This window comes from Ruoffia sp. FAM 24228, from assembly GCF_045528575.1.
Taxonomy (GTDB): Bacteria; Bacillota; Bacilli; order Lactobacillales; family Aerococcaceae; genus Ruoffia; species Ruoffia halotolerans.
The window spans coordinates 1-49,870 of record NZ_JBGQQZ010000011.1 but is presented as its reverse complement, the minus strand read 5'-3'; the positions used below and the strand labels follow the sequence as shown (position 1 = coordinate 49,870).

Below are 49,870 nucleotides of genomic sequence, written 5' to 3'. Positions count from 1 at the left end.
ATGAGACTAAAAAGTTTTTCTTTAGCTTAGAAAATCGATTAAAATATTTTAATTTCGATAAAGTGATCCAAAATTGAAAAATAACGACTAGAATAACTCAATATTTAAAAGTATGAATTATTCAGGATTATTATTAAATATTAAGTTTGATTATTACGAAGTAATATTATATTTGATGAGTTTTATAACAGCCTTTTTATGTAGCTATTCAATAATATATAGCGTTCAATTAATTGGACTTTCAATAAGAATTCGTTTTATTTCCGTTAAATATTAACAGGACCTCTAATATAGTGACCCCAAAAGTTAGACTAAAAATCTAACCTTTGGGGGTCGGCTCATAACGAGGTCTTTTTTTATACAAGAAAAGGATAGTGATACAACTATTGGACTTAATGACACCAGATCTAATGATTAAACTTGAACGAGCCCTTATGGAAAGCAGTCAACTGGCACACGTGATGTGTGGTATATAAATTATTCAGACACCTTAGGGTGTCTTTTTGTTTATTGATTTTTTTAGGATGCGACATTTTATAACCGGCTAATTTATTTTAGTTCATTATATTTTGTGGCTTTTTATTTTTGAGGTGATTTATATCTCTACTACTTTAGAAACTTTAAGAATATTGGCACACAGTAATACCGAGTCTTTAATAAACATGAATGATCGTGATGTCTTTTATAATTCATGGGTGTGGAGAAAGAAGCGTTATGAAATTGTGCAGCGTGATAATCAAGAGTGTCAAGTATGTAAAGATGATGGCGAAGTTACACTGGCTACATCAACGCATCCGCTCATCGTACATCACATCAAACCATTAGAGTATCATCCTGACTTGAAGCTAGACGATGACAACCTCATCACAGTGTGTATCGCATGTCACAACAGCATACACACAAGCACAGCGCACAAGGTGTGGGACGACGAGTGGTGGTAGTAAAGCGTGTTACACACATAAAACAATGTTTCACAGACAATTTACCTGTGCATAAGTGCTATAAACGTTTATATAACAGCGTTTTAACGGGATGCCCCTAAAAAATGTTTCACAAGATTTTATTTGCGTTACAGCGGGCGGCTCTCTTCTCTGAGGATATTTTTATGTTTCACAATGTTTCACAGACGGGGGCAAATGACAGAAAGGAGAGAAAAAATGGCAATTTCTTTATCGAAGTTGAAAAGTGATTTGTTGGAAAGAATTGACACAGATAATTTAATTGAAGTTGAGAAAGTCGAGCGTTACTGCGATTTAATCAAGTTATACCGTCGTATCGAACGTGAGATTCGAGAAGATGAGCTAACAAAGACAACAACTAATGCGTCACAAGAGTTCGAAAAATCAAATCCACTTTTAAACGACTTAAAATCTTTGAATTCTCAAATTAATACCACTGGCAACACGATTAAGTTTAAACGAGAAAGTAAAAAACCAGACCTCTCCACTGTGCCAGTAAGCAAGAAAGTTAGTTTAATTTGATATCCCATCCATTCGTTGATGAGTATATAGACCAGTGGAAGAATGGAGAGATAATACTTAATCAAGATCGCATCGATTTAATAAATTATTTAGAAAACGTCGTGCTTGTAATGGATGTTTATTTTGATGAAAAGCAAATTGATGATTTTGTTTCATTTGCTGAAAAGTGGTTTTTTAAATTACAACCATTCCAGAAATTTTTAATCTGTTTTGTTTTCTTATACTTTGATAAAGATGACCCCGTCTTTGAAATATTTTTCTGGACAATGGCGAGGGGTGCAGGAAAGAACGGGCTTATTTCAGTGATGTTGGCTTATTTTGTGAGTAGCTTGCATGGCGTGTCTGAGTACAATGCTGCGGTTATCGCCAATAGTGAACGACAAGCGAAAAAGTCTTTCATGGATATACACAATATGTTGAAGCGTAATCCTATGCTTATCGACAAAGAAGTAGGCGAGTTCAGGAATGGCTTAGCACAAATAACGAATACGGAAACACTTAGCACCATTGAGTATTTAACGAGTAATGCAGATACCAAAGACTCATTTGCTCATGGTGTGGTTATTTTTGATGAAATACATCGCTACGAAAATTATGATGCGATAAACGTGCTAACAGATGGACTTGAAAAGGTACAACCGCCTAGAACGTTCCAAATTAGCACCAATGGTTATGTACGTGATGGCGTCTATGATAAAGAGTTAGAGAAAGCAAGAAAGATTCTAAAACATAAGAAGTTCGAGAGTCGCATGTTCCCTTGGATATGTACACTGGACGATAAGTCGGAAGTTGAAAAGGAATCCAATTGGGAAAAAGCGAACCCTATGTTTCATGAACCTCTAAGTAGTTACGGTGAAGGGTTATTGAGGACCGTTCGTAATCAGTGGGGAGAAGTACAACGTGGCGAGCGGAATAAGTCTGAATGGCTAACGAAGCGGATGAACGCACTTGATGTGGAAACAGAAACATCGGTAGCCACGCGCGAAGAAATTCGAGCAACCAACCGTGACCTGCCAAATGATCTAGCAGATTTCTATGCAGTTGGCGGATTAGATTATGCTTCACTAAAAGACTTTGCTTCCGTGGGATTATTGTTTAAGCGAGATGATGAGTATATATGGATAACACATTCATTCATTCGTCAAGAATTTTTGGATAACTACAATCTAAGTATTTCAAAACAAATACCAAAATGGGAACGTGACGGATTGCTGACAGTCGTTGATGAACCAACCATCGACATACAGCATATTGCGAATTGGTTTGTGGACATGAGAGAAATATACGACTTTAACATGATTGTCGGCGACACCTATCGTATGGACTATGTAAGGGGTGCTTTGGAAGCCGAGGGGTTTGAAGTAGATTTCGTCCGACGAGCAAAATCCATTGAAGCGACTACTGCTCCGCAAATTGAAGTAGCTTTTGCGAATCACAAAATCATTTGGGGCAAGAACCCATTGATGAATTGGTACACAAACAACGTTTATGTAGCAAGGGATAAATTTGGCAATATGATGTATGAAAAGAAAGATGAAAATCGCCGTAAGACCGATGGTTTTATGGCTTTTACGCATGCCTTTTGGAAAGGTAGCGAAGCATTCCCCGAAGCGCCAGAAGAGTTTGTATTTGATGACTTTTGGGATTAAACATTGTCCTGAGCAAAGACATTAAACTGCTTAAATAACCCATTAGGAGGTGTGGATTAAATGCTGATTTTCGACAATTGAAAGGAGTAGTGATCCATGTCTCCCTTACTTGGGGTTATAAGTAAATTTATATTGAAAGCAGGTGGAGCAGATTGGATTAATAAACCGAATTAAAGCCATGTACACTGGTGTACCTTATGACACAAGCATAAGTACGATTCCCGTCTCAGAGTGGGATGACATCATGTACAGTTACAGTGATACACACTTGAGGCAATCCGCCTTAGATACTGTTATTGGAAAGATTAAAAATACGAGTAGTTTAATTAAGTTTGATACAAAGGATGAAATATTAAACCATAAACTCAATGTTAAACCCAACGACAACGAAAACAAGTCCGACTTTAGAAACAGAGTTATCGACCTCATGTTGCTGGAGGGGGAGTGTTTAGTTGTTCGTGTAAAAGGAAATCTGTATGTTGTGGACAGTTTCTCAGTTGATGGGCGTGAGTTTGAAGATAGGACTTACAAGGATATTGTTATTGGTGAAGTGGTTTTAAAAAAACAATTTAAATCGAAAGATGTTTTTCATTTTCGATATACCAATGATAAATTAAAAAAATTCTTGCGAGATTTAGATGAATCATATGCAAAGTTGTTCTCGCGACTTATTGAAGTACATATGCGAAATAATCAGATACGAATTTATGCTGAGTTTGCTCAAGGTAAAAAGGATGATAAGTCTCAGCAAAAATACAGAGAGTTTTTGCGAGGTATGGAAGATAAAATTCGCAATGATTCTGTTGCAGTTATTCCAACTCAAAAAGACTGGAAGCCTACTGAAAATGCCCAAAATTATGAGTCACGTTCAATCAAAGAGGTTGGCGACTTGGAAAACATGTATGTCCGACAAGTGGCAAATATATTGCAAGTACCACCCTTGTTGTTTAGTGGTGAGTTAGCAGATGTGAGCCAACATAAAGATAGCTATATTAAAGATTGTATACGGCCACTTATGCAAGTTTTGGCAGATGAAGTCAATGCAAAGTATTTCAGCCTCAAAGAATACATGAACGATGGCGGTGTTAAGGTTAACGCGGTTCACGCGTTATTTAATAGTGAGTTTGAAATGGGTAATGCCACCGAAAAAATGATTGGTAGTGGAGTTTGGACCATTGACGATATCTTAGAGCTTCAAGGTAAAGAACGAGAGAATAACATTGTGACCACGCAACGTTATTTGACGAAGAATATGGCACCAATCCGAGAGGATGGAACCGTGGATGATGGAAAGTCGGCTAATTAGCGGGCTTATTTTTATTGAAAGGGGTTGAATATGTGAACGACAAATTGAGAAAAATGGCAAGAAATATTAAACCGAAAATATCAAATGAAGTAATTGACAACAAATTAGTTATTACTTTATCCGGATCAGTTGGAGAACCTTATTGGTTTGATGACAAAGAAGAAGATTTTATCAACGAACAACGAGTTAAGTCATTGGTTGGTGATAGTAAGCAAGATATTATCATCAAATTAAATTCACCCGGTGGAGATGTGTTTGAGGGCATTGCTACTTACAACTACTTAAATGAGTTAGATAACCACGTAACTATTGAAGTCACGGCATTAGCAGCAAGTGCAGCATCTATCATTGCAATGGCTGGAGATGAAATTGTTATGTGTATGGGCAGTCAAATGATGATTCATGAGGCAAGTACAGTGACGTGGGGGAATAAAGCAGACCACTATAAAACAATCAATGCATTAGAAACTATTGATAGTTCTATCGTGAGTGTGTATGCGGAAAAAACCGGAATTGATCGTGATGAAATCACGGATTGGTTGAGTGGAGAAACGTGGTTCACTGCCGAAGAGGCGGTTGAAAAAGGAATTGCGAATGCGCTAAAAGAGCGTCCTAAACCAATTGAAAACAAAACAGTCACAGTTCAAGTCGATGGCGAAGCGATAGCTAATAAAGTTATTGCGCATTTTGAAAATAAATACGGCATTAGTGCCAGCGAACCTAAAACAGGTTTAAGTAAAATATTTGGAGGGAAAAAATAATATGGATAAATTTAAAGATACAGTAGGAGATTTACGCGTAAAATTTCAGGGGGCTCTGAAAGACGAAGATACAACACAAGAAGAACAACTTGAGATTATGGAAGCTTATTACAATGCTATCTCGGAGGAAAAGGCTGAGCAGGTACGTAATGAATACGAAGAGTTAAAGAATGTTACGGATAACAACATTTTGGCATCACGTGGTATCCACGTACTGACTGCCTCAGAAGCTAAGTATTATAACGAAGTTGAGAAAACAGGGAAGTTTCCAGCGGATGAATTATTGCCAGAAACAGTTATCGAACGTGTGTTTGATGACATCCAACAAGACCGTCCTTTATTAAAGCTTATTCGTTTCACACCTGGCGTAGGTCGTCAAAAAGTCATTACATCAAAGCGTTTTGGTAAAGCTGTATGGGGTCCATTACACCGTGATTTAGAAGGTCAATTAGATATGACGTTTGACGCAACAGAAACTGAGTTACGTTCACTAACAGCATTCTTCTTAATCTCTAATGACACATTAGATTTGGGTGCACGTTGGATTGACCGTTACATCCGTCTATGCTTGCAAGAAGCTATCTCAGAAGCGTGGGAAGAAGCGATTGTAACAGGTACAGGTAATAACGAGCCGATTGGTTTACTTAAAGATTTAGATGCACCAGTTGTGGGCGGTGAGTACGCAGATAAAGAAGCGAGCGGTACGTTAACGTTTGCAGACGCGAAAGCTATGGTTAAAGAATTTGGTCAAATTCTAAAAGATTTATCAAGTTACACTGTTAATTACACAGATTTGTCTGGCGACCCACAAACACAAACTAAACAACGTAAAGTAGCAGGTAAAGTGAAGTTGATTATTAACCCAGCTAATTACTATGATATCGTAACGAAAGTAACAACGCAGAATGCCAATGGTGTATTTGTATCGAACTTCCCATTCATTCCGCAATTAAACATTATTGAGTCTGAATTTGTGCCAGAAGGCAAACTGATTGCTTTCTTAGATGGTGAATACGATGCTCAAGCTGCATACCAAAACCGAATCTATGTGTATAAAGAAACGTTCGCAATGAAGCGTGCAACTTTATACGCAATTGATGTATTTGGAGATGGACGTCCAACGAACAACGATTCAGCGAAAGTTTACGACATCGCTATTCCAGTTGAAGAAGATACTGAAACACCTTAGGGGGTAATTGAGAATGGCAATTTATAAAACGATTGAACGATTTGACGATAAAAACGGACATGGCGGTGTGTATGAGGTCGGTGACTTCTATACACACTCTAACCGATTTGAATCATTATCAACGGATAATAACAAATCAAAACGTCCATTTATCAAAGAGTTGACAGTGGCTGACCTGAAAAGCGAATTAACTAAACTAGATGTTGAGTTTGATACTAAAGCGAATAAAGCAGAATTAGAAGAGATATTATCAGATGAATTAAAAAAGTAGGTGAGGCATATGGAAAGCGTTGATTACAATCAATGGCATGAAGAGCTTCAACTTTATCTCAAGTCTACAAATGATGACGAAAAAAATATTATCAATCTACTAAAGCGCGGACATGCATACGTTCAAGGAATGTGTGGCAAATTTGAATTAGATCATATCCAAGGCAGAAACCTTGTATTCAACTGGGTACGATTTGAATACAATGGCCACTCTGAACATTTTGACAGTTCATTTGCTGACGAGTTATCTCGATTAAGTTTTGAATTATGGGAGCCAGAAGGTGATTTAGATGTTAAAGAAACCTGAAATTATCCAACAAGTCTATAACGATGGTTTAGTCGAATTGATAAAACGAACGCAAAAAACAGATGATTATGGCACGCCAATCGGCGGAGTTGATAAAGTGACAATTGATAAAGTTTGGTTTAGGGATTTGTCACTCACTGCAACAGATACTTTTTACGCCCACGCGGATGACACTGACTTAACAAGTAAGGTTTCAGTGCGCGGGAAAATGAAAATAAGTACAAAATGGTTAGCAGTAATAGATGATACCGAACATGAAATTTATCGTACTTACTACAATCCGAAAAATAAAGAAACTGAAATATCGCTGATGGAGGTGTCTGATGAGTAAAAAAGATTTAATTTATCAGGCACTGAAATCTATTGAGGATAATTCATTTTATGGCTGGACTGATTACGCGAAGTTTCCACGTTGTGTATTCTATTTAGTATCGCATAGCAGTAAAAAACTATCGAATAAACGTCACTTACAGCGACTATCTTATCAAGTGAGCTACTATTCAGATTATCCATTAAATGTCGAGGATGACGCCGAATTATGGCGAATTATTGATGCTTTGGAAAGTTCCGGGTTAATCACTAACGACTGGCGAGAAGTGATAGATAGAGATACTGATAAAAACAGAACAATCTATCATTATTGGTTGGAGGTGCGCTAATTGGAGGTATTCGGCTTTGATGAAGTGGCTCAAGATATGGATATTTTGGATGCAAAATCAAGTCAAGCAAAAGTCGCTATGCATGACATAGGTGACAAAATGACCGACAGAGCAAAAAGTAGTTTTAAAGCAGTGCTTACACAGCGTACAGGACAAGGGGCAAGTGGTATCCAAAATGAAAAAACAGATGATGACGTTGTGATAGGATGGTCCGCTCGACCGGAACTGCATGGATATTTTCATGAGATTGGCACTTATAAAGACCCGCCCAAGCCCCACTTGAGACCGGCTTTTGATGAAATGGAGAATGATTTTGTCAGACAAGTACAAGAAGCAATTACTTAGTAAGACTAGCTAAAAGGCTAGTCTATTTTTATATTTAAAATTAGGAGGAATAAAATGGTAGCAACTTATACAAAACAAGCACTATTAACAGGTGCAGGTGCGATATTCTTAGACTTTATGGAAACAGAGGACACACCTAACACTGCCCCTACTTATGCTGGGGCAGTAATGGAAACACCGTCTTTAGAGACAGTAAACGCTCAACTAGAACTATCTGAAAACAGAGTATTTTTATCTAATATCTTACATTCAGATTTATCAGCAGTGCAATCTGCAACAATCCCGGTAACAGCCGGTTACTTCCCTCGAGGCTTTGCTGAGGAGGCTCAAGGGATGGTCAAAGTTGGCGGTGGATGGGCTATGCCAACAAATCCTAAAAAGAAACCTTTCAGAATGGCTATCCCATTCACGGATGAGAACGGCGATGAGTTAATCGTTAACTTCCCTAAATGTACTTTAGCGCCAGTAAATATCGAAGGGTCTACAAGTGGACAAGATGTGACTCCGCAAATGAAAACATTCAACGTTACTGGATTGCCTTTGGTTTATAAAGCTGACGATGGAAATAACTTCGTTTTCTATCAACTAGACATGGCGGATGAAGAAAACAAAACGACATACGATCGTGACAAGCTTTTAGAAAATGGCTGGTTTGATGAAACAAGCTTAACGGCCAACGAGAAAACAGAAACGCCTTAGGAGGTAGCTGGATGTCAATATTTACGAAATCACTTAAAACATTTAAATCGGATATTTTAGGTGAAGAAAAAGAATTCAAAATAAATTTGGCTATTCAAGCAAATTTAAAAAGTGACCACGGATTGACAGTGAAAGATTTAAGCGCTGAAGATGTGCTAGATGAAGATGTTGCTAAGTTTGTGCACGCTACATTAAAAGCGAATGGTATGGAAACGTCTTTAGAAGACATTATGGACAACGTTGCACCATATGAACTTTTTGAGTTTATGACTAGCTACAATATGGTCAATAACGAAAATTTTACTTTGGCGACGAATCGTCTGAAAGACAAATCAGAACAGAAGAAAACACAGGAGAAAGTGACACCAATCAAGAAATAGATTGGGATTACATGTACTTCTGTTGTAGGGAATTTTTTAATATGACCATGCAAGAATTTCTGTTCGAGCATAACTTAGACCAAATTGTTGACTTGATTAACCGTCACTTTGAGTTCCACGGAGCGAAGAAAACGGAAGATGATGTGGTTGATGATACAGGTAAGAGCGCGAGGGAATTCTTTAGTTTTTAAAGAAGTTCCCTCTTTTTTTATTTATTGAGGGAAGGAGGAATAATATTTGACAATAAGAGAAGCAGGTGTCCGACTCACGTTACAGGGCGAAGCAGCGTACCGTGCGGGCATAAAAGGTATCTCTCAAGAGATGAGAACACTAGCGACTGAATCGAAACTGACTATCGCGCAATTAGGTAATAACGCAAGTACGACAGATACGTATAGCGCTAAAATGAAATCGATGGGCAACGAGATTCAAATGGCATCACGACAAACTGAAGTGCTAAAAAATCGACAAAGTGATTTACCGCGTGTTCAGAAAGAAATTTCGAGTGCGTTAGATGGTACAAATAAAGCGTATAAAGAGTCTTCAGACAGAACAAAAGAATTGCAGAAGCAATATGAGACATCTATTGGCGTGAGCGGGCGGTATTCTAAAGAAACGATAGAAATCAAAGAAGCGCTAGATGCATCAAAAGAAGAAACTAAACTACTCGAAGCAGAAGTTAATAAATTATCTAGTGCTTACAGTAAAAACGAAAAAGAACTGGCGAAACTACCTAACGAATTAGCAAAAGCAGAATTAGCCACGCAAGAATTGCGAAATGAAACGCAACGATTGCATGAAGAATATCGTAATGCAGGTGGTCGATTAGCGGATACATCTAAAAAATGGCGTGATGTTGGTAAATCAATGGTCACTGTGGGAGGACAAATGTCCCAAGCAGGAGATTGGATGACTACACGATTTACTCTACCAATTGTCGCAGGATTCGGAGCAGCGATAAAGACTGGCTTGACCTTTGACCAACAAATGAGACAAACTGCTGCAATCGCTGGATTGACAGCCGAAGATTTAACAACGGCAGGCGGGGCGTACGAACAATTAAGAGAACAAGCGATTCAGTTAGGTGCCGATTCTATCTTCGGAGCGACTGATGTCTCAATTGCTCAAGAAATGATGGCGTCTGCAGGATTGGAAGTTACTGAAATTATTGGAGCAATACCCGGCGTAATGGATTTAGCGGCCGTTTCTGGAAAAGACATGGCTTTAGCTTCACAAGCAGTAGCAACAGCCATGAATCAATTTGGGTTAGAAGCATCCGATGCTACGCATGTAGCGGACGTATTTGCAAGAGCAGCTGCGGATACAAATGCGGAAACGCATGACATGGCAGAAGCCCTAAAATTCGCGGGTAACGTATTAGGCCCAATGGGTATTCAATTTGAAGAAGCAGCGGCCGCGATTGGTATCATGTCGAATGCAGGTATCACTGGTTCGATGGCTGGTACTGCTTTACGTGGTGCGTTTACTCGATTAGCTAATCCGACAAAGCAAGTTTCGGAAGCGATGGCGGAATTAGGTTGGTCAGCTTATGATGCTGAAGGTAATATCAAACCTCTATCTCAAATGATTCCTGAATTACGTGAAAGTTTAGTTGGATTAACAAACGAACAACGTGATCAATATCTAGCAAGTATTTTTGGAACAAACGCACTATCAGGAATGTTAGCTTTAGTAAATTCAGCTCCCGGTGAATTAGAGGCCTTAACAGCCTCGTTAGAAAATTCAGAAGGTGCAGCTAAATCAATGGCTGAGGTTATTAATTCGGGCGCGAATGGTGCAATCGAGGAATTGATGGGAGCTGTTGAGACATTATCAATCGAATTATTCGATACGTTAGCTCCAAGCTTAATTAGTGTAGTAGAAGGTATTACAGGTGCTGTTGAAGCATTTTCAGACTTAGATGAAGGTACACAAAAATCTATTATCCAAGGCGCATTATTTGTAGCAGCGGCTGGACCAATAGTTAGTGTTCTGGGTCGTATTACAACTGGAACTGGTCACGTCGTGACTGGTGTGGGAAATATGATTCAATGGTTTGGTAAGATGACAACGCCTAAGACACTAACGGAAATTGGCGGAACTATGACAACGCTTGGAACTGCAACAGGGACAGCAACAACTAACGTTGGTTTATTCAGTACGGCGATAGGGCTAATCGCGAGTCCGGTTGGCATAGCGACGGTGACTATAGGTGGTCTTTATGCGGCTTACAGGGTGTTAACAGAAGAATCGCGCAACGCGCATAATGCTATCTCGGAATTTCCTAGTATTGATGGTGTGACACACGAACAAGCCGAATCCATTCGTGAAACGTACGATGCGTATAGCGATTTGACGATATCATTAGAGACGTTATCAGGACAAACGTTAGCATATGCTGACACTGTGAGTTCTGCCGTTTCAGATATTGTGAGCGAAATTAAGCGAATTAACAGTGACAACATCGAAGAAATGGCTGAGTTATACAAAGAGTTACCACCACAAGTAGCGGCGATGTACGATGATTTAATACAACAAGAAGAACGTGTAGGTAATCATAGAATTAGTCGTTCCCAGCAAGTCCAGGCGGATATTTTACAGATTATGGAACAAGCTCAAGAAGATAAGCGTAACCTAACTGATGCTGAACAACAGTACTTGATCCAAGCTAGAAATGAATTGGCCGCATTACAAGCTGAGTCGTTAGGGGCAAACGCTGAACAATCAAGACAAATATATGACACGCTAACCGCGGACTTAGCAAGCATGAACAGCGAACAGTTGATGGTCCATCAACAAAATATTCAGTCCGCTTTACAAAACATGGAATATGGTTTTGAGCAACAAAAGAAACAAATTTTAAACACGGTGGGCGAAACCCACCCCGAAGTGGCACAAGCTATGATACAAGAACTTGAGTCTGTTTACGATATTTCTCGCGACAAGATGATGAGTGAATGGGCTAAAACATTAGCAACACAAGGTGAGATGGCAGAATTATCTGGACAGGAACTGTATCAAGCGGTTGCTAATTACATGAACAGTATTATCCCAGGACTTAATATCTTACCTGAAGAAGTGAGAGCCATGATGGAAGATACCTCGACTGCCATGCAAGACGGCGTGGAGAATATGGTACAACCACTCGAAGGTGCCGATGCACGAGTTCAAGAAGCGGCTCAGAAATTTAACTATGCTATTATGCAATTTGCAAATAGTATCGAAGAGGGAATGTCGCCTGAAAATCTAAACGCTGACCAACTAGATCAGTTTATGCAACAAATCAACGATTTAGGCGTAACATGGAACGATTTAAAATTCATGCGTCACTCACCGGAAATTGATGATAATACAAAAGAGTTTATCGACCGCATTGTTGAAGCCCATGGTGGTTGGGAAGCCATTGAGTTGGCAGAGAAACAAGCTGGCGTATCTGTTATGGGAATGGAAGAACTAGAGCAACTCATCGCGTTATTTGGTGTTGACTTTGCCGGTTTAACCGATGAGCAAAAGCAGGCTTTAATTAACGCCGATGGAGCCAAAGAGTTATCTGACTTAATGGTTGAGTACGGAATCTGGGTTGCGACCGATCCGGCAGAAGCTAAACAAGCTGTTGTAGAGACAGACGATGCGTTGATGAAATTCCAACCGCTTTTAGAAAACTTAGGGTTATGGAACAGCACAGAATTTCTATCTAAATATGCTGACATTGATAGCAATGCACCAGATGTTCAGGATCAGATTGCTAATTTAATTAGCGTGTGGTCTGGAATACCGGTTGAAGAAATTAAAACCATGATGACGGACACCAACGCAGACGAAACTACACCTGATATCCAAGCTTATCGCGGTGAAGTCGAAGCTACACCCGCAACCGCAAGTAGTACATTTACTGCTGGTGTTGGCGGTGTGTCCGAAGCAACAGGTATAGCATCTGACTGGAAAGGTACAGTTGAAGAAGTGCCTGAGTCAAAAGCATCAGGTATCCAAACAAATGTTTTTAGCACCATTGCGAACACACTTGCTGTCACTTTGTACAATGCAGCAGTTGGCGCTATGACGGATAAGTCTGTTGAAGCGTCCACATCAACACCAAACATGTTAGCGAACACTCTATTAATTACAGGCTATAATTCCGCAAGCGGTAAAATGAAAGACACGCAAGCTACTGCGACCACTCGTACACCTAGCTTGCCATCAAATACTAACCTAGTTAATGACTGGAACAGCGCCATGCGCGCGATGTTTGATAAAACGAGTACAGCGACAACTAGAACGCCGAATATTGCAAGTAATACAAGTAGTGTTTGGTCTTGGATAAACGCACTGAATAGCGCTTATAATCGTACATCGACCTTAACAACTCGACGAGTGACAGCTTATAGCACAACAGGTATTTCACCACGCGGCTATAAAGATGGTGGCCACATTGACGCTTATGCAGATGGTGGCAATATAAAATGGGGTGGAATGTTTGCTAATGGCGGTAACGTACCACAAGGTTACATGGGAATTGTTGGTGAAGCTGGACCAGAATTATTTCACGTTACGAAGTCTGGCGTATCTATCACACCACTAGCATCGAATGAAAAGATGCGTGGTGTGACGGGTGCGATTGAAGATGAAGTGAGTCGCCAGCTAACTAATAGGGGTGATGGAGTTAATTTGACGATTAACATTGATAAGCCCGTACTTTCCAAAAAAGAAGATATTAACTCACTTACTAATCAAATTGTTCGCAAGGCAAGCCAAATGCTAGCACAGCAAGCGAAGAACAAACAGAAAGGACGACCTGCATGGTAAGTAAAGTAAGGGATGGTTTCGCCGGGGTAGTTTTTGACGACCTACATAATACCGATGTAGGCGTCACTCTATCTGGAGATGTGCAGATTGGGAATCCATCTAAAATAAAAAACAAAATACGATTAACAGGAACTAACATTGATTACGACTTTAGCGAGATTAATGGAGTTCAGCAATGGACCACAAGAGTAATAAAGGTGCCGATGAACATTATTGATTTCGATATCAGAGATTATCGCAGTACGCATTTAGTCGCAACGCGGGTTCTTAATTGGCTCGCAAGGCCTAATGATCGAGTGAAGTTAACGATTGACAAATTTCCTGATTATTATTTTATGGCCGAACTCGTCAACTTAGATGATATTGAAACGGATATGTTTGAAACGGGTCATTTTATTGCTGAGTTCGAAGCTTATCCTTTTAAGATTAGGGATAAAATTGCATTAGATGACGAGTTCAGAACATTTAACTTCTTTACCGACGTAAGACAGGTACCGGAAGTGGTATTGCCTAGGGCTGAGGAACAATTACCTTTTACAGTTTTGGCGATAGGGGATTTGGCCAACATTGGTGGATGGGCGCAACAGTTTGGAACGCAGGGAGTAGTAAGTCGCTATCATACATCACAAAGCTACATGATTGAAGATATCAGAGAGGTAGACGATGTAGATTTCGGTGCATATCGCTATGATAAGAAACAATACTTTTTGAGTGAATTAAATACATGGGTTCGCTCTCAAGATATCGTACAAGCTAGAACAGCGTACGAACTCGAAGTACATAATGCCGGAGTTACTAACATCGTTCCTGAAATAAATAAATCCATTACAACGATTGGAATCGGCGGTATAACGATTGAAAAAGATGGTCGTTTCTATAACTTAAAACACACAGAAGCCAATCGTCATTTTACGTTATCACCTGGTTTAAATAAATTGAAAATATATGGTCAGAACACTAATGTCAAAATTATTTGGAGAGATGAGGTGATTTAATTGTTTGAAGTGTATTTGATAAATGACGACTTCACTGTGATTCATAGCTCAGGTAATAACAATTTAAAATTCATCTCATTGGAATACCTAAAAGAAATTAATAGCATAAATTTATTGGAGTTTTCATTTCTACCTAATAACCCAGCTGCTACATTAATGGAGTTGAACAAGACCCGCATTAGAGTGCTGAGATTAAAAGACAATGCGATTATCTTTGAGGGATATGTGAATCAATATAATGGTGCGATCAATACAGATAACCAAACAGAAATTAGCTATAGCGCTGACGAAATAACAGGAGTATTGACACATAGCGACCAACCTAAATTCAGTTTTAAAGGCAAGGTAAGTGATTTTGTTAAAAAACTATTGGATTATCATAACACGCAAGTCGAACCGTGGAAACAATTTCAACTGGGAAGGTGTGAAGTGGATACTTATACGGTCTATCCTGATGATGAGACACCAGTTAATCAGGAGTTGTCCATTGGTGATAAAGCGACTATTAAGCAAACCGCAAAATATATTTGGAATAGTGATGGTGTGCGATTAAATATCGCAAGTAGTGTGCTGGGTGTTACTCACACGGTTGAGGTGGTTGGTACATCCGGCGTCTTTGCAGGTAAATACTTGCTTAGACATCCCAATTCCGCATGGGGAATATCTGGGTGGATACAAGCGGAAGATATTGTGGAATTTTATTCTTACGAAAATACACAGACCATAATGAATACAAGTAGTAATACTGCCAACAAAATTATTAAGGTTACGATAAAAAAAGATGCGACTGTTTACTATTGGGATAGCTACACTAATAATCCGACTAATATACCTAGCTTTGTAAAAAGTGCAACTGATTTAACCATCAATAAAGACCAGTACCGCAATAACCGTTATGCACTTTACAGACAAGGTCAAGTAATCGCATGGATTCATGAGCAAGACATCCTCATGGGTGGGCAAGTGATTAATCCCCCGAGTGTAGATAAACCAAATTCGATTCAAAAAACTCGAATTATTGAAGTAGAAGTTGAATATGGAAACACTTGGGATAACTTAATCCAGCATGTTATTGAAAAAATCGGTGGTGAGATTGTGTGGAGATTGGACGAAGGCATATATACATTAGATATCCTTAACAAGTATGGCGAAGATTCTGATTTACCGATTGCATCAGAATTTAACTTGCAAGAAATTCAAGAAATGATTGATGCGACGGATATCGTCACTAAAGTAAGAGCAATTGGTAGACGTCCAACCGAAGAGGCGTCGACTACTGCGGCAAGAGAATTAAACAATGTAGCCAGTACGTTAGGTAGGCAATCTGAACCGATAGCACACTTGGGAGTAGGTGATTAGGTGGGAGATATAAACAAAGCGTTACAGTGGATGCTGGATAATCGAGCGAGAGGCATGCAGTACTCGATGACTTTGCGGATGCACGCAAACTATTCAGACTGCTCTAGTGCCGTATTGAGAGCCTTGCAATACGCAGGATTTCCTGTGCCTTGGATTGGTAATACAGAGTCGATGTTTCAATGGCGTGGAACTTTATTTACACCAATATCACGATCTGAAATACGTGCAGGTGATATATTTATATCAGGTGTGCCTGGGGGGAGTGCTAATGCTTATGGACATACTGGCTTTGCACTAAACGCAACAGAAGCTATCCACAGTACGTCGGTTGTAAATGGTATCAGAATCAGTAGCAACGCTGACAGCGCGGTGCGAGCTTACAACGGTGCACCCGTGTATTGGGTGAGGGTAGTTGGTAGTTCAGCTCCTGGCCCCACTCCTACAGATCCAGATGATGATAATAACATTTATTTGGACGAAGAATTTGTAGACCACGAATACTTGCAATCCGTCTTTGGAATAAAAACAGAAACGTGGACACTCGATAATGTGGAGTCTCAAATAGATTTAAAGCAAAAAGCACTAGATAAGCTAAATAGTCAACTGGATACTTACCATGAGACAACAGCAACCGTCATTGAGCTAGGCATTAAAGAAGAGGATATCGACTTGCTAGAAGTAGGTAATACATACTCTACTGATACATTAGGCAGACTGATGACTAATGGTGGCCGAAGAATAATTAGAATGCGACAGAATTTGTTAGAGCCTGAATTAACTGAAGTTACTTTTGGCACTAAATATAGTGTACTGGTTGATTATTTAGCAGAAAGGAAGAAATAAATGACAGAAACTTATGGATATGACAAGACACCAACACCACCAAGAGATTATGATGTGAGTAAAGTTCCTCCTGAAATTAAAAAACGCACTGAGTGGGTTAAGTCTAAGTTCACAGGCGAGGACGTAGCAGAAGCTTACCGTCAAGCAGGAGATATCGCAGGTATTTATGCAGGTGAAGCGAAGAAAATAGCCGAAAACACAAATAAAAGACAAGATGTGGTAGAAGACCAATTTGACGCAGTGCAAAGAGCAGCGACTGAAACAGCTGATTGGGGTGGTGAAATTGTAGTAGCCAGTGACGGTGAACCAACTTTGGGACACAGAATATCAAGAGACGTCTCAGACCTTACCTCTTTGTCCGGAGCTAATCCTCTAAAATACGGCGCTCATGGAAATGCAGTTGATGGAGATGCCGATGGAATCATAGCGGCGCTCGCTGAGAATAATTATGTGAAGCTTCCTTTTGGTAAGCGATATGTAATTGATAAAGAAATCGTCATAGAAAAAGGAAAAGAGTTAGACTTGAATGGTAACCGCATTGTTTTTAGTCATGATTCGTCAACTTTTAATATAAGTCCGGGTGGCACTCTGCGAAAAGGTAGGGTTTTTATAGCGGAGCATGTCATAATGGAAAAATCTGTATTGTATTTTGACGGAAACAAACAATTTGTTATCGGAGATGAGACGGAAGCAGTTGTTGAAGATGTTTACGCCGAACGTACAGGCTCTAATGCCTATCAAGGTACTTTCCTGTGGATGGATGCACGACAGAAAGATATAAATCGAGGAGCGATTATAAGCGGACTTAAACTTAAAAATTTAACCTCTAAACGTTTTGAATACAGTCATCGAAACACTGTCGAGGGTATTCCTAGTGCGGCAACAAACTCGTATATTACATCAAATACTATTACTAATTTAACAGCTTTCAATCCTCGTAATTTTATTTGGGAAGATGATATTGTGGGGGTAAGGTCATCGACAGGGGGGAACAACTGGTTTTCTCCCGGCTGTCAACCCGGCGAAGAGCAAGAAAAAGTATTCTTAAAATTAGAAGGTGATAAGAACTCAATCTTAGACGCTAACTTTTGGGATAACACGAGACCGTCTAATATTGATAATCAAGTGATAATCAACGGTAATTACAATAAGATTACAGGTGTAGGTATTCCGTCTTTTAACACATCCTATGTAGCTAACAATGGTCGGTATAATACCATCAATGGGCGGGCTTATGGTTTCCCAGCAGACTATGTACCGATGGTTATTGCCGAACGGAGTCTGGGTATCATGCACAAAGGAACAGCTCGCACATTAGATTTCGTCGCTAATCAAAGTATCGCTCAAAAAGTAGCCAGTACAACAAGCGCTACTTTGTGGGAGGAGACCCTGTCACAAAGCAATCTCCCTGAGGGGTATTGCACGTATAAAATCAAAGGGTTCGGAACAGCAGTTGCACCGCATAAAAAAACAATGATGATACTTATTAATGACGATTACATTGATGGAGTCACAACCTCAGATTCACATGCGACAAAGTGGGATTTCGAGTGTGTATTCGTTGTACGAAAATACGCAACAAGCATCGTAGTAAAGACATACTTAACTTCTAGTGAAGGCTCGCTGAAATTAATTGGTAATCGGACAATTAATAACGTTACAAATGATTTAAAGTTAGAAATAAGATTCAGCAGCAATCAAGCTAATGGGTTCACTTGTGAGTATTTGGAAACATATATAAATAGAACTTTATAAAAGGAAGCAAGAGATGTTAAGAAAGCACTAGAGGAAGACAGTCATTAATTTGGCTGTCTATTTTTGTACAAAATAAAGGAGCGTGACAGATGATAATACCAATTGAATTAAGATTCAAAGCGGATAAGGATAGTAAGTCCGCCTTTCGAACCGAGAAAACAATTAAATCACACGATGTAAATTCTGTCGAATTTCACATATCTATTGATGGATTGGAGCTGACTCCCAATACACAGGGTGGGCATTATTTGTGGACAGGGGACCGAACAGTATCTGATATTAATGCCATTGTTACAATTGATTGCATATTTGCTAGTAGTGTAGCGAATGGACTAACTAAAAAAGCAGGAGACATTATCGTTAATGCACCTTATTAGATGATTTATAGAAAAAACATGGTATATAACCAAGTTTTTGTGATAAAGTGTCTTTAATAGCAATCAATGATTGGAGGTATAAAATGCACAATGATTTTTCGCATGATTATTTTAGAAAAACTGGCAAACAACTTTCTGGATTGAAAAAATACAAATACCTTATGAGAGACCATGGGTTGAGATATATGTATTATCACCGAAAAGTGATTTCAAGTAACAAAAATTCTTTTGTTTACAAAATGTTAAGAAGAAATCTTTTAAAAAAGTACGGGTTGGAAATTCTAAGTACTAAAATTGGTCAAGGGTTATACGTTGGACACGCATTTAATATCACCGTTAATCCTGATGCAGTAATTGGAAAAAATTGTAATATTCATAAAGGCGTTACAATCGGGCAGGAAAACAGAGGGAAAAGAAAAGGAACACCGACGATAGGAGATCATGTTTGGATAGGCGCCAATGCTTCGATTGTTGGCAAAATATTTATTGGCGATAACGTATTAATCGCACCAAACTCATACGTAAACTTTGACGTCCCAAGTGATTCGGTTGTTATAGGTAACCCAGCGAAAATAATCAAAAACATAAAAGCTACAGAAGGTTATATAAATAACGCTACTTGACCCAAACTGCGAAGTAGCGATATTAAAAGTTTAAGAAACTGCGCGGTAAATGAAAGCTAAATAGTTACATGGAAGGACGGTCAATATACTGACTGTCCTTTTATTTTATAAAAAAAGGAGCGTGACAGATGCAAATTGATTTGAACTTAATCGCCATGTGGGCAGGTGCTATCGCAACAATCTGGAGCATGATTAGACTGGTCGTGACACCATTTAAAAATGCCATCACCAAAAATGACCAGACCATGAAGTCTCTAGAAAAAGCGATTGATGCACTCACATACGATTTGAAAGATTCACAAAAAGATAGAGAAAATATTCACAAAACGTTGGACGTACACACAAGACAAATTGGCGAATTGGAAGATGACACCATTCGAAATACAGAGCGTATCAACACGCTATTTAATCAGAGATAGGAGTGAATATATTGATAGAAATTTTAGATAATGCGGTTATCGTTGCAGGAGCATTAGTGTTTATCATCAATGGCATCGTAGAAGTCATTAAGCAAGCCACAGACTTAGATAACAAGTACATCCCCTTATTATCGCTTGTCATCGGTTTTGGGATAGGTGTAGCAATCGCCTTAGGGTTTAACCTACCTTTAGCTGAAACGATTCTAGCAGGTGGCATTGGCGGTTTAGGAGCAAGTGGGCTATACGATAATTTCAAGAGTGTCTAATGGCACTCTTTTTTATATGGAGGGAATTGAATGGTACTAACGGAAAAACAAGTACGAGAAAAGTTAAAGACATACGCACCAATCGTGCAAAAATATGACTCACCTATCTCGGTAGCTACACGTTTAGCGCAACTTATCGTGGAATCACAGATGTTCACATCGGAGCTTGCGCTTAAATCCAATAACGGCTTTGGGATAAAGGCATCTGCACCATGGACAGGTGATAGTGTGCCACATGTATCGGGTGAAGTTGGTGGAGCGAGAGAATCGGAGTTCAGAAAATATCCATCGCATGAAGCGTCAATAAAAGACCATGCGGAATTCTTTACGTCAACACCTTTTAGGGAAACGGATAAGGTTTATGGACTAGCTATTAAAGCGACCAATTACAAAGACGAAGCAAAATATCTGGCGCCGAAATTCACAGGGGATAAATATTCGTATGCAGGCGATCCAAATTACGCAACGAAGCTTATAGACAAAGTGGAGAGATACAACTTAACGCAGTACGACACACAGAAAGGAACTGATACAATGAGTTTTCCAAGACCGAAAATGATAGACAGACGTAAGCGAGCTTTGGGCTATCCAAGTCATGGCGCTTATGCAAGACGCTCAAAATCATCGATTAAGAACATTGTAAGACACTACACCGCTGTTAACAGAAAAGGCGGAGAAGAAAATACAATCAAAGCTCACGAGAATTATTGGCGAAATCACCATAAGTGGGAAATAGGCGGATATGGTATTTACATTGACTTTGAGGGTAATATATACTGGAACTATGACTTTGATATTGTGACTTACGGTGCAGGACGATTAAATCCACAATTATTCCATGTTTGTTTAGAAGGGTCTAGTTTTGCTAATCATACACCTAAGCAGCTTAAAGCGTTAGATGATGTTATGTTATGGTTATTGAGTGACCCACTCAAGCACTTGAATGGGAATGATATTCGAGGTCACAAGGAAATACCATATAATGATACAGCGTGTCCGGGAATGACCAAGGCACAACTTAATGATTACCGTGCTAGTATCACCGCTAAGCTGAAATCAGGTAGCAAACCTGTTGATCCGAACAACCCACAAGGAATGGCAACAACACCGTTCAAGGAATACAAAGAACCACGACTACCATTCGATGAACTTAAAAAAGGTGACACGGTGACCCTAGACACCAACTGGCAATGGGCGGACTTATCTAAACGTCAGTTGTTAGCTTCGCCAAAATATAAAGATTTACTAGGTACTAAGGATAAAATTGCTGAGGTTATCAAATTAGATAAGCCGGGTAATCACTCTAAAGTAGCGTACAGATTAGAAAAATATAACTCGATCATATTAGAAGAATACTTAGAAGAATCTAAACGTAGATGGGAACTGAAACCAGTCGAAGTAGAAGCACCTAAAGAAGTTAAACAGAAATACGAAGAACTTCAAGAAGGTGAGTATATTGATAATGATGGTGTTGTCTGGGTATGGAAGAAGAAATAAAGTAATTTAGATATTAAAGTAATCAAAGAAAAAGCGAGATAGAATGATTAAATGGGTACTTTCCATATTCTATTTTGATTTTAAGGCAAAAAATGAAAATAGGAAAGTTAAATAAATAAGTTGCGACCGACACAGATGTCGGTCACAAACTTAAAAATATTGATATACCAATGATTTAACCCCACCGCCAATTTAGGTAGTGGGGTTATTTTTGTTCGTTAAACACTTGCGTGTTATTTCAAATTGTGTTAAAATTCCGCACGTTGTTCTTGCTTTTTCAATTTAGGATTGGTAAATTATACTTAATACAGTTAAGAAATCATTTTTATTTAGGAGGAGACTATTATGGAAAGGAACACTTTATTTGAATCAGCCAATGATTTAATCGCTTATCTTTATGCCAGATTTCCTGATAGCACCTCGCTTTCGCCTATAAAAATTCAAAAAATATTATATTTTATGTTTGCTTATTATGGTGCCAACATTGGAAGTATAACTGAACAAGACACTGAAAATACTGATATGGATGAGACTTATCCTAAATATTTATTTCCAGAAGAATTCGAGGCGTGGAGATATGGACCAGTTGTAAGAGATGTTTACTTTAAAAACAAGAATAATGAATATGATGATTTTGACCAGTTTGATTATTCTAATTTAGATAGTGAGGTTTTAGAGTATTTAGATGATTTATTTGTTCAGTTAAATGATATAAATGATTTTTCATTAGTCCAACGATCACATTTGGATAAAGCCTGGAAAGAAACATATGATAGTAATAATCCTTATCGTTCAGATAAAATGAATAATGAATTAATCATTAAGGAGTATATGGTTGAGTAAATTTAAAAAACCAAACATCAAAGCATCAATAGATCGTAGTATATTTGATTCAGTGACAATACATACAAAAACCATCAATAAGAGAGAGTTTCGTGGCGAGGACCCTGAATTTAAAGCACTGAATAACTTCTCGCTAAAATCAATTAAAATTGATGATGAGAATTTTACCAATTTTATCTGTGAAAACAAAATGTATCAGATAGAAGACAACGATGATATTTATGACGACGTAGACAAACTTGTAAGCGTGAGTAAAAGATATCTTTATAAACTTAGAGATAGTAAGTTTAAATGCTTATATGGCGAAAACAGTGAACCAGTTGAAACTAGTAGATTTAAAAGCAGTAGAGACAAACGTTTTGAAAGATTGCTACAAGAAATAAATCCAGAGGTAGTAAATGACTACGAAAGTGGTGTGTTATATAAATTTCGTCCAAAAGAAATTAATTCCCGAGAAAATACAGGGATTAGGGTTTATTTTGTTTTTAGAATAAATGATGAAGACAAAGAAAATATAGAATATTATCATTCAATTGCATTTATAGATTTGTACCATTTGGCTATACCTAGTGGATACAAAAAACTTAATCATGATGAATATAAAGAAAAATATTACAATGCGATTAATCATTCTAATATAGATTTAGAAGAATTTTTCATTAAAAATACCCCGCTTAGCTTATGAAGTGGGGTTATTTTTTATGCAATCATTTATTTACAAACAGAACATTCGTTCGTATAATTATGCACGAGGTGATAGCATGGAAATCAGTATGGCAAGTCCAGAGTTTAATCAGTTCGAAAAGGCTTTCGGGAAATACTACACTGACATAGAACCGCTTTATTCATTGATAGGTAGCTTCGAAAGATTGATGACACAAAGCAATGTCAACTTCTTTAAGTTGCCTGCGCATAAATCGAGCGACTTAAAAAGCCATTATTTTATTTTTGATAGGACGAATGGCGAATATGTGTTTAAAGAGTGTATATAATAGAAGATAAAAATTGCCCCTCATTCTACTTTAAGATTAATTCCAATGATGAGTGGGAGTTTTATCGATTTGATGACAGTAAAAAAGACCACTCAAATTAATGAATGGTCTAGCCCTATTATGTGTGGAATAAAAGTAGCAAAAAGGTAGCAAAAATTCTTAACTTTATCCGATGTAGTCCGACATAAGACTTGTTGAAAGTGTTGTTATAATACATTTTCTTAGCCAGAACGATTCTAGCTTTTATAAAAGTAGTAAATGGCTCAAATGGGTCAAAAACCATCTAAAAAGAAAGTTCAACAAATTATGAACTCAATGAAACAGCGTTAATATAACGTTTGTAAAAATAATTATAAAAAGGGTTGATGACATTTATGTGTCATCAACCCTTTTTTCCTATGAAAAAAATTTAAAATTCAGAATACTAAAAGAGTATTAATGAATAAATTATTTGTTATTTTCATGCCAATCCTCTGGAAATCCCAAACTTTTTAGAATGACATTAATAGAAATAGAATTTAGTTTTTTATCCAAATTCTTAATTTGTTTTAGAAATGAATTATGTAAGTAAGCATATTCATTTCGACTAACAAAACATTGCAATATGATAAAAACGTTATATACATCATTTCTGAAACTATTTTTTGAGATATTGTAATTATCATGTAAATCATTGTAATACTTTATATCTGACTTACACTTAAAATCAATGAGTTTATTATTATGTGCGCATACATTTCTAATTTGTCTCATATTATCAAGAAAAGAAACCATAATTTCTGGAGTGAAGATACCATTTATAGCATTTCCATTTTCATGAACAAAAGATAGGCAATTCGTTGCTATTTGATTTTGCAAGGATGTAGGCAAGCAATAAAATAATGTGTTAATTTGTCCGAAATCCATAAAGTTTACGATAACCCATATTGGGACATCATTATAATTTTTTACATAATGTTTTATAGCATTATCCTTTTTTTGTCTGGATTTCTTTTTTATTAAATTACAAAGATTTGGAATTAACCAATCTAGTTTCGAATTTCTATTTTTTGTATAACTACTTAATTGTAAATAGGCGTATTTTATATTAGGATAATTTTCGGCAAAACGATGAGCAGTTATATATTTAATATGATCTTCTGCATGACCTAACGACTTCATCAGAGCATGCTTTATTGCTGTATCAAATCTGTGAAGATGTGTTATTTCATCGAAAGTAGCATTGTTTTTATAAATATTAGTTTCATTGTCCATAAAGTACTTACTGTAACCATTAATGATATTATAATAGTTGTTAGTCAGTAAAAATTGTTTTGCTCTTTTATAATCAGTAATTCTTAAATTCCTATTATGGACAATTATGAGTTGTTCATCCAATGTTTTAAATTGTTTAATAAAAAAAACCTCCATTCCTAAGAATGAAGGTTTCCGCATTGGACCCCGTAGAGTTACCAACACTATCTCTTGCTCCATTCTATTTTGTTTTTAGAATTTTGTCAACAAAAAAAGAATAATCAGTAATATTTTTCTTAATCTATTATATCAGTACAATTAGTTAAGCTCAATAGAAAATAAGAACAAACGTTCGTTTTATTCTTTTCAATTCCATAGAAAATAAATATGCAATATCTGAAATTAATTAATTATTTTTTATAACCATTTCTGATTGATCATGCATGACAATTTTAAAAATGTTATAATACTAAGACTATTCTCATTAAATCGGGTGCAAAAGATTTGCTTCAGTAAATTGGCTATGGTAGTTTTATGCTACTAATAGCGGTTGTATCAAGGCTTTTTTAGTTAAAAGTTAAGTTTTTGAGATGAAATTGATAGCTTTATTTTGAGAGGCAAAGGGAATGACATGTCTCTCTTTTTTAAATTTTAGGATGGGGTGAATTGTATGGATATGTTTGGAAAACTGGGTTGGTTTTTTAAACAAGAAAGAAAAGCGTATATTTTTGGAATATCAATGTTAATTCTATTGAGTGTGATGACTGCGCTTGTGCCAATGATTATTGGTATCATCATAGATAATATGACTGCAGGTACAATTACAGGAAGTCAATTGGTTATGTGGAGTGTCATTCTGGTTGTTATTGCTATAGTTCAATATGCGATGCGTTACGTATGGCGTACGAAGATTTTTGGAACATCAGCTAAACTGGAAAAGATATTAAGAGCAAGATTGTTCACTCATTTTACACAAATGGATTCGATATTCTTTCAAAAATATCGTACTGGAGATTTGATGGCGAGAACGACAAATGACTTGAACTCGATTCGTATGGTTGCTGGGGGAGGAATTTTAACCTTAGTGGACTCTTTATCTCAAGGATTACTGACATTATTCATGATGTTTTTCTTTGTAGACTGGCGATTAACACTAGTGTCGATTATCCCTATACCTTTGTTAACGATTTTAATTCGTTTTGTCGGTCGTAAGCTTCACTATCACTCACGAAAATCTCAAGCAGCTTTTTCTTCGATGAACGATAAAGTTCAAGAGAGTGTTACGGGTATGAAAGTAATTAAAACGTTTGGTGAAGAAGAGTTAGATATTGAAGACTTTAAGAAAATGACGACAAACGTAGTTGATCGAAATCAAAAAGTTTATTTATTTGATGCTGCGTTTAGACCTGCAAGTCAACTAATTATGGGTGCATCTACGATTTTAGGTGTATTCTTTGGTGGTTTTCTAGTTTCACAAGGAGAAATTACTATTGGTTTATTAGTTGCTTTCATCAGTTATGTGACTCGTTTACAGTGGCCGATGATTGCGATCGGACGTTTGTTTAATATTTTAGAACGTGGTTCAGCAAGTTATGACCGTATTTTAGAAATTTTAAATGAAAAAAGTACGATTATTGAAGAACCGGATGCATTGAGTCAATCTATCTCAGGTGATATTCATATTGAAATAGATGAATTTGCTTATCCAGATGATGATGACGAGGCTTCCTTACGTGATATTGATATTCATATTAAACAAGGGAATACACTTGGAATCGTTGGTCGTACTGGATCTGGTAAGACGTCATTATTTAAGTTATTGTTACGTGATTATGACCAATTTAAAGGAGATATTACCTTCAATGGAATTTCGATTAAAGATTATCAATTAGATAGTTTATTAGCGAATATCGGTTACGTTCCTCAAGATAATTTCTTATTCTCAACGACTGTTCGTGATAATATCCGTTTTGCGAATATGGGTACTACTAATGAAGAAGTTGAAGAAATTGCTAAAGTGACAAGTGTTCATGAGGACATATTAGGCTTTAGTGAAGGCTATGATACATTAGTAGGTGAACGTGGAGTGGCTTTATCTGGAGGACAAAAACAACGTATTTCTATGGCGAGAGCGATGTTAATTAATCCAGAGTTATTGATATTGGATGATTCACTTTCTGCCGTAGACGCTAAAACTGAAGAAGCCATTCTAAATTCAATTAAAGAAACACGTGAAGACAAATCAACAATAATTTCTGCCCATCGTCTAAGTAGTGTGATGCATGCGGATGAGATTGTTGTGCTGGATGAAGGTCAAATTGTTGAGCGTGGAACACACGAGGAATTAATTAACAATAATGGTTGGTACCAAGAAATGTATGAACACCAACAATTAGAATTAAGTTCTGAAATGGAAGAGGTGTAATAATGGCAAGTAAAGTTCAACATGAATCAGCTTGGGCAAGAAAAATGTCCATGAGAGAGCAATTTACCGTAACGAAACGAATTTTTGCTTTCGCAAAACCATATTGGAAGACGTTCTTAGTTGCTATCTTATTTACATCAGTCACAGTAGCTGTTTCTGTTATTATGCCAAGAGTAATTCAAACATTTATTGATGATCATTTGACACATCTAGACGTTACTGTACAAATAGCGACAACATTTGCTTTAACTTATGGTTTCTTACTTCTATTACAAGGTGTATCGAATTATTTATCGACGTATTTATTCAATATGGCTGCTGAAAAGACAGTTGAAAACGTCCGAGATACAATATTTACTAAAATTAATACGTTAGGAATGCGATACTTTGACCAAACTCCAGGTGGATCGATCGTTTCTCGCGTAACAAACGATACAGAAACATTGAAAAACTTTTGGAATACATTCTATGCATTGTTTGAAGGGCTCGTAACGGTCATTTCAGTATTCATTGGGATGTATTTAATGAATCCAAGTATGGCAAAGTTATTCTTAATCTTTGTTCCAATTATGATAGGAATTATTTGGTATTATCAAAGTTATAGTTCACAGGTATATCGCTCAATGCGTGAGAATTTAAGTCGATTAAATACTAAAATTAATGAGTCTATTCTTGGGATGAATGTTATTCAACATTTCCGTCAAGAGAAACGAATTATTAGTGAATTTGATGAACAAAATGAAAAACATTTTGGCGCGCGCTATGAAATGGTAAAAATGAATGCACTCCTATTAATGAGTGTTATTAGTTTATTAGAAGGATTATCCTTAGCTTTAGTAATCTACTTCTTAGGTAGACAATACTTAAATGGTATATTAGAAGTAGGTGTGATTTATGCATTTGTTCAATATAGTTCACAATTCTTTAGACCAATGGGAATGATGATGGATAGTTTAAGTTTACTTCAAGATGGGGTAGTATCAAGTTCACGTATTCTGCGTGTACTGGATCATGAGGAATATGTGCCGGAACAAATTGTTCATGAAGATGCTAAAATCAAAGATGCAAAAATTGAATTTAAAAACTTAACATTCTCTTATGATGGAAATCAAAATGTATTAAACAACATTAGTTTCACTGTTAATCCAGGAGAAACGGTTGCGATTGTCGGACATACCGGAAGTGGTAAGAGTTCAATTATTAATGTCTTAATGCGATTTTATGAGTTTCAATCAGGAGATGTTTTAATTGACGGGCATAGTATTCGTGAGTTTCCTTATGAAGAATTAAGAAAAGATATCGGGTTAGTTCTTCAAGATTCTTTCTTATTCTATGGGGATGTGAATCGAAATATTCGTTTGTTAGACCATTCAATATCAGATCGAATAATTCGTGAAGCGGCACACTTTGTAAATGCTAACTTGTTTATTGAAAAACATTCAGATGGCTATGAGCACCGAGTTATTGAACGAGGAGCTAGTTATTCAAGTGGTGAAAAACAATTAATTTCATTCGCTAGAACGATGGCACGAGATCCAAAGATTTTAATACTTGATGAAGCGACAGCTAATATTGATACGGAAACAGAAGAGTATATTCAGGCAAGTTTAGCGAAGATGCGTCAAAACCGAACAACTATTGCGATTGCTCACCGATTAAGTACGATTAGAGATGCCAATCAAATTATTGTTCTTGATAAAGGTAACATTATCGAACAAGGGAATCATGATGAATTGATTGAGAAAAAAGGGACATACTATCAAATGTATCGACTACAGACTAAAAACTAAAAAAATAAGACATCTAGCTTCCTTCAAATTAGAAGGAAAGTTAGATGTCTTTTTATTAGTCTTTTTTACTTGGGATATATTCGTAATCAGGATCCAATTGTCTGTCTAATTTATCGAAAGCCTCTGCAATCGCAAGATCAATTTGTTTCAGTTCTTCTCGAGTATATTTTTTAGAATCATCGAAAGAAATAGGTTCGCCAATGGCTACTTTTGCTTTCTTACGGAAGAAAAATTCTTTCGCATTCATTGGGGGTTGCAAAGCAATTGGAACAATATCCTTCTTACTCAGCCTTTGGATAAAGGCAGTTCCACCTTTTACTTCAGTAGAGTAGCGTGAGCCTGTAGGGAAAATTCCTAGATGTTTATTCTCTTCGTTCATGACCTCAACACCACGACGAAGTGACATCGGTGATGGTTTTTCTCTTTTGACTGGGAAAACATTTAATTTCGGCAACAAATAGCGGAAGATTTTATTCTTAAATAAAGTATCTTTAGCCATGAAAGCAATCTCAGTTGGCTCAACAACCATTGCTAAGATAATTGGGTCTAACCAGTGACGGTGGGTTGATGCAATAATTGCGACATCCTTTGATAAATCTTCCTGGCCAACGACATAGGGTTTCCCATTAAAAATGTATACAATGTATTTGACTATAAATAATAAAAATGAATAGAGATTCATTACTAACGACCTTTCTATTAAAAAATATGATAAAATTACTATATTATCAGGTTGGGTTAAAGGAGTTTTTATGAAGAAAATCATTCACAAAATAACATTATTAATTTGCGTTCATTGTATTATACCAATAATTCCAGTGGCTTCTCAAGATGAATATGAACTTTTGTCAATTCATCCAAGCGATTCGACTGCGTTCACACAAGGCTTTGAATTAAATGAAGCAGGCGAATTACTGCTAGGAACAGGTTTGTACGGTGAATCAAAGATAGGTTATTTAGATTTAGACACAGGTCATTATGATGTCGTTGATCAATTAGATAAAGAATTGTTCGGGGAAGGTCTGACAGTTACTTCAGATGCAGTGTGGCAACTGACATGGCGTAGTGGCGTGACATTTAAAAGAGATAAAAAAACTTTAGAAATAATTGATACCGTAGATTATGAAGGCGAAGGCTGGGGATTAGCTTATGACGACCAAGAAGATGTCCTTTGGATGTCAGATGGAACGAGTGTCCTTGAAAAAAGAGATCCTAGCACCTTTGAAGTGAATGATACAATTGATGTGACTTATAATGACCAATTAATAGAAGAAATCAATGAGTTGGAATTTGCTAACGGATATATTTATGCAAATGTATGGTATACTAATGAAATCATTGTCATCGATCCAAAAACGGGTATCATAACATATAAGTATGACCTGACTGAAGTTCTCGAAGATAATTTGACAGACCAAGAGTTGGATGAAATAGACTCTCTTAATGGAATTGCTCATATTGAAGGCAATCAGTTTTATATTACGGGGAAACTGTATCCGGTTATATTTAAGATTGAATTAAAGCAATAATAGAAAGGAAATATTATGACAGAACCAGCAATTAGATATGAATTAATTAAAGAAGAGAAAAATACAGGCGCGCGATTAGGCATTTTACATACACCTCATGGAAGTTTTGAAACACCCATTTATATGCCCGTTGGAACATTGGCAACGGTCAAAGGTTTATCACCGGAAGAATTAAAAGATATGGGTGCTGAAATTGTCTTAAGTAACACATATCATCTATGGTTAAGACCGGGAGAAGATATTGTTGAAGAGGCAGGGGGCTTACATAAGTTCATGAACTGGGACCGTGGAATCTTAACAGATTCTGGTGGTTTCCAAGTTTTCTCATTAAGTGATATGCGTAAAATTGAAGAAGTGGGCGTGCATTTTAGAAATCATATTAGTGGAGAGAAATTATTCTTAACACCTGAAAAAGCAATTCAAATCGAAAATGCTCTTGGAGCGGATATTATTATGAGCTTCGACGAATGTCCGGACTTCCATCACAGTTATGACTATGTTAAAAATTCGATTTACCGAACAACTCGTTGGGCTGAGCGTGGACTTAAAGCACATCAACGGCCAGAAGACCAAGCTTTATTCGGTATCGTTCAAGGTGCGGGTTATAAAGATTTACGTATTCAACACGCTAGAGATCTTGTATCACTTGATTTCCCTGGATATTCTATTGGTGGATTATCTGTAGGTGAAACAAAAGAGGAGATGAATAGTGTCTTAGATTACTTAACTCCAGAATTACCTAAAGATAAACCTCGTTACTTAATGGGAGTTGGCTCACCGGATGCTTTAATTGACGGTGTTATACGTGGAGTTGATATGTTTGACTGTGTTCTTGCAACACGTATCGCAAGAAACGGAACTTGTATGACAAGTAATGGACGTTTAGTAGTGAAAAACGCTCAGTATGCTCGCGATTTCAGACCGATTGATGAGAATTGTGATTGCTACACTTGCCGCAATTATACGCGTGCTTATGTAAGACATTTAATTAAGACAGATGAACTATTTGGCATGCGTTTAGCATCGATTCATAATGTTTACTTTTTGTTAGAATTAATGCGAAATGTTAGAAAAGCGATCATGGACGACCAATTACTTGAATTTAGAGAAGATTTCTTCGAAAAATACGGATATAACAAACCGAACGCAAAAAACTTCTAGATTGTGGCTAAATGTCTGAATTTTTGATACACTGTCTTTATGCTTAAAAAATGAAAGGATGACAAACGTTAATGGAATTTATTCTAAGTTTTATGCCGTTTATAGTTTTATTCGCAGTAATGTACTTTATGCTAATAAGACCACAAAAGAAACAGGCACAGAAAAAACAAGAGATGTTAAATGACATGAAACCAGGTGACGCAGTAGTGACTATCGGAGGACTTCATGGTGTAGTAGATGAAGTGAGCCAAAGTAGTCAAACAGTCGTACTTGATTGTGAAGGTGTATATTTAACATTTACATTAGGTGCTATTGCAACTGTTACTCAAGGTGGTAATATTGTAAATCGTCAAAACGAAATTGAAGTAGCGAACGATATTGCTCGCGAAGAAAACCAAGAAGACCTCGCTGAAGAAAGCGATGAAACTGAAAGCACTCTTTAATTTCAATAAAGCTCTAAGAATTCCTGTATAAGGGATTTCTTGGAGCATTTTTTTGTCAATAAATAATGTTATTTACAAATGTTACTTAAACAATAGAGATTGATTTTACGAACAAGTGTTTGTATAATATATACAATAAAGTGAGGTGAGTTGCGTGCAATATGGTATTTTATCTTTTGATGAAGTTGAACCCGATATATCAAGAAAAATTCTCCATGTCGACATGGATGCCTTTTATGCCAGTGTTGAAGTGAGAGATAATCCTAAATTAAAGAATAAGCCTGTTGTTATAGCAAAGCATCCCAAACTTACCGGCGGACGAGGGATTGTATCAACCTGTAATTACGAAGCAAGAAAGTATGGTATTCACTCTGCAATGTCTGCTCAAGAAGCCTATATGCGTTGTCCTAATGCTGTCTTTATCCAAGGAGATTTAAATTACTATCGTGAAATATCGATGCAAATTAGAGAAATATTTAATGAATATACTGATTTAATTGAGCCTGTATCTCTAGATGAGGCTTATTTGGATGTAACGAATAATAAAAAGAATATGAAGAGTGCGACAATCATGGCTATGGAGATAAAGGAGGAAGTTTACCGCCGAACGCGTTTAACTTGTTCTGTGGGGATTTCTTATAATAAATTCATCGCAAAAATTGCCTCAGACTATAATAAACCAAACGGAATTACCTTAGTTGAACCAAAAGATGCAGTTCAATTCTTAAAAGAATTAAGTATCGATAAATTTCATGGAGTAGGGAAGAAGTCACTCCCGAATTTCCATGATATGGGAATTTTCACTGGAGAAGATTTATATGAAAAGTCACTCGATGAATTAATTGATAACTTTGGTAAAATGGGCTATTCCTTATATTTTAAAGTGCGAGGCGTTCATAATACACCTGTGAATAATAAGCGCGAACGAAAATCAATTGGAAGAGAAAGAACCTTCTCAGTATTTCTTGAATTAGAGTCTGAAGTAGTAGATAATATAGTTAAATTGATACACAAGGTGGACAATCGACATCATATTTCTGATATGAGAGCACATACGATTACTTTGAAAATTCGATACGATAATTTCGAGACAATTACTCGACAAATGCAATCTATCGAATCGATTGAGTCTGTTGAAAAAAGTATAGAATTAGCTAAGGAAATTTGGGAAGAGCATGGACATCTTGACCGGACCATTCGATTATTAGGTGTGACTTTTTCAAATTTTGACCACCCTTTATATACATCAATTAAACTTGACTTAGACTAGGAGAATATATATATGGCATTATTTAGTAATACAATTTTTCAAGCATTAATTGCAGGAATATTTACTTGGCTTTGTACATTATTTGACTCTTCATTTGTTTTTCTTTTTAAAGAAGTGAATGATCGCTTTTTGGCAATTATGCAAGGATTTGCAGCAGGAGTGATGATCGCAGCATCTTTTTCGTCGTTACTAGCACCTGCTTTAGAATATGCTGAATCTAGCTCATCATCGTTACCGTCTTGGTTACCCGTAGCAGTCGGCTTTGTGGTAGGAGGTTTATTTTTAAGACTCCTTGACTACACAGTTCCGCATACGCATTTATCTGAAGACCATGGAGACTCAGATAATAGAAAATTACCGAAGACGATGATGTTATTCTTAGCCGTAACCATACATAATATTCCAGAAGGACTTGCCTTAGGTGTTGCCTTCGCGGCAGCAGGCGTTGGTAATGCTGGAGCGACTTTAACTGGAGCCATTGCATTAGCTATTGGTATCGGTTTACAAAATATACCTGAAGGATCAGCCTTATCATTACCATTATATGCGGACGGAAGAACAAAACGAAAAGCATTTCAAATGGGACAGTTATCAGCGGTTGTTGAACCAGTTTCAGCTGTTATTGGGGCAGCAGCCGTTCTAGTTGTTCAAGAAATATTACCTTATGCACTTGCTTTCGCAGCTGGAGCAATGATTTTTGTGGTTGTTGAGCAATTAATACCTGAATCACAATCCTCTAACCATACGGATGAAGCAACTTTAGCATTAATTGGTGGTTTTGTCCTAATGATGATATTAGATGTGGCCTTAGGTTAATAATTATTTTCAATCTGTAAATAAACTGTTATACTGTAAATATCAAATTACAGTATAACAGTTTTTTATTAATCTGGAGGGATTTAGTGACTACAAAGCATGATCAAATACTACAATATATCGAAACACTTCCCATTGGCAAGAAAATATCCGTTCGAGGCATCGCCAAGCATTTGAATATGAGTGAAGGAACGGCTTACCGAGCAATTAAAGATGCTGAAACACTGGGTATTGTCTCAACAATCGAGAGAGTTGGAACAATCCGTATTGAGAAGAAATCAAAGTTTTTACCAGAAATGTTACGCTTTAATGAAATGGTTTCAATAATCGAAGGAACTGTTCTAGGTGGGGAAGAAGGTTTAGATCGTCACCTTAATAAATTCATTATTGGCGCAATGCAAGAAAATGACGTTAAAAGATATTTTGTACCTAATTCACTCATCATCGTGGGAAACAGGGAAGAAGTTCAACAATTGGCGTTAGAGAATGATGTCGCTGTCCTAATTACAGGTGGCTTTGATACGAGTGATAAGATCGTGGAGCTTGCTAACGAGAAGAAATTACCAGTTATTTCGACGCCTTTTGATTCATTTACAGTGGCGACGATTATTAACCGTTCTATGGCAGACCAAGAAATAAAGAAAGAAATTATGACTATTGCCGATATCTTTACGCCGATTGATCAAACGCCTGCATTAACGGCTCAAGATACTGTGAACACATTTTACGAGCTTTCACGTAAATCTGGACTTTCACGCTTTCCAGTCCATCATAACAGCCGTTTGATCGGAGTTGTGACGGCGAAAGACCTCATAGGGAAATCTGAATCAGTCCTAATTGAAAGAGTCATGACTAAAGATTTAGTGACTGTTCAAAAACATATGACTGTCGCAAGTGTCTCACAACTGATGGTGCGTGAAGATATTGAGATGATTCCTGTTATAGAAGATAATATGGAATTAATAGGCGTTGTCTCACGTCAAGATATTATGCGTAATATTCAAATGATTCAAAAGCAACCACAAATTGTTAATACATTTGAAGATGATATTATTATGCACATTGAAGAATATATCTTAAAAACACAAGAACATAAGTATGACTACCACGTTGTTGTCCAACCACAAATGTTAAACAGTTTAGGAACGATTTCTTATGGTGTTCTTTGTGAATTAATTTCGCATTCTGCTTATCAAAAATTTTATGATACAACAAATCAAAATCATATTATTGAAAAGATTGATTTGCATTATTTCAAATTAATTCAAATGGGGAATTTAATTCAATTTAAAGTTGATATTTTCAATCAGAATAGACGAACAGCCCTAATTGAAGTCAATGTTTTCCACGAGAATTCTTTAGTTGCAAAAGCAATTATTACGACCCAAGTTATTGAAACAAAGTAAATGAGTTATAGAAGGGATAGACTATGTATTTAGAAACTGAGAAAGTACAAGAATTATTAACATACATTAAAAAACATGACACAATTATTATTCATCGACATGTGAGACCCGATCCAGATGCATTTGGCTCACAACTTGGCTTAAAGTATCTAATTAAGAATGCTTTTGAGAACAAAAAAGTGCTAGCAGCTGGAACGATGTCAAAAGGGTTATCTTGGATGGGTGACATGGACGAGATTGCAGATTCAGATTATGAAGATGCCTTAGTCATTGTTGTTGATACAGCCAATTATCCTAGAATTGAAGATAAGCGGTATAATAAAGGGGCAAAACTTGTAAAAATAGACCATCATCCTGATGTGGATAGTTATGGCGATTTAGAAATGGTTTATACAAAAGCAAGTTCATGTAGTGAAATTATCGCAAATATTTCACTTGAATTGGGAGAGGCGTTACCTCTAACAAAAGAGGCTGCATTTATGCTATATGCTGGTATTGTCGGCGATACTGGACGTTTTCAATATGATTCAACAAGTGCGACAACACTAACAACAGCAGCAGAGTTACTTAAACAAGGGATTGATCACTTTATTATCAATGACCGATTCAATACAAAATCAATGGAACAAGCGAAATTTCAAGGCTTTGTCTTAGACCAATTAGAAATTACAGACAATGGTGTGGCTCACATCATAATTAATCAAGCTGATTTAAAACGTTACGGAATTACTGAAGAAGAGGCGAATGTCGCTGTCGGAATTCCAGGGAGTATAATGGGTGTGAATACTTGGGCTTTATTTATTGAACAAGAAGGTAGCCATCCATATTGGAGAGTTCGTGTGCGGTCAAAAGGACCAGCAATCAACGAAATAGCGGCTAAATACCATGGTGGAGGCCATCCTAAAGCAAGTGGTGCCTCGGTCTATAGCAAAGAGGAAATGAGTCAATTATTAGAGGATTTAGGGAAAGCAGCGCAAGAATATTTAGATAACATAAGTGAATAGAGAAAAGACCAAGTTGATTTTGAGTCAACTTGGTCTTTTACTTTGTATTTTATTTAATCAAACCAATCAAAGCCTTGTTTATTAATGAGATCATCAGCAGCTTTTGGCCCACTAGACATTGCTGGATAGTTTGGAAAATCAGGTTTCGGTGCCTCTTTCCATAATCGCTGAATATTATCAACAAATTTCCAATCATGTGCAACTTCAAGCCAGTGATTAAAGTTATTTAAATTCCCTTGAATACATGCTAAGATTAGACGCTCGTAATCTGCAGGCATTGCATTAATTTCTTCCTCATCTGGTGAGTATGACAATTCAATTTGTTTTAATTCATTAGTATAACCGATCGTTTCTTGATTTAAATAAAGTCGATAAGCTAGGTCTGGATTAATTTCAATCATTAATCTATTGCTAGGTACACCTTCTTTAGTTGCTTTAAACTGGACATGAATCGTTGTATATTTTCCTTCTAGTCGCTTTCCAGAGCGAATATAGAAAGGTGTACCTTCCCATTCTGGTAAATCAATTAAAACTTTGGCTGCGAAATATGTTTCAGTGGTTGACTCAGCATCTACCTTATCTTCATCACGGTATGCTTTGTACTCATTGGATTCGCTCGCTCCATATTGGCCTCGAACGACATTTTCTTGTAATTCAGCAACAGAATCATATTGATGTAGATTTTTTAAGATATGAATTTTTTCTTGACGAATCGACTCAGGCTCATCGTCCTTTGGTTCGTTCATAGCAACTAATGAAAGCATTTGAAGTGCATGATTTTGTATCATGTCTTTAGATACACCACTATTTTCATAGTAGTCACCACGATCTTCAACACCAACTTCTTCAGCAAGCGTAATTTGAACATGATCGATATTCTCTTTATTCCAAATTGACTTTAACATGATGTTACTAAAGCGTAAATTTAGGAGTGACTTAACAAAACCTTTTCCTAAATAATGGTCAATACGGTAAATTTCATTTTCTTCAAAAGAAACTTGAAGTTGTTCTTGTAATTCATTGGCTGAATTAAAGTCATTTCCGAATGGTTTTTCGATAATTAATCTGTTATAACCTTGTTCCGTAGCTAAGCCAGAACCTTTAATATGCTGCGTAATTATAGGGAATAGACTAGGCGAGAGTGAGATATAGAAGATTCGATTCCCTTGTGTTTGATACTTTTCCTCTAACTCTAAAGCTAATTCTTGTAAATTATGATACTCATCTTCATCATTCACATCGTGTGATTGATAATAGAAGTGTGATGCAAATTCTTCAGCATGTGCTTGGTCATCAATTTCATTTTTAATACTGTTTAGGACTACCTCACGCAAATAATCGTCTGTCCAAGGGCGACGAGCAGTTCCTATTAATGCAAAATGTTCAGATATATAATTGTTTTTGTATAATCGATATATTGCTGGAAATAACTTACGGGCAGCTAAATCACCCGTAGCTCCGAACAATGTAATGAGTAAACGATATTTTTCCATGAAATCCCTCCATCTGTAACAACCAATATTATAGCTTAAAAATGACCTAGTTACAATTTAAGGAGAAAAAAATCTAATAATTTGTTCATTTTATTCTAATATTACTATGGTTTGTTTTTTTTAACCGATACTTGTATAATTTGACATGTTAGTAAAAAGTACAGTGAAAGGAGTATATTATGAAATTATTTAAAGAATTACCATTGAAACAATTTATTCAAGATGCGTTATTAGACATTCACTTTGAAACTTTAACGCCTGTTCAAGAAGAAGTTATTCCACAAGCTTTAGATGGACAAAGTTTAATTGTTCAATCCCAAACCGGCTCAGGAAAAACACATAGTTTTTTAGTGCCCATCTTAAACCAAATTGATGCAGATGCAAATGAAGTCCAAGCAGTAGTTACTGCACCAAGTAGAGAATTAGCAGAACAATTATATAATGTAGCAATTCAACTTGCTGAATTTTCAGAAAAACCAATCAAAGTCGTGCGTTATATCGGAGGTACTGATAAGCAACGTCAACTTGAGAAATTACAAAATAATGAACAACCTCAATTAGTTATTGGTACTCCGGGGAGAATTTTCGACTTAATGTCTGAAAATGCACTTTGGGTTCAATCAACCAAAACATTCGTTGTTGATGAAGCTGACATGACAATGGATTTAGGATTTTTATCGATAGTAGACGAGATTGCCTCAAGAATGCCGGAAGAATTACAAATCATGGTTTTCTCAGCAACAATCCCTCAAACATTAGAAGTGTTCTTAAATAAATATATGACGGCACCAAAAGTAATCGAAATCGATAATCAAGGTGTAATCGCTGATATGATTGAGAATTACTTAATCTATACGCGGGGCAGAGATAGAGCGGAGATAGCTTATTCCTTACTAACAATGGGTGAGCCATATTTAGCACTGATCTTCTGTAACACAAAGCAATATGCCGATGAAGTCAGTCATTTCTTAAAAAATAAGGGACTAAAAGTAGCGACGATTCATGGCGGACTAACACCTAGAGAACGTAAAAGAGTGATGCGACAAATTCGTGATCTAGAATTCCAATATGTCGTCGCGACAGATTTAGCTGCCCGTGGTATTGATATTCCAGGAACGTCTATGGTTATTAATATGGAAATTCCTACTGAATTAGAATTCTTTATCCACCGAGTTGGTCGTACCGGACGTAACAATATTAAAGGTGTTGCTTATACTTTAATTGAGCCTGACAATGAACGTGACATTCATACTTTAGAGAAAAAAGGGATTGAATTTGAGCACGTTGACATCATAAAAGGTGAAATTAGAGAAGTTAAAGCTAGAAATGCTCGTGCAAAACGTGAAGACAAAAAGAAAAATGAAGATACTGTGATTAAAGGTATGATTCAACGTAATAAAAAACGTAAAGTAAAACCAGGCTATAAGAAAAAATTAGATCGACAAATCCAATCACATAAACGAACACAAGAACGACAAAATAGCCGCAAGAAATAACAAAAAACCAGCTTTCCAAATTTTAGTGGAAGCTGGTTTTAATTTTGTTAAATTTATTTTTCTTCATCATTATTGTCATCGTTGTCTTGACTCTCAGTATCATCTTTAAAGTCTAAATCGATTGTATCGATTTCATCAAGGTTATTCATAATAGTATGAATAAATTTAGTATGGTTTTTAAAAGCAAGATACAATAGGAATAAAGTAATAGCAGCTAAAGTAAACTGTGTTGCGACGAATCCCGGAATCAGTATCGACATTAACTCCAGTAATAGAATTGGCACAAATGAGATTACAACTGTTAACTTCAGTCTTGCTTTGAAATTAATGGCTCTAGTCAGTCGAACATTAAAGAAACCAGCCATAATACTGATTAATATAATTTGGAACCAGTAAACGAAGAAAGCAGTCACTAGCATTACTACAAACATCATTGTATTAATTGAAAATGATTCTTCAACAATATAATTTAAGAATAATTCAAAGCGATGATTGTTTGCAAAAAGATAATCATAACCTGGGATTTCTTGAACAACCTCACCAACAGTTAGAAAGGCGTAATCCTCAATAATAAAGATCCCAAAAGGGGAACTAGGCATCAACATTTCTCTTTGTTCAGCGGGAATTTCAGTTTCAAAGCCCATTTCTGTATTGACGGAATCATCAATGACAATTTGCACTGAATCGGATTGATAATAGAGTGGTTTTTCTCCTTCAGCTATATTCAAAGTTCCTTCTGATAAAGAATACTCTGGAATATACTCAACAGCGTTAGAGAAGTCATCTGAAATTTGTGAAAAAACTGGAATAATATTAACAAACATCGCTAGTGTCATTGCTAATATCGAACCAAAAGCAACCAAATGAATATATTTCCACGGCACATTTATCGATTCAATATAATAGCGAGGGTTCTTTAACCCTAGTTTAAGTAAATTAAATATTTTCTTCATTGAACCGTCCTTTACTAATTAAATTCATTAATTTATCATACCAAAGTCAATTGAATTATCAAGTAAATTTATGACTTTGCCTTTCTTTAAATAGTAACTTATTTATATTAAATCAATGTGTACTCAAGTTATTTATGTATGATCTGAATTTAGTCAGTTTCCACGCTGATATTTTTTTGAGAGGTCTTTCTATCCCAATAAATAATACCTACTAAACTGATTATACCAATCAAGCTCGATATGCCTCCAAAGACAATCGAACGAGGGAAGTAAGTTAATTCAACATTGTGTTGACCACTTGTCATAGGTATCGCCATTAAAGTATCACTTAATACACTTACCGGTTCAACACTTGTGCCATCCACAGTTATGTCCCAAGCTGCATCATAAGGGATCGTGAATAAGACATAAGCGTCATCTTGTTCAATGGAAATATTTCCTTTGATGTGATTGTGACTAGACTGGGTCACATTAAACTTATTATCTTCTTTAGTATCCATCATCTCTTCATAACGCTCTAAGTCAAATTCGTATAATTCAAGTAAATTTGCTTGCAATTCTTCTTCCTCAAGCTCTACATCAAAGTATTGATCTTCACGAACAGTGTCATAACTGGCGTTGTAAACTTGACGTCTCCTAAATGGTGAATAGAATCGATAATGATTAGAGTTTAAATCAAACGAAACATTCTTACTTGAGAACTGACTTGGTATACTAAAGTAGTATGGGTTTCGACTAGTTGTTTCAAAATGCCAACGGATTCTCGGTGTTTGCGCATCGTTTTCTGTTGTATCAACATATGTATAATAATCTCCATCTCCGGTATCCCTTACTTCGACATTTTCATAAGTGACATCCGTAAAGTCATGCTCTGTAAAGTAAGGAGCGCCATTACCGTTATAATCTATGAGACTTAATAATAATTCTTGGTTTTCAATAGGTCTATGTGATGTAAAATCAATTCCATCATTGGCAATATTTGAACTCACTTCCATGCCAATACCAAAGTTTCTTTCGTTTTCGTATACTTTTACCCTTGAATATTGAGTCGAGATAGGGTGGAATTCCATATCTAAATCAGTGGCTTCTGGATATAAGACATAACCTTCGTCCGCTGTGTGTTCGCTCGAATTCGTCGTTGGGGCTAAGAAATAACGAATATTAAAGAAATCATCTAAGAATAGCGTGCCGTTAGTATAGGTTGCAAAGCCATTACCATCAGGTAAGCCAAGATAACCATATAACTCAGGGACATGCGCTTCGATGGTAGAGCCAAAGTGATCCATACCACTATAGTGTGTATACATCGCTTCGTTTTTAGTACGCATAAATGTTTTGTTTATTCGATAGAAATCATTATTTGGATGACGTAAACCAGCTAAACTTTGGTTTAGTGTTTCAGTATAATCTTCAAATTTCGATTGTTGTACATAATTAATATCTGACATAATAATATACGCATTAATGAATAGTTCGCTAAAGACAAATATTAACAGTATCGAGTTTAGAATGATTTTTTTAGGTCTTTCTAATTGATTAATTACGACAAAGGCCAAGAAGAAAGCCAGAGAAATAAAGATGTTAATATTATTTAAGAAAGTATATTCATCAATCCATAAATAATAACCAGAGAATAAAGCCATCGCAACAATGGCAGTAATTAATACACCAAGCGGGAAATGCTTTGGTTGGTTCTTAAAGGCTTTAATGGCCATTACAAGTAGAAAGAAACTTGTCGTGAACGAGAATCTAAAGTGATACCAAATTGGGAATTGTCCGCCATGCCAAAGTTTATTAAATAAATCAAATCTAAAAGAAAGTCCAAACACTGTAAAAATCAATATAGCAACGATTTTTTCAGACAATTTAATTTTTTTATTAATAAAGAAAAGACCTACAAAGAAGATAACTAACATCCCAGCATAGATATTAGGAGAACCTGAAGACATTTCATCAAAGTTGAAACTACCAACGAATAGTTTTGACGCAATATCTTGAATTGTATGAGCAACTTCCCAATCTAACTCAAATTCCATGTAACTTCCTTTGTTTTGGGTTAGAGAGACATAGGTCGGAATAAGGGTAATTCCAGCTATTAAAGCTGCGATGATTGAATGAATTCCAAATCGGAAGTATGAGACAATCGTTTCTTTAATGTTGAATGCATTTTGTTTTTCGACGATGACAAAGAGTGCATATATTGCTAAGAAAAGACAAATCATATAAGCGATATAATAATTCGCAATTAACATAATTGCTAACGAACCAACATAAAGTAAGCGACTCTTTCCACTTATTAATTGATCCAAACCTAAGGCAATAAGCGGTAATAATACTAAGCCATCTAACCACATTATATTTAACTGATACACAATGGTATAACTCATGAAAGTATAGGATAAGCTAAAAATGATTGATGGAAGCGTACTTAAGTCATATTTCTGACGCGAGAAGTACATAAATGTTAAGCTACTTGCCAGTAATTTGAGGTAAGTAATTAACGTTACTGCTATTTCAAAGTTTGACTCGTTAAATAATAAAAAAATCAAATTAAAGGGACTCAACAAGTAGTATACCCATAAACCTATCATTTCTCCACCTATCGCTTTTTCAAAGCTGTAAAGGAGCATTTCAGGCGAATGGGTTAAAGTTTCTTTATACATACTAAAGAAATCAATATATTGTTGACCTAAATCAACAGTAAGCATTGTATCTTTACCAAAAGGCGCAAATTGAAAAACTATTGCAAGCCCGATAAAGAAAATCGATACAAAAAAACTATTTAATAAATATGGTTTAAATTTATTTATCATTTTGTGACTCCTAACGAAATTAATAATCCTATCATATACTAACAAAGAAAAATCTGGTAATCATCTTTTTAGTGTGTAAAATTTATGAAGATTAAATAAAGATTGATGTTACTCTTTGGCTTTGATACAATTTTGATTAATTGTTTGATATAATAATCAGGTGAATTTAAACTATTAGAGGGGAGAAGATAAATGGCACTTTACAAAATAAAGCAAAAGAAAACACGTTCGCATATACCTGGACGATTGAATCTCTTGTTTTTTATTTCGTTTTTGGTGTTTACTGTGTTATTTATCCGATTAGGATATATTCAATTATATAGTGGTGAACGTTACTCCAATATGGTAGAACGAACCGAATCAACGTTATCAACTGGTTCAGTACCCAGAGGGATGATGTACGATAGTAATGGGAATATTTTAGTGGGTAATAGACCGGAGCAAGCCATTCTTTATACACGTGATCGTGATTCAAGAGTGTCGGCTCAAGATATAGTAGATATTGCAACACAACTTGCTTCATTAATTGAAGTTCCAACGTCTAATTTAACTGAACGTGATTTAAAAGATTATTTCATTATTAAGAATGAAGACTTAGTTAATAGTCGTTTAACTGAAGATGAGTTATTATTGCCTGGACCTGAGTTATATAGCGTCCAATTGGAATACGTTACGGATGAAGATATTCAATTTAGTAACGCTGAAATGAAGATTGCGGCATTATTTAAACAAATGAATAGTGCCTATGCCTTATCGACCGTCACAGTGAAAAATCAAAATGTGACAAAAGAAGAGGTTGCACGTGTATCTGAACAATTAAGTCAATTGCCTGGTATTAGTATTGGGACCGATTGGCAACGTGTATATCCAATGGGAGAAATGCTTAGATCGATCTTCGGTCAAGTTTCAACTGAACAGGGCGGTATACCAAGTGAATTAGCTCCAGAATTACTTCGTCGTGGTTATGCTATGAATGACCGTGTTGGAATGAGTTATCTTGAACAAGAATATGAGAATACCCTAAAAGGTACAAAATCATTATTTAACTTTGTGACAGATTCTTCAGATGATATCTTAGAAAATGATATGTTATATAAAGGAACTAAAGGGGATAATTTGGTTCTGACAATCAATTCTGAATTCCAAAGTAAACTAGATGAAATTGCTGAAAATTCATTGAGAACGATGGAACAACAAGGACTGAATGACCGTGTATACATCGTTGCATCAAATCCAAAAAACGGGGATATCTTAGGTATCTCAGGAAAACGATTTGAATACAATGAAGATACAGATTCTTATTATACGGACAAAATCGTTGATGATACACTTGGAGCGATTAATACGAGTTATGGTATGGGGTCAAGTATAAAACCTGCCATGGTAGCTACAGGTTACATGGAAAATGTTATTTCTTTAGATAATAATATCCTAGTGGATGAGCCGTTGAAATTCCAAGCCTCACAAGTAAAAACATCAGTATTTAACCGTACTGGCGAAATGCCAATTGATGATATTGAAGCTTTACAAAAATCATCGAATATTTATATGATTAAATTAGCGATGATGATTGGTGGGCAGATGACTTATGAAGAAAATGACCGCTTATCTATTCATGATAACACAATCAATATCATACGTGATTATTTAGCTCAGTTTGGTTTAGGAACAACTACCGGAATTGACTTGCCTGTTGAATCAGCTGGATTTAGTCCAGAAAGTGATCAACTTGTAAGTGCACTCGATTTATCCTATGGACAATTTGACCTGTATACACCTTTACAATTAGGACAATACGCAGCAACTATCGCTAATGGCGGTATACGTTATGCACCTAGACTAGTTAAAGAAATACGTGGAACGGATGCGAATGGAGAATTAGGTTCTGTTAAATCATCGAATGAAACTGAAATCATGAATGTTATACCAATTGATGAAGCAGCGATGGAGCGAATTCATGAAGGGATGAGACAAGTATCGCACACACTTGACGGCACTGCGCGTTATCTATTCATGAATTACCCAATTGAAGTTGGATCTAAGACAGGGACTACAGAGGCATTCTATTCTGGCCCGATCCAATATGCACAAAATCAACCGGTAACTAACGCGACATATATTGGTTTTGCACCATTTGATGATCCAGAAATTGCTATTTCAGTAGTTATTCCATATTTAGAAGAAGAAAACTGGGGACGTGAAAGTACTCGTGTTGCCCACCAAGTTATGAACGCTTATTTCGAAATACAAGCTGAAACAAGTGGGACAATTGAAACATACTTAGATAGTCCAGCTACTCAAGAAATTAACTAATAGAAACACACCCACTTTCTAAATGGAAGTGGGTGTTTCTTTGTACAAAAAAAGCTTTGTGGGTAAAATTTAATCCACAAAGCTAAATTCTTTATATTAATAGTAGTAATATGCTCCATCTGTAATCATTGAAGCGATATCGTGAATACTCATATCAGAATTCAATTCAAAATCTCCGGCTTGGATCACAGCATTTAAATCCCACTCATCTAATAAGCTTTGGAATTCGTCAGCTGAGTCAATAAATCCGTCTGATTCTAGTCGAGCAGCAATTTCACTAGATGCTTCGCCTGAAGCAATCGTGAAGCTGCCTTCTAAGTCTGGTTGAGCTTCGGTTACTTCACCTGTTTCTGAAACTGAATTATCAGCTTCAGTATCTGTGTCAGTACCAATGTCCGTTGTCTCTGTATCAGATTCATCGTTATTTGTTTCCGTGCCAGTATTATCAAGTTGAGCAACAAGTGATTCGTTAGCTTCTGTTAAGCTGCTTATCTGTTTTTGCGCAGATGATTCGTCTTGATTACCTCCAGAAGATAGTGATTCATTTAATGAATCACGCTCTACAACTAAAGAACTTACTTGTTCTTCATATTGACTTATCTGCTCTTGATCGCCAGAGCCGAGTAGAGAGTTAACTTGTAACCCTTCAACTGGGGCTTGACCTTGAACAAAAATGGCGAAAGCGCCTGATAAAATGCCGGCAGAAAGAAATCCGATACCTAATGAACGTAATGTGTTTTTTTTCATCGAATGTTCCTTTCTAACGATTTTCAATATAATCGTCAATAACTTTTTGAATCGTTACTGAGTTCAATTGAACTTCTTGACTGATTTCATGCATTGTATAACCTTGAGAGTAAAGACGGATAATCATTTCGTGTTGATTATCTGAAACTTCTTCTATCTCTTGTGATTCTACAAGTTCTTCATCGTATACTTCATCAGTTGAATTATATACAACTGTTTCGTTATATGGTGTGTTTTGAGATTTTTCAAGTTCAGCTAAACGAGTTTTGATTGCGTATAACTCTTCTGATTGTTGAACTGTATATTCATTCATTTGCTCAGTAACATCTTGGTCATCTCCTGCGAAGAATGAAGCAATTAATAAGATAATTGCAATGACTAATAAGGCAATGACTAAAATCCAAATGTCCATAAAGCACCTCTTTCCGTGAGTTTGTATTCTTACTTCATATAATTTTATCAAATCTGCAACAAGATTCAACTCTAAGCATGTTACAGATTCGTAATAATTTAAATTCATTTTACCAATATATATGGAAAAGAGCAAAATATAAAGAGTTTTTTGAAAATAATATTTGTTACTTGCACATTTTGTGATATAATATTTTGGTATTGTATAGAGAATACATTAAAAATCAAAACTCAATTAAGTTTGGAGGGATAATAATGCGCATTAATATTAATTTAGAATGTACTGAGTGTGGAGAACGTAATTACTTAACAAATAAAAACCGTCGTAACAACCCTGATCGTTTAGAGAAAAATAAATATTGCCCTCGTGATCGCAAAGTTACACTTCACAGAGAAGTTAAAAAATAAGTCTATATAACACGATACAGAGATTCATCGAGAAATCGAGGATCTCTGTATTTTTTTGCTTATATTTTAATCCATTAAAAGCATCATGTAATTTAACTGAATTACTATGGTTTACTAGGGGCAAACTATGGTAGAATACATGAGTGCATGGGAGGAGAGCGGATACAAATGAGAGATAATATAAGTGAAAAGGTAAAAATTCGATGTTCAACGCTCGCTTCACTGAAAGCCATGGATGAAAATCATCGCAAGAAGCTAGAAGCCAATTTAAGCGAGCAATTAATCAATTATATAAATGCTAATCAATTTCAATCGATTGGTTTTTATTACGGTTTTCATCCTGAAATTAACACGCCATTAATTATGGAAGAGATATTTAAATTAACAAATAGTTCATTATATTTGCCTAGAATAGAAGCTAATTATCAATTAAGCTTTCGTGAATATCAAGACGAAACTCAATTAGAAACGGTTCAAAGAAAAATCAGACAACCGAAAAGTGATGCAAAAAGCATTCATATAGAAGAGATTGATTTATTAATCGTCCCAGGTGTTTCTTATCAAGAGAATGGCTATCGGATTGGTTTCGGTGGAGGCTATTATGATAGAGCCCTTGCAGGTGCTAATATCGATACCGTGTCACTCATCTTTAATGAGCAACTTTACCCTAATGTATCATGGAAGGTTGAGGCGCACGATATTCCGATTAAAAAGCTGATTATTCCAGGAAAAGGAGAATTTGATGAACAATCAATTTAAAGTGTATAATCAAAAGCAATATAGACCATTTATGACCTATATATTTTTAGGTATTAATGTCGCTGTCTACGTATTTATGCTATTAAAGTATCATACAACAACGGATATTATGGCATTACTTGAGATGGGAGCCAACTTTTCACCCGCGGTGATTATCTTTAATGAATGGTGGCGACTATTAACTGCGGCCTTCATCCATATCGGTTTTTCACATATTTTAATGAATGGAATTTCATTGTATTTTTTAGGTATGGATTTAGAGAAGATACACGGTCACGGTAAATTTGCATTAATTTACTTAATTTCGGCGATTGGGGGAAACTTATTTTCCTTTGCATTTAACGTGAATGTTTCTGCAGGGGCATCCACGGCAATATTTGGGATGTTTGCGAGTTACTTAGTGTTAGCGTATTTAAACCCCGATTCACCCATATTTAAACAAAGGGCGAGTACATTCACAGTTTTACTAGTATTGAATTTCTTGAATGGTTTATTTACATCAGGAATTGATAATTGGGGACATCTTGGTGGGGCGATATTTGGTGCTTTAATGACGTTTGCGGTTGGTTTTGGATCAAAGCGAACATTAACAAGGATAAATCGTCTACTAGCTATTTTAGCTATGCTCGTGATCGCACTGATACTAGTATTTATCGGTCGTAATCGGATTTTAAGTTAATATTTTAAATAAATGATAATAAATGAAAATAGAGGAGTCAGGTAGGAAATGAATATTTTATTATTTCTTTTAGCGTTAATCGCTATCGGTTTAGTTGCTTATGGGATTTATTTGTTAGTATTATGGGTGATGCGTAAACAATCCGCAGAAATGGCTGAAAGTCATGAGATTAGAGAGAACATCCGTAAAGTTCAAATTATTGATGTGAGAGAAACACCAGAATTTGATGCTAATCATATATTAGGAGCAAGAAGTATACCGATGTCACAGTTTAAGCAAAGATTCAGAGAAATCCGTAAGGATAAACCTGTGTATTTATATGATGATGCATTGAATTATGCATCAAGAGCAGCCAATATCTTAAAAAAAGAAGGCTATGATAAGATTTATATCTTAAAAGGTGGCTTTTCAAGTTGGACTGGAAAAGTTAAATCAGAACTATAATCGACTATTGAAAAAAGACACGCTACATCTGAAAAGATGTGACGTGTCTTTTGCTTTAGTTAAATGTAGATAAACTAACCATTAAACTTATAACAACTGAAGCTAGCATAATTACTACCATTGCAATTGCGACAAATCTAACAATTCGATCCATCTTTGATTTTTTACCTTTATTCGATTGAGCCGCAAGTTTATTCCAATTTCTTTTTTTCGATTTAGCCATATTGCATATCCCTCACTTTTGTAGCCATTATTATAATTGTAAATATAAAAAACGTCAAATCAATCATAGAGAACAATTATGAATAGACTATAACCTGAATAATTCATACCTCTATAATTTAAGCTGGTTTCTTGAATAAATTAATCGTTCTTGGAAAAATTGGGAATTTTTCTACAAAATAGTGCGTTCTCGAAGTAGATTTTAACTAAATGAACCTTCTTACGATTCTCTTGTTT

Annotated in this window: 51 protein-coding genes; 43 read left to right on the top strand and 8 right to left on the bottom strand. The window is 36.2% G+C overall.

Going from position 1 to position 49,870, the window contains the following annotated elements:
* Positions 1–662 precede the first annotated feature (662 nt).
* The 28 genes from ACEN33_RS03350 (at position 663) to ACEN33_RS03215 (ending at position 24,148) form a co-directional block, all read left to right on the top strand.
* Positions 663–941, top strand: a complete 279-nt coding sequence (locus tag ACEN33_RS03350) for an HNH endonuclease (RefSeq protein ID WP_407094579.1) — start codon at positions 663–665, stop codon at positions 939–941.
* A gap of 216 nt (positions 942–1,157) precedes the next feature.
* Positions 1,158–1,481 carry a P27 family phage terminase small subunit gene (locus tag ACEN33_RS03345; protein ID WP_407094578.1) on the top strand — a complete coding sequence of 108 codons (324 nt, stop codon included), beginning with the start codon at positions 1,158–1,160 and terminating at the stop codon, positions 1,479–1,481.
* Positions 1,478–3,130, top strand: coding sequence for a terminase TerL endonuclease subunit (locus ACEN33_RS03340; RefSeq protein WP_407094577.1), 1,653 nt, complete (start codon positions 1,478–1,480; stop codon positions 3,128–3,130). Before ACEN33_RS03345 ends, ACEN33_RS03340 begins: the two co-directional genes overlap by 4 nt.
* 244 nt (positions 3,131–3,374) lie before the next feature.
* Entirely contained in the window at positions 3,375–4,436 is a 1,062-nt protein-coding gene (locus tag ACEN33_RS03335; RefSeq protein WP_407094576.1) for a phage portal protein, read from the top strand.
* 32 nt (positions 4,437–4,468) lie between these two features.
* Positions 4,469–5,197 carry a head maturation protease, ClpP-related gene (locus ACEN33_RS03330; protein ID WP_407094575.1) on the top strand — a complete coding sequence of 243 codons (729 nt, stop codon included), beginning with the start codon at positions 4,469–4,471 and terminating at the stop codon, positions 5,195–5,197.
* A 1-nt stretch (position 5,198) separates the two neighbouring features.
* The gene (locus ACEN33_RS03325; RefSeq protein WP_407094574.1) at positions 5,199–6,386 is read left to right on the top strand and encodes a phage major capsid protein; all 1,188 of its coding nucleotides are present in this window, start codon (positions 5,199–5,201) and stop codon (positions 6,384–6,386) included.
* A gap of 13 nt (positions 6,387–6,399) precedes the next feature.
* Positions 6,400–6,657, top strand: a complete 258-nt coding sequence (locus ACEN33_RS03320; protein WP_407094573.1) for a HeH/LEM domain-containing protein — start codon at positions 6,400–6,402, stop codon at positions 6,655–6,657.
* 9 nt (positions 6,658–6,666) lie between these two features.
* Positions 6,667–6,963 (top strand): hypothetical protein, encoded by a 297-nt coding sequence (locus ACEN33_RS03315; protein WP_407094572.1) that lies wholly within the window; start codon positions 6,667–6,669, stop codon positions 6,961–6,963.
* On the top strand, positions 6,947–7,294 hold the full coding sequence (locus ACEN33_RS03310) for a head-tail adaptor protein (RefSeq protein WP_407094571.1): 348 nt from the start codon (positions 6,947–6,949) through the stop codon (positions 7,292–7,294). Before ACEN33_RS03315 ends, ACEN33_RS03310 begins: the two co-directional genes overlap by 17 nt.
* On the top strand, positions 7,287–7,622 hold the full coding sequence (locus tag ACEN33_RS03305; protein WP_407094570.1) for a hypothetical protein: 336 nt from the start codon (positions 7,287–7,289) through the stop codon (positions 7,620–7,622). The genes ACEN33_RS03310 and ACEN33_RS03305 overlap by 8 nt, the downstream gene beginning before the upstream one ends.
* Positions 7,623–7,967 (top strand): HK97-gp10 family putative phage morphogenesis protein, encoded by a 345-nt coding sequence (locus ACEN33_RS03300; protein ID WP_407094569.1) that lies wholly within the window; start codon positions 7,623–7,625, stop codon positions 7,965–7,967.
* 54 nt (positions 7,968–8,021) lie between these two features.
* Positions 8,022–8,666, top strand: coding sequence for a hypothetical protein (locus ACEN33_RS03295; protein WP_407094568.1), 645 nt, complete (start codon positions 8,022–8,024; stop codon positions 8,664–8,666).
* 11 nt (positions 8,667–8,677) lie between these two features.
* The gene (locus ACEN33_RS03290) at positions 8,678–9,046 is read left to right on the top strand and encodes a hypothetical protein (RefSeq protein ID WP_407094567.1); all 369 of its coding nucleotides are present in this window, start codon (positions 8,678–8,680) and stop codon (positions 9,044–9,046) included.
* 41 nt (positions 9,047–9,087) lie between these two features.
* On the top strand, positions 9,088–9,237 hold the full coding sequence (locus tag ACEN33_RS03285) for a hypothetical protein (protein ID WP_407094565.1): 150 nt from the start codon (positions 9,088–9,090) through the stop codon (positions 9,235–9,237).
* A 46-nt stretch (positions 9,238–9,283) separates the two neighbouring features.
* Positions 9,284–13,849 (top strand): phage tail tape measure protein, encoded by a 4,566-nt coding sequence (locus ACEN33_RS03280; protein WP_407094564.1) that lies wholly within the window; start codon positions 9,284–9,286, stop codon positions 13,847–13,849.
* Positions 13,843–14,844: a hypothetical protein gene (locus tag ACEN33_RS03275; RefSeq protein WP_407094563.1), complete on the top strand. Its 1,002-nt coding sequence runs from the start codon at positions 13,843–13,845 to the stop codon at positions 14,842–14,844. The genes ACEN33_RS03280 and ACEN33_RS03275 overlap by 7 nt, the downstream gene beginning before the upstream one ends.
* 9 nt (positions 14,845–14,853) lie before the next feature.
* Positions 14,854–16,203 carry a phage tail protein gene (locus ACEN33_RS03270; protein WP_407094581.1) on the top strand — a complete coding sequence of 450 codons (1,350 nt, stop codon included), beginning with the start codon at positions 14,854–14,856 and terminating at the stop codon, positions 16,201–16,203.
* Complete coding sequence (locus ACEN33_RS03265) at positions 16,204–17,046, top strand: peptidoglycan amidohydrolase family protein (RefSeq protein WP_407094562.1); 843 nt, start codon at positions 16,204–16,206, stop codon at positions 17,044–17,046.
* Positions 17,047–18,801, top strand: a complete 1,755-nt coding sequence (locus ACEN33_RS03260) for a hypothetical protein (protein WP_407094561.1) — start codon at positions 17,047–17,049, stop codon at positions 18,799–18,801.
* A gap of 89 nt (positions 18,802–18,890) precedes the next feature.
* A complete protein-coding gene (locus tag ACEN33_RS03255) occupies positions 18,891–19,178 on the top strand; it encodes a hypothetical protein (RefSeq protein WP_407094560.1) in 288 nt (95 codons plus the stop codon).
* An 83-nt stretch (positions 19,179–19,261) separates the two neighbouring features.
* Positions 19,262–19,801 carry a serine O-acetyltransferase gene (locus ACEN33_RS03250; protein WP_407094559.1) on the top strand — a complete coding sequence of 180 codons (540 nt, stop codon included), beginning with the start codon at positions 19,262–19,264 and terminating at the stop codon, positions 19,799–19,801.
* A gap of 128 nt (positions 19,802–19,929) precedes the next feature.
* Positions 19,930–20,220: a hypothetical protein gene (locus tag ACEN33_RS03245; RefSeq protein WP_407094558.1), complete on the top strand. Its 291-nt coding sequence runs from the start codon at positions 19,930–19,932 to the stop codon at positions 20,218–20,220.
* Positions 20,221–20,231: 11 nt separating this feature from the next.
* The gene (locus ACEN33_RS03240) at positions 20,232–20,486 is read left to right on the top strand and encodes a holin (protein WP_171031231.1); all 255 of its coding nucleotides are present in this window, start codon (positions 20,232–20,234) and stop codon (positions 20,484–20,486) included.
* Positions 20,487–20,516: 30 nt separating this feature from the next.
* Positions 20,517–21,983: a glucosaminidase domain-containing protein gene (locus ACEN33_RS03235; RefSeq protein ID WP_407094557.1), complete on the top strand. Its 1,467-nt coding sequence runs from the start codon at positions 20,517–20,519 to the stop codon at positions 21,981–21,983.
* A 345-nt stretch (positions 21,984–22,328) separates the two neighbouring features.
* On the top strand, positions 22,329–22,826 hold the full coding sequence (locus ACEN33_RS03230) for a Panacea domain-containing protein (protein WP_407094556.1): 498 nt from the start codon (positions 22,329–22,331) through the stop codon (positions 22,824–22,826).
* Complete coding sequence (locus ACEN33_RS03225; RefSeq protein ID WP_407094555.1) at positions 22,819–23,511, top strand: hypothetical protein; 693 nt, start codon at positions 22,819–22,821, stop codon at positions 23,509–23,511. The genes ACEN33_RS03230 and ACEN33_RS03225 overlap by 8 nt, the downstream gene beginning before the upstream one ends.
* Before the next feature lie 16 nt (positions 23,512–23,527).
* A complete protein-coding gene (locus tag ACEN33_RS03220; protein WP_407094554.1) occupies positions 23,528–23,818 on the top strand; it encodes a DUF5960 family protein in 291 nt (96 codons plus the stop codon).
* A gap of 258 nt (positions 23,819–24,076) precedes the next feature.
* Positions 24,077–24,148, top strand: coding sequence for a YneF family protein (locus ACEN33_RS03215; protein ID WP_407094580.1), 72 nt, complete (start codon positions 24,077–24,079; stop codon positions 24,146–24,148).
* A gap of 117 nt (positions 24,149–24,265) precedes the next feature.
* Here the strand turns inward: ACEN33_RS03215 and ACEN33_RS03210 are convergent, their stop codons facing one another.
* Positions 24,266–25,252 (bottom strand): Abi family protein, encoded by a 987-nt coding sequence (locus ACEN33_RS03210; protein WP_407089948.1) that lies wholly within the window; start codon positions 25,250–25,252, stop codon positions 24,266–24,268.
* 469 nt (positions 25,253–25,721) lie between these two features.
* Here ACEN33_RS03210 and ACEN33_RS03205 point away from each other — a divergent pair, with 469 nt between their 5' ends.
* Together ACEN33_RS03205 and ACEN33_RS03200 are read left to right on the top strand one after the other, a co-directional pair.
* Positions 25,722–27,476, top strand: a complete 1,755-nt coding sequence (locus ACEN33_RS03205; protein WP_407093737.1) for an ABC transporter ATP-binding protein — start codon at positions 25,722–25,724, stop codon at positions 27,474–27,476.
* Between the two features lie 2 nt (positions 27,477–27,478).
* On the top strand, positions 27,479–29,266 hold the full coding sequence (locus ACEN33_RS03200; protein ID WP_407090896.1) for an ABC transporter ATP-binding protein: 1,788 nt from the start codon (positions 27,479–27,481) through the stop codon (positions 29,264–29,266).
* Between the two features lie 55 nt (positions 29,267–29,321).
* On the opposite strand, the gene ACEN33_RS03195 is transcribed toward ACEN33_RS03200, so the two are convergent.
* Positions 29,322–29,948 carry a lysophospholipid acyltransferase family protein gene (locus ACEN33_RS03195; RefSeq protein WP_407090895.1) on the bottom strand — a complete coding sequence of 209 codons (627 nt, stop codon included), beginning with the start codon at positions 29,946–29,948 and terminating at the stop codon, positions 29,322–29,324.
* Positions 29,949–30,018: 70 nt separating this feature from the next.
* Between ACEN33_RS03195 and ACEN33_RS03190 the strand changes: the two genes are divergently transcribed.
* The 7 genes from ACEN33_RS03190 to ACEN33_RS03160 all read left to right on the top strand — a co-directional run bounded on the left by ACEN33_RS03190 (position 30,019) and on the right by ACEN33_RS03160 (position 36,895).
* Entirely contained in the window at positions 30,019–30,795 is a 777-nt protein-coding gene (locus ACEN33_RS03190) for a glutaminyl-peptide cyclotransferase (protein ID WP_407094553.1), read from the top strand.
* Between the two features lie 15 nt (positions 30,796–30,810).
* Positions 30,811–31,956 carry a tRNA guanosine(34) transglycosylase Tgt gene (gene tgt, locus ACEN33_RS03185; RefSeq protein ID WP_407090893.1) on the top strand — a complete coding sequence of 382 codons (1,146 nt, stop codon included), beginning with the start codon at positions 30,811–30,813 and terminating at the stop codon, positions 31,954–31,956.
* 71 nt (positions 31,957–32,027) lie between these two features.
* Positions 32,028–32,399 carry a preprotein translocase subunit YajC gene (gene yajC / locus ACEN33_RS03180; RefSeq protein WP_407090892.1) on the top strand — a complete coding sequence of 124 codons (372 nt, stop codon included), beginning with the start codon at positions 32,028–32,030 and terminating at the stop codon, positions 32,397–32,399.
* 154 nt (positions 32,400–32,553) lie between these two features.
* Positions 32,554–33,669 carry a DNA polymerase IV gene (dinB, locus tag ACEN33_RS03175; protein ID WP_407094552.1) on the top strand — a complete coding sequence of 372 codons (1,116 nt, stop codon included), beginning with the start codon at positions 32,554–32,556 and terminating at the stop codon, positions 33,667–33,669.
* Between the two features lie 12 nt (positions 33,670–33,681).
* On the top strand, positions 33,682–34,485 hold the full coding sequence (locus tag ACEN33_RS03170) for a ZIP family metal transporter (protein ID WP_407094551.1): 804 nt from the start codon (positions 33,682–33,684) through the stop codon (positions 34,483–34,485).
* An 86-nt stretch (positions 34,486–34,571) separates the two neighbouring features.
* Positions 34,572–35,891 (top strand): DRTGG domain-containing protein, encoded by a 1,320-nt coding sequence (locus tag ACEN33_RS03165; RefSeq protein WP_407090692.1) that lies wholly within the window; start codon positions 34,572–34,574, stop codon positions 35,889–35,891.
* Between the two features lie 23 nt (positions 35,892–35,914).
* The gene (locus ACEN33_RS03160) at positions 35,915–36,895 is read left to right on the top strand and encodes a DHH family phosphoesterase (RefSeq protein WP_407090691.1); all 981 of its coding nucleotides are present in this window, start codon (positions 35,915–35,917) and stop codon (positions 36,893–36,895) included.
* Between the two features lie 53 nt (positions 36,896–36,948).
* Here ACEN33_RS03160 and zwf read toward each other — a convergent pair whose 3' ends face one another.
* The gene (zwf, locus tag ACEN33_RS03155) at positions 36,949–38,388 is read right to left on the bottom strand and encodes a glucose-6-phosphate dehydrogenase (RefSeq protein ID WP_407090690.1); all 1,440 of its coding nucleotides are present in this window, start codon (positions 38,386–38,388) and stop codon (positions 36,949–36,951) included.
* 179 nt (positions 38,389–38,567) lie between these two features.
* On the opposite strand from zwf, the gene ACEN33_RS03150 reads away from it, so the two are divergent.
* Entirely contained in the window at positions 38,568–39,884 is a 1,317-nt protein-coding gene (locus ACEN33_RS03150) for a DEAD/DEAH box helicase (protein ID WP_407094550.1), read from the top strand.
* A 53-nt stretch (positions 39,885–39,937) separates the two neighbouring features.
* Here the strand turns inward: ACEN33_RS03150 and ACEN33_RS03145 are convergent, their stop codons facing one another.
* Positions 39,938–40,837, bottom strand: coding sequence for a DUF1189 family protein (locus ACEN33_RS03145; protein ID WP_407090688.1), 900 nt, complete (start codon positions 40,835–40,837; stop codon positions 39,938–39,940).
* Positions 40,838–40,986: 149 nt separating this feature from the next.
* Positions 40,987–43,650 carry a YfhO family protein gene (locus ACEN33_RS03140; protein ID WP_407094549.1) on the bottom strand — a complete coding sequence of 888 codons (2,664 nt, stop codon included), beginning with the start codon at positions 43,648–43,650 and terminating at the stop codon, positions 40,987–40,989.
* Positions 43,651–43,842: 192 nt separating this feature from the next.
* On the opposite strand from ACEN33_RS03140, the gene ACEN33_RS03135 reads away from it, so the two are divergent.
* A complete protein-coding gene (locus ACEN33_RS03135) occupies positions 43,843–45,963 on the top strand; it encodes a peptidoglycan D,D-transpeptidase FtsI family protein (protein ID WP_407094548.1) in 2,121 nt (706 codons plus the stop codon).
* Positions 45,964–46,059: 96 nt separating this feature from the next.
* Here the strand turns inward: ACEN33_RS03135 and ACEN33_RS03130 are convergent, their stop codons facing one another.
* A complete protein-coding gene (locus ACEN33_RS03130) occupies positions 46,060–46,710 on the bottom strand; it encodes a hypothetical protein (RefSeq protein ID WP_407094136.1) in 651 nt (216 codons plus the stop codon).
* 13 nt (positions 46,711–46,723) lie between these two features.
* A complete protein-coding gene (locus tag ACEN33_RS03125; RefSeq protein ID WP_407090684.1) occupies positions 46,724–47,122 on the bottom strand; it encodes a hypothetical protein in 399 nt (132 codons plus the stop codon).
* Positions 47,123–47,376: 254 nt separating this feature from the next.
* On the opposite strand from ACEN33_RS03125, the gene rpmG reads away from it, so the two are divergent.
* From rpmG to ACEN33_RS03105, 4 genes are all read left to right on the top strand, one after another.
* Positions 47,377–47,529, top strand: coding sequence for a 50S ribosomal protein L33 (gene rpmG / locus ACEN33_RS03120; RefSeq protein ID WP_138403678.1), 153 nt, complete (start codon positions 47,377–47,379; stop codon positions 47,527–47,529).
* 168 nt (positions 47,530–47,697) lie between these two features.
* Complete coding sequence (locus ACEN33_RS03115) at positions 47,698–48,288, top strand: 5-formyltetrahydrofolate cyclo-ligase (protein WP_407094547.1); 591 nt, start codon at positions 47,698–47,700, stop codon at positions 48,286–48,288.
* Positions 48,272–48,967 (top strand): rhomboid family intramembrane serine protease, encoded by a 696-nt coding sequence (locus ACEN33_RS03110; RefSeq protein WP_407094546.1) that lies wholly within the window; start codon positions 48,272–48,274, stop codon positions 48,965–48,967. The genes ACEN33_RS03115 and ACEN33_RS03110 overlap by 17 nt, the downstream gene beginning before the upstream one ends.
* 48 nt (positions 48,968–49,015) lie before the next feature.
* The gene (locus ACEN33_RS03105; RefSeq protein ID WP_407090681.1) at positions 49,016–49,411 is read left to right on the top strand and encodes a rhodanese-like domain-containing protein; all 396 of its coding nucleotides are present in this window, start codon (positions 49,016–49,018) and stop codon (positions 49,409–49,411) included.
* A gap of 55 nt (positions 49,412–49,466) precedes the next feature.
* Here the strand turns inward: ACEN33_RS03105 and ACEN33_RS03100 are convergent, their stop codons facing one another.
* On the bottom strand, positions 49,467–49,634 hold the full coding sequence (locus ACEN33_RS03100) for a DUF4044 domain-containing protein (protein WP_138403682.1): 168 nt from the start codon (positions 49,632–49,634) through the stop codon (positions 49,467–49,469).
* Positions 49,635–49,870 lie beyond the last annotated feature (236 nt).

Excerpts from the sequence above, each read along its gene's own strand:
- ACEN33_RS03285 (WP_407094565.1), top strand. The coding sequence starts at position 9,088 with ATGACCATGCAAGAATTTCTGTTCGAGCATAACTTAGACCAAATTGTT.
- ACEN33_RS03190 (WP_407094553.1), top strand. The coding sequence starts at position 30,019 with ATGAAGAAAATCATTCACAAAATAACATTATTAATTTGCGTTCATTGT.
- ACEN33_RS03150 (WP_407094550.1), top strand. The coding sequence starts at position 38,568 with ATGAAATTATTTAAAGAATTACCATTGAAACAATTTATTCAAGATGCG.
- yajC (WP_407090892.1), top strand. The coding sequence starts at position 32,028 with ATGGAATTTATTCTAAGTTTTATGCCGTTTATAGTTTTATTCGCAGTA.
- ACEN33_RS03325 (WP_407094574.1), top strand. The coding sequence starts at position 5,199 with ATGGATAAATTTAAAGATACAGTAGGAGATTTACGCGTAAAATTTCAG.
- ACEN33_RS03220 (WP_407094554.1), top strand. The coding sequence starts at position 23,528 with ATGCAATCATTTATTTACAAACAGAACATTCGTTCGTATAATTATGCA.
- ACEN33_RS03305 (WP_407094570.1), top strand. The coding sequence starts at position 7,287 with ATGAGTAAAAAAGATTTAATTTATCAGGCACTGAAATCTATTGAGGAT.
- ACEN33_RS03235 (WP_407094557.1), top strand. The coding sequence starts at position 20,517 with ATGGTACTAACGGAAAAACAAGTACGAGAAAAGTTAAAGACATACGCA.
- ACEN33_RS03205 (WP_407093737.1), top strand. The coding sequence starts at position 25,722 with ATGGATATGTTTGGAAAACTGGGTTGGTTTTTTAAACAAGAAAGAAAA.
- ACEN33_RS03135 (WP_407094548.1), top strand. The coding sequence starts at position 43,843 with ATGGCACTTTACAAAATAAAGCAAAAGAAAACACGTTCGCATATACCT.
- ACEN33_RS03145 (WP_407090688.1), bottom strand. The coding sequence starts at position 40,837 with ATGAAGAAAATATTTAATTTACTTAAACTAGGGTTAAAGAACCCTCGC.
- tgt (WP_407090893.1), top strand. The coding sequence starts at position 30,811 with ATGACAGAACCAGCAATTAGATATGAATTAATTAAAGAAGAGAAAAAT.
- ACEN33_RS03110 (WP_407094546.1), top strand. The coding sequence starts at position 48,272 with ATGAACAATCAATTTAAAGTGTATAATCAAAAGCAATATAGACCATTT.
- ACEN33_RS03140 (WP_407094549.1), bottom strand. The coding sequence starts at position 43,650 with ATGATAAATAAATTTAAACCATATTTATTAAATAGTTTTTTTGTATCG.
- ACEN33_RS03245 (WP_407094558.1), top strand. The coding sequence starts at position 19,930 with ATGCAAATTGATTTGAACTTAATCGCCATGTGGGCAGGTGCTATCGCA.
- ACEN33_RS03230 (WP_407094556.1), top strand. The coding sequence starts at position 22,329 with ATGGAAAGGAACACTTTATTTGAATCAGCCAATGATTTAATCGCTTAT.
- ACEN33_RS03255 (WP_407094560.1), top strand. The coding sequence starts at position 18,891 with ATGATAATACCAATTGAATTAAGATTCAAAGCGGATAAGGATAGTAAG.
- ACEN33_RS03130 (WP_407094136.1), bottom strand. The coding sequence starts at position 46,710 with ATGAAAAAAAACACATTACGTTCATTAGGTATCGGATTTCTTTCTGCC.
- ACEN33_RS03105 (WP_407090681.1), top strand. The coding sequence starts at position 49,016 with ATGAATATTTTATTATTTCTTTTAGCGTTAATCGCTATCGGTTTAGTT.
- ACEN33_RS03125 (WP_407090684.1), bottom strand. The coding sequence starts at position 47,122 with ATGGACATTTGGATTTTAGTCATTGCCTTATTAGTCATTGCAATTATC.
- ACEN33_RS03170 (WP_407094551.1), top strand. The coding sequence starts at position 33,682 with ATGGCATTATTTAGTAATACAATTTTTCAAGCATTAATTGCAGGAATA.
- ACEN33_RS03310 (WP_407094571.1), top strand. The coding sequence starts at position 6,947 with ATGTTAAAGAAACCTGAAATTATCCAACAAGTCTATAACGATGGTTTA.
- ACEN33_RS03250 (WP_407094559.1), top strand. The coding sequence starts at position 19,262 with ATGCACAATGATTTTTCGCATGATTATTTTAGAAAAACTGGCAAACAA.
- ACEN33_RS03345 (WP_407094578.1), top strand. The coding sequence starts at position 1,158 with ATGGCAATTTCTTTATCGAAGTTGAAAAGTGATTTGTTGGAAAGAATT.
- ACEN33_RS03100 (WP_138403682.1), bottom strand. The coding sequence starts at position 49,634 with ATGGCTAAATCGAAAAAAAGAAATTGGAATAAACTTGCGGCTCAATCG.
- ACEN33_RS03275 (WP_407094563.1), top strand. The coding sequence starts at position 13,843 with ATGGTAAGTAAAGTAAGGGATGGTTTCGCCGGGGTAGTTTTTGACGAC.
- zwf (WP_407090690.1), bottom strand. The coding sequence starts at position 38,388 with ATGGAAAAATATCGTTTACTCATTACATTGTTCGGAGCTACGGGTGAT.
- ACEN33_RS03160 (WP_407090691.1), top strand. The coding sequence starts at position 35,915 with ATGTATTTAGAAACTGAGAAAGTACAAGAATTATTAACATACATTAAA.
- ACEN33_RS03315 (WP_407094572.1), top strand. The coding sequence starts at position 6,667 with ATGGAAAGCGTTGATTACAATCAATGGCATGAAGAGCTTCAACTTTAT.
- ACEN33_RS03260 (WP_407094561.1), top strand. The coding sequence starts at position 17,047 with ATGACAGAAACTTATGGATATGACAAGACACCAACACCACCAAGAGAT.
- ACEN33_RS03200 (WP_407090896.1), top strand. The coding sequence starts at position 27,479 with ATGGCAAGTAAAGTTCAACATGAATCAGCTTGGGCAAGAAAAATGTCC.
- ACEN33_RS03210 (WP_407089948.1), bottom strand. The coding sequence starts at position 25,252 with ATGCGGAAACCTTCATTCTTAGGAATGGAGGTTTTTTTTATTAAACAA.
- ACEN33_RS03195 (WP_407090895.1), bottom strand. The coding sequence starts at position 29,948 with ATGAATCTCTATTCATTTTTATTATTTATAGTCAAATACATTGTATAC.
- ACEN33_RS03115 (WP_407094547.1), top strand. The coding sequence starts at position 47,698 with ATGAGAGATAATATAAGTGAAAAGGTAAAAATTCGATGTTCAACGCTC.
- ACEN33_RS03295 (WP_407094568.1), top strand. The coding sequence starts at position 8,022 with ATGGTAGCAACTTATACAAAACAAGCACTATTAACAGGTGCAGGTGCG.
- ACEN33_RS03350 (WP_407094579.1), top strand. The coding sequence starts at position 663 with ATGAATGATCGTGATGTCTTTTATAATTCATGGGTGTGGAGAAAGAAG.
- ACEN33_RS03290 (WP_407094567.1), top strand. The coding sequence starts at position 8,678 with ATGTCAATATTTACGAAATCACTTAAAACATTTAAATCGGATATTTTA.
- ACEN33_RS03335 (WP_407094576.1), top strand. The coding sequence starts at position 3,375 with ATGTACAGTTACAGTGATACACACTTGAGGCAATCCGCCTTAGATACT.
- ACEN33_RS03320 (WP_407094573.1), top strand. The coding sequence starts at position 6,400 with ATGGCAATTTATAAAACGATTGAACGATTTGACGATAAAAACGGACAT.
- rpmG (WP_138403678.1), top strand. The coding sequence starts at position 47,377 with ATGCGCATTAATATTAATTTAGAATGTACTGAGTGTGGAGAACGTAAT.